Genomic DNA, 57,671 nt, shown 5'->3' with positions numbered 1-57,671 from the left:
CGGGCGTTCGCTGGGGGATCTGATCAAGTCTGAACTGGGCACGGTGCCCGGTGTGATCGCCTTGTTTGGCGCTTTCATGATCATGGTCATCATTCTGGCTGTGCTGGCGCTGATTGTGGTCAAGGCCCTGATCAATTCGCCATGGGGCACCTTCACGGTAGCAGCGACGATTCCGCTGGCTATCTTCATGGGGATTTATCTGCGTTTCCTGAGGCCGGGCCGTATTGGCGAAGTCTCGGTGATCGGACTGATCTTTCTGCTGGCCGCGATTGTGTATGGTCAGGACGTAGCGGCGCACCCGACCTGGGGCCCGTTCTTCACCCTGAATGGCGAAGAGCTGACCTGGGCACTGATTATTTACGGCTTTATTGCTGCTGTGCTGCCCGTGTGGCTGCTGCTGGCTCCACGTGACTATCTGTCCACCTTCCTGAAAATTGGCACGATTGTGGGTCTGGCCATCGGGATTGTGATTGTGGCGCCCGAGCTGAAAATGCCAGCGACCACCAAGTTTATTGATGGCACAGGTCCGGTCTGGTCCGGGAGCTTGTTCCCCTTCCTGTTCATTACCATTGCTTGTGGTGCCGTGTCCGGTTTCCACGCTTTGATTTCCTCGGGCACCACGCCCAAGATGATCGAAAACGAAACCCAGGCGCGCTATATCGGCTATGGCGGTATGTTGATGGAGTCCTTTGTGGCCATCATGGCCCTGGTTGCGGCTTGCGTGATCGAGCCTGGCATTTACTACGCCATGAACAGCCCAGCCGCTTTGATTGGCACCACGCCTGAGCAGGCCGCGCAAGTGGTGTCCAGCTGGGGCTTCCTGATTACTCCCGCTGATCTGACCCAAATGGCCAGCGACGTGGGTGAAAACAGCATTATTTCCCGTGCCGGTGGTGCTCCTACCCTGGCGGTGGGCATGGCCTTCATCTTGCATAACGTCATCGGCGGGCCGGCGATGATGAGCTTCTGGTATCACTTCGCCATTCTGTTTGAGGCCCTGTTCATTCTGACGGCGGTAGATGCCGGTACGCGTGCAGGTCGCTTCATGCTGCAAGACTTGATGGGTACTTTTGTGCCGGGCTTGCGGCGTACGGAGTCGCTAGTCGCCAACTTGATTGCCACATCCTTGTGCGTGGCGGCGTGGGGCTACTTCCTGTATCAGGGTGTGGTCGATCCACTGGGTGGTATCAACACCTTGTGGCCTTTGTTCGGTATTGCCAACCAGATGCTGGCAGCGGTGGCATTGGTACTGGGTACGGTGGTGCTCTTCAAAATGAAGAAAGACCGCTACGCATGGGTGACCGTGGTTCCCACTATCTGGCTGCTGATTTGCACGCTGGTGGCAGGCTTTCAGAAAATGTTCCACCCCGCCCCCAAGATCGGCTTTTTGGCCCACGCCAAGGTTTATCAAGAAGGGTTGGCGGAACAAACTGTCATGGCGCCGGCCAAATCTCTGGAGCAGATGCAACAGGTGATTTTCAACGATTACGTGAACTCCACCTTGTGCGGTCTGTTCATCTTTGTGGTCTTGAGCATGGTGTTCTTTGGCATCCGTTGCGTGCTGAAAGCACGTCGCAGCATGGAGCCGCATTCTGCCGAGACTCCGTACGAGCCATTGCCGGCTCAAGCGGCAGCAGGAGCTTGATATGAAAGGATTATTGACAGGAGCCATTTCGCGCAGTGCCCAGGCAGGGCGGGGCACCGGGCGTTATCTGGCCACAACCTTGCGTCTGATGGTGGGCGTGCCTGATTACGAAACCTATCTGAATCATATGCGGGTGAACCACCCGGATCAGAAACCGATGGAGTACGCCGAGTTTTTCCGGGAGAGACAGCAAGCCCGGTATGGTGGCAAAGGGCGTATAGCCTGCTGCTAAATTAGGCGGCTAAGGGCCAGAACCCAGTGTTCTGGCCCTTTTGCATTTGTGCCTGGCAGTGTGCCATCAGGTTTGTATGTAGATGTAAAAATAAGACAAACAAGGCATCTAAACGATTTATCGTGGTTTTTCGCGATAACACGAAACAAAAGGGCCAATAAAAAACTCAAAACGAAACAATGATTTCGTTTGATGGTGCTTTTTAGGGTCCTGTTGGTATAAATATTTTGTTGTTCTGCGTTTTTGTGGATGAATCTTGCTGGTTTTGTTGGCGGCGCGTCAGGAACTGTGTTAGGATTTTTCCCATGACTTTCGCAACCCCCGTTTTCTTCTTTTATTTTTATGCTTTTCCGATGCCGCTGGTGGAGGAAAGGACGGGTTGCACCAAACACAAGTAAGACCTAAATCCTGAAATAAGCCGCCAGCATAGACCGGGCGGCTTTTTTTTCGTTTGCCCCCGGACCTGGCAAACCAACTGGAGTTCAATCGTGTCGCACAATACTGATGATTTACGGATTCGTGAAATTAAGGAGCTGTCTCCCCCATCCCATGTGATGCGCGAGTTCCCGTGTACCTCTGCTGTATCGACGACGGTTCACAAGGCCCGCCGCAGCATTCACAAGATCCTTCACGAACGCGATGATCGTCTGGTGGTCGTGGTCGGCCCTTGTTCCATCCACGATACCGAAGCCGCTATGGACTACGCGCGTCGCCTGACGGTCGAGCGCAAGCGCTTTGCCCCCGAGCTGGAAATTGTGATGCGCGTGTACTTCGAAAAGCCACGTACCACCGTGGGCTGGAAAGGGCTGATCAACGATCCCTTCATGGATGGCAGCTTCAACATCAATCAGGGTTTGCGTACGGCGCGTGAATTGCTGCTGGCCGTCAACCAGCTGGATTTGCCCGCTGGCTGCGAGTTCCTGGACATGATTACTCCCCAGTACATTGCTGATCTGGTTTCCTGGGGCGCCATTGGTGCTCGCACGACAGAGAGCCAGGTTCACCGCGAACTGTCCTCCGGATTGTCCTGCCCCGTCGGCTTCAAGAATGGCACGGATGGCAATATCCGTATTGCTCTGGACGCGATCAAGGCCGCTTCCCAGCCGCACCATTTCCTGTCGGTCACCAAGGGTGGTCACTCCGCCATTGTGTCCACCGTGGGCAATAACGATTGCCACGTGATTTTGCGCGGTGGCAAGACGCCGAACTACGACGCTGAAAACGTTGAGGCAACCAGCCAGGCCATGATCAAGGCCGGCATGGTGCCGCGTGTGATGGTCGATGCCAGCCACGCCAACAGTAATAAAGACTACCGCCGTCAGCCCGAAGTGCTGGCCGATGTTGCTGGTCAGATCTCGGGCGGCGATATGCGTATCTGCGGCGTGATGATCGAAAGCCATCTGGTAGGCGGCCGTCAGGACGTGGTGGAAGGCAAGCCTTTGACCTACGGCCAAAGCATTACCGACGGTTGCATCGATTGGGATGACACGGTGGCGGTTCTGGAAAAACTGGCTGAAGCGGTGCGTCAGCGTCGCCAGGCACGAGTCGCTCTTGAAGAGGGGGCACTTAGCCACTCATAATAGGGTTTTGCCTTTTTGGAATGCTCATGAATGCTCCCGGTCATGCCGACCTAGCGCGGCGCCCTTTACCTGAAGGTTTTGTAGAAGCCTTGCAGGCTCAGTTCCAAGAGCGTTGCTCGCTTTCGCACGCCGTGCGTGAACACCATGGACGGGATGAATCGCCGTATCCACCCATGCTGCCTGATGTGGTTGTTTTTGCTCGCAGCACAGAAGAAGTAGCCTGGGTGGCACGTCATTGTCATGAGCACCATGTGCCCCTGATTCCTTACGGGGCTGGCTCCTCGCTGGAAGGGCATTTCCTGGCGATTCAAGGCGGTGTCAGCCTGGATTTGTCCGGTATGGACGAGATCGTCGCAATCAACGCCGAGGACTTCACCGCCACCGTGCAAGCTGGCGTGACACGCATGGCCTTGAACGAGCATATCCGTGATACGGGCTTGTTTTTTCCCATCGACCCCGGTGCGGATGCCAGCCTGGGCGGGATGGCCGCAACGCGTGCGTCGGGTACCAATGCCGTGCGTTACGGCACCATGCGCGAAAACGTCCTGACTTTGAAGGTTGTGACGGCAGATGGCCGCATTATTGATACGGCTAACCGTGCCAAGAAATCCTCCGCCGGTTACGACCTGACCCGCTTGTTCATCGGTAGCGAAGGCACGCTGGGCATTATTACCGAAGTGACGGTGCGTCTGTACCCGCAGCCCGAAGCCATTTCGGCGGCTATCTGTAATTTCCCCGATCTGCGCTCTGCCGTGCAAAGCGTGATCGAGGTCATTCAAATGGGTATCCCGATTGCGCGTGTCGAGTTCATGGATACGGCCGCAGTACGGGCCACCAATGCCTACAGCAAGCTGACACTGAAAGAATCGCCCTTGCTGCTGTTTGAGTTCCACGGCAGCCCCAGCGGTGTGCAGGAACAAGCTCAGGTTGTCCAGGAAATTACCCGTGATAACGGCGGCATGGACTTTGAGTGGGCCGACAAGGCCGAGGATCGTTCCCGCTTGTGGACGGCTCGACACAATGCTTACTTTGCCGGTTTGCAACTGCGTCCTGGCTGCCGCTCCAGCACCACGGACGTTTGTGTGCCTATCTCCGCTTTGGCAGAGTGTGTGGCGCAAACCGCGGCCGATATGGATCAGGCTCCGTTCCCCTATACCATTGTGGGTCACGTGGGCGATGGCAACTTCCACGTCCTGATGCTGCTGGACGCCGATAGTCAGGAAGAGTGGGACGAGTCCGAGCGCTTGAACCATCGTCTGGTAGAGCGTGCCATTGCCATGCAGGGCACCTGCACTGGCGAACACGGTGTGGGCTTGCACAAGATGGAGTTCATGCTGGCCGAGCACGGTCAGGATGCACTGGATGTGATGAGCAGCATCAAGCAGGCGCTGGATCCTCACAACATCATGAATCCCGGCAAGATGTTGCCCCCGCGTCCTCTGGACTGATTCTGCGGTAGTCGCCTTGAAAGCCCAGACCATGTCGTCTGGGCTTTTGTGTCTTGGGCAGCACAGTTTTCCAGAAACCCCAGGTACGGACGGTGTCTGCCTGTACATGTGTCAGGGCAGGCGTACAATGCCTTTTTTAGTTAGTCAGGTGCGCACTGGGCGCAAAGCCCAGCCAATGCGGCACCTCTCATCATCACTGCAATGACTATTTCCACCAAAAAAGGTCGCGTCGTTATCGGAATGTCCGGCGGCGTGGACTCCTCTGTCTCGGCCTGGCTGCTTAAAGAGCAAGGCTATGAAGTCGTGGGCCTGTTCATGAAGAACTGGGAAGACGACGATGACTCCGAATTTTGCTCTTCGCGCCAGGATTGGCTGGACGCGGCCAGCGTGGCCGATCTGGTCGGGGTCGAGATCGAGGCGGTCAACTTCGCTGCGGAATATAAGGACCGCGTGTTTGCGGAGTTCTTGCGGGAATATTCGGCAGGTCGCACCCCGAATCCCGATGTTCTGTGCAATGCGGAAATCAAGTTCAAGGCCTTTCTGGATCACGCCATGACCTTGGGTGCCGACTGGATTGCCACCGGCCATTACGCCCGTGTGCGTGGCGTGCCCATGGCCGGGGGCGGCACCGACTACCAGTTGCTGAAAGGTCTGGATGCGTCCAAAGACCAAAGCTATTTTTTGCATCGCCTGAACCAGGCGCAACTGTCGCGCACCTTGTTCCCCTTGGGCGAGATCAATAAGCAGGAAGTGCGCCGTATTGCCGAGGAACTGAAGCTGCCCAATGCGGCTAAAAAAGACTCGACCGGCATTTGCTTTATTGGCGAGCGTCCTTTCCGCGAGTTCCTGAATCGCTATCTGCCCACTCAACCCGGTCCTATCAAAACACCGGAAGGGCAGGTATTGGGTCAGCACGTGGGTCTGGCTTTCCACACCTATGGTCAGCGCAAGGGTTTGGGCATTGGTGGTGTCAAGGGCAAGCAGCGCGAAGACGGTACCGCCGACGCCTGGTATGCCGCCCGCAAGGATCTGGCCACGAACACGCTGTATGTGGTGCAAGGGCACGATCACCCCTGGCTGTTGCAGTCTGAATTGAAGGCCGAGCAGACCAGTTGGGTAGCGGGCCATCCGCCAGCGCTGGGCCCGATTCATGCCAAGACCCGTTATCGCCAGGCCGATGCGGCCTGCACGATCCTGGCTGCCGAAGGCGACAGCCTGTCTCTTCATTTTGATCAGCCCCAATGGGCCGTAACGCCGGGCCAATCCGTGGTCCTGTACGACGGTGACCGCTGCCTGGGCGGCGGCATTATTCAATAAGAGGCGGGCATGGATCCCATTCTTGTCATCAGTTTGCTGGTGCTGGGTGCCGGTATTGGTTTGGCCGCCGGGCTGCTGGGGATTGGCGGAGGCATGATTCTGGTGCCGTTCCTGACCTTTCTGCTACCGCTGTTTGGTGTGCCGCAAGAGCTGGCCGTGCATGCTTCCATTGCCACGGCCATGGCCACGATTCTGTTCACCTCCTTGTCCAGCGTGAGGGCGCACCATAAACATGGTGCCATTCGCTGGGATGTGGTCAAGGTCATGGTGCCCGGCCTGATCCTGGGTGGGCTGCTGTCGGGCGGCGCGATTTTTGCCATGATCAACAGCACGGCGCTGGCGATTGTGTTCGGTGTGTTCGTCCTGTATTCGGCCTCCAAAATGGCACGCAAGTCGGCCCCGGTGCAAGGCCGCTCTTTGCCTGCCCCATTCTGGATTGCTGCCATGGGAGCCTTGATCGGTTTCGTGTCCGGTCTGCTGGGAGCGGGTGGGGCCTTCTTGTCTGTCCCCTTCATGCTGCGCGGCAATGTGCCTGTGCGGCAGGCCGTCGCTACCTCGGCCGCCTTGGGCTTTTTCATTGCTCTGGCCAATAGCGTGGGTTATATCTGGTCCGGGCAGGCCACCTTTGGCAGCCACCCCGGCATGATTGGTTTTATCTACTGGCCGGCCTTGTTGATTGTTTCGGCCACCAGTATTTGTACCGCCCCCCTGGGCGCCAGTCTGGCCCACAAGATCGATCAGGTGACGCTCAAGCGCATCTTTGCTGGCATGTTGACCGTGCTGGCGATCTACATGATTACGCAGGCCATCACACAGGCTTGATGTTTTCTGGCTGGACTTTGCCATACGCACAGTCCAGCCCATTCAGCTCGGTTTCTTCTGCCGGCTCAAAAACTCCCCCAGCTGTCCAGTGAATTGCTGTCCGTAGCGCAGTCATTGCCTGCTCGCTTTGCGGCAGTGTGCTGCCGTAAGCATGAAATTCGTGCGTCATATCCGGCCAGACATCCAGCCGTATATTGGCCCCCTGCTTGTGCGCCTCTCGGGCAAAATCCCGGATCATGTCGACCAGAATTTCCTTGCCCCCTGCCTGAATGTAGATGGGGGCCAGATGGCGCAGATCCTGTGCAATGGGCGAGAGCCGATCATCACTCCAGGGGCCGTTGCCCTTTAGCCATTGACCGTATTGCAGCGTTTGATAGCCCTGCACCATATCGTAGCGATCATGACCAAACTGGCTGGCGCCGCGTCGTCCTATATCCGTCCAGGGGCTTAGTGCCAAGGCCAGAGAAGGTTGGGGCAGTCCCGCTTGACGCAGGCTGACCAAGCTCATCAGCACCAGGTGTCCGCCTGCCGAGTCGCCTGCCAGGACAATATCCTGGGCGGGGATTCCACGTCCAAGCAGATAGCGGTAGGCGTCTAGCGCATCTTCCTGTTGGGCTGGGTGAGGGTGCTCCGGGGTCAGGCGGTAGTCCACGGCGAAGATGGCTATTTGCAGCTTGTAGGCCAGCAGACGAATGAAGTGGCGTGACACGATTGGGTAGAAAGCATAGCCGCCGCCATGAAAGTACAAGATGGTTTTGCTGCTGTTCGGACGATCTGGAATGAACCAGTCTCCCCGCGGTTCTGGGGACGTGCTGGCCTGCATCTGGACGGGCAAGTCCGGTTCGGCAATCGTGTACAAGCTGTCGAAATAGGCGCGGCCTTCAGCTATGGTTGGCAAGCGGAAGGCGTGGTTGAACTGCTTGCGATAGAACAGGGTGGCGATTTCAAAAGGCACAGACCAGCCGCGCACTAGCGGCTTGGCGATGATACGTCGAGCCAGTACGTCTATGGTGGTGGACCAGAGGGTGAGGGCGCTTCGGCAACGATGAGACCAGGAACCTTGCAAGATAGTTTTGGGCATAAAAGGGCGGGGCTGAAGTAGGATAAAAGGACTTTCAGTGTGGCCCGGCTTGCCTGGGCCGGATAGAACGGAAACGACCTCCCATGTCTGCTTTGCCTTGTGCCCGTTTGCATCACCCCAGCCGAAAAACGGCGTCCATTATCCATCTGGGCGTGGAGCGTGATACCCGTGCTCTGGATCTGCTGCCGCAGCAACGTCTGAACTGTTATCCGGCTTCGCCCCTGGTGGTGTTGTCCTGGGTTTTCCATGGCCAGCTGCACATGGTGCAGACGCCCGTGGATGGAGGGAGTCCGGTACTGTCAGAGCCCCTGCCCGGCATGCTGTTTGCCGGGCCTTCGCGCACACCTTCTATTAGCTGGTCTCCGGGGCCTGTCCATGCGATTTCGATTGGACTGTACCCGGATGCCTTAAAACGTGTGTTTGGTATCGAGGCCAGCGACTTTCTGGATCAGGTACTGCCCATGGAGCAGGTCTTGCCCGCTGCCAGCTGTCAGACACTTGGGCAAGCTGGCACAGAAGAAGGCCCTTTATTCGAACAACTGGAGGCGGCAATTCATCGTTGTGCTCATGGCTGTCTGGCGACAGAAGGTGCTGCCACCTTGCATCATTGGTTGACGGCATTGGGGATGAGGATGGCAGCAACACGCACGGGAACGGGCTTGCGTCAGATGCAAAGGCAATTCAAGCGTTGGGCCGGGCAGAGCCAGCGTGAGCTGCAGCTGTATGTGCGTGCCGAGCGGGCTTTTGCCTTGGTGCAGCAGCAGGAAAATCCGGTCTGGTCTGATGTGGCGTTGCAAGCCGGGTATAGCGACCAGTCTCATTTTGGCAGAGAGGTCAAACGGGTTTCGGGCTTTTCACCGGCTCAGTTCGCCCAGCGCATGAAGTCTGATGAGGCCTTCTGGATGTACCGATTGCTGGGCGAGGCCTGAACCAGCAGGCATAAAAAAACCCATTCAAAAGAATGGGCCCTGGCTTGCTGGCGCAACGCTCACTGCGTAGGCGGTAAGGTGCTGGCAAACGAGGGGCGCGCTTGGAGTTTTTCATCCAGGCGTTGCAGATTGCCGTACTGCGAGCGCCAGTCCAGTTCAGGAAAGCGCAGATCCAGATAACCCAGTGCGCAGCCTACGGCAATGTCGGCCAGGCTAAAGCTGGTGCCCATGCAAAAGGACTGGTCACCCAAGGTGTTGTTCATGGATTGCAGGGCGGCGGTAATCTTGCTGTTTTGGCGGTCAATCCAGGCGGGTAGACGCAGCTCTTGGGGACGGCGTTTTTCCACCACGATGGCAACGCAGGCATCAAGCAAGCCATCTGCAATGGCTTCCCAGCATTTGACTGCAGCGCGATCACGTCCGGCTTGGGGAATCAGGCGGCCGACGGGCGAGAGGGTATCCAGATACTCGACGATCACGCGGGAGTCAAACAGATTTGCCTGATCATCCATAATCAGACAGGGGACTTTGCCCAGTGGATTGTGCTTCAGAATATCGCTGTCATCGGCCCACACATCCTCCAGAATCAGCTCGTAGTCGAGCTTTTTTTCCGCCATGACAACACGCACTTTGCGCGCGTATGGGCTGGTGAGGGAAGCTAGAAGTTTCATAAAAAGCTATCAAAAGTTGCAGGCTCAAAAAGTATAGCAGGAACCTATGGGCGAACGTCCCGCAGGCCGGGCCTGAACCTGTCGCTGGAAACAATGTTGGAAAACTGTGGTTTATTCGTCAAAGCCTCGAACAGCCGTCGCATTCTGCCCCCATGCTGAACGCGTGGCATACGGGTGCCAGCCTGCAATGTTAGAATGCGGGCTGACTTTATTCCCCCTTCTTTTCTGTAGAACGATGCACATAGCCGATACCCTGAGCACTCTGAATGCCTTGTCGCCATTGGACGGGCGTTATGGCAGCCGTACCGCCCCCTTGCGTGGCCTGTTGTCCGAAGCCGCATTTATGTGGCATCGCGTAGAGGTCGAAGTGGCCTGGTTGATCGGCCTGTCCGACGCGGGTCTGCCCGAACTGCCTACTTTCTCCGCCGAAGCTCGCGAGGTACTCAAGAGCCTGGTGCAGAACTTCTCGGAAGACGATGCCGCCCGCATCAAAGCCATCGAGCGCACCACCAACCACGACGTGAAAGCCGTGGAATACTGGTTGAAAGAAAAAGTGGCCGACCACGCTGAGCTGTCCGCTGCGGCTGAGTTCATCCATTTTTCCTGCACCTCTGAAGACATCAACAACACCTCGCATGCGCTGATGCTGACGCGTGCTCGTGAACAAGTAATCTTGCCGCAACTGCAAGAAGTGTGCGATGCCATCAAGGCTCAGGCCCGCTTGCACGCCGAGCAGCCTTTGCTGTCGCGCACCCACGGTCAGCCTGCCAGCCCCAGCACCATGGGCAAGGAATTTGCCAACGTGGCCGCTCGCCTGCAAAACGCCATTGCGGCCATTGCTGCGGTCCAGCCCCTGGCCAAAATGAATGGTGCCACCGGCAACTACAACGCGCACTTCTCGGCTTACCCCGAAATTGATTGGCCAGCCTTCAGCCAGAAAGTGCTGGCTGGTCTGGGTCTGACGCAAAACGTCTACACCATTCAGATCGAACCCCACGACTGGATGGCCGCTCTGTTTGACGCCATCGCTCGCGCCAACACCATCTTGCTGGACTTCAACCGTGACGTCTGGGGCTACATCTCCCTGGGTTACTTCAAGCAGCGCCTCAAAGAAGGCGAGATCGGTTCGTCCACCATGCCGCACAAGGTCAACCCGATTGACTTTGAAAACTCGGAAGGCAACCTGGGCCTGGCCAATGCCATGCTGCGCCACCTGTCCGAAAAGCTGCCTATTTCCCGTTGGCAGCGTGACCTGACCGACTCGACCGTGCTGCGTAACCTGGGCGTGGCTCTGGGTTACAGCGTGGTGGCTTACGACGCCTGCCTGCGTGGTCTGGGCAAACTGGAACTGAACGCCGCAGCTGTCGATGCGGACATCGACGCATGCTGGGAAATCCTGGCCGAGCCGGTTCAAACGGTGATGCGCCGCTACGGTTTGCCCCAGCCTTACGAGCAACTCAAAGCCCTGACACGTGGTCGTGGTATTACTCAGGAAGCGTTGCGCGAGTTTATTGGCGGTCTGGAACTGCCCGCAGACGCTAAAACCTATTTGCTTGAGCTAACTCCACGCAGCTATCTGGGTGTGGCAGTAAAGTTGGCCCAGGCGATCTAAATCCAAACGGCTGTGTTCTTGCACAAGGGCACAGCCAGCCGGGTATCTTGAGCCAGTGCTTTATGAAGTGTTTTATGTTTCATCACACAGGAGTTCACATGAAAAAATTCGCGTTTCTGACTGCCGCTGCCGCCTTGTGTGCTGCGTTTGTCACGCCTGCTACCGCCCAGTTTGCCAAGCCAGAACAGGCCGTGGACTACCGTCAAGCCAGCATGTCACTGATTGGCTCGCACTTTGGTCGTATGGCTCCCGTGGCCAAAAAAGAAGCACCGTATGATGCGGCTGCAATCGCTAAAAACGTAGAAGTGCTGACGGTTTTGGCGGCTTTGCCTTGGGGCGCATTTGGCGCTGGTACCGAAGGCGGCGAGACCAAAGCTGAGGCCTGGAGCGATGCTCAGGGTTTCAAGCAAGCTACCGATGATTTCACCGCTGCAATCGATAAGCTGAAAGTGGCTTCCGATTCGGGCGACTTTGATGCCTTCCGCGTGGCTTTCGGTAATGTGGGCAAGTCCTGTAAGACTTGTCACGACGCTTACCGCAAAGAAAAATAAGCAACTGGTTTGCCTATAAAAAAAAGCCCTCGAAAGAGGGCTTTTTCTTTTAGGCCTGTGCCTGTGTGTAAAGGGAGCAGTTTGCCTGCAGGCAAGATTGGCACGAATCATGATGGGATCTCAGTGTTGATAACCCGTTTCACCGTGGGTACGGATATCCAGACCTTCGCGCTCGTGGTCAGCATCGACACGTAAGCCGCCGCAGACTAGTTTGGCAACGGTGAAGGCAATCCAGGCAGCCACACCGGACCAGACCAGCGTAACCAGCACGCCTTCGAGCTGAATCCACAACTGCATCCAGATACTGTTGCCAGCTGCAGTACCAGGCCCCCCCAGAACAGGTGCGTTGAACAGACCTGTGAGCAAAGCGCCCACAATCCCGCCCAAACCGTGAATGCCAAAAACGTCCAGCGTATCGTCGGCGCGTAACCAGCGCTTCAGAACATTCACACCCCACAAGCACGCCAGGGAGGTAATCAGGCCAATGGCCAGTGCGCCGGAAGGAGCCACAAAACCGGCTGCCGGGGTAATGCCGACCAAACCTGCGATCGCACCCGAGCAGGCACCCAGCAAGGAAGGATGACCTTTGCTGATCCATTCACCCAAAGTCCAGGCCACAACGCCGATGGCGGCTGCCAGCATGGTGTTGAAGAATGCCAGCGTGGCATTTTCATTGGCCGACAAAGCCGAGCCTGCGTTGAAACCGAACCAGCCTACCCACAGCAGAGCAGCACCAATAAAGGTCAGGGGCAGGTTATGAGGTGGCATGGCTTCACGACGGTAGTTCAGTCTGGGGCCAATCATCCAGGCACCGACCAGACCGGCAATACCGGCGTTGATATGCACCACAGTGCCACCGGCAAAGTCCAGCGCGCCACGGGAGTTGAGCAAGCCGCCGTTCTGTTCATCGGCAAACCAGACCATATGGCAAATGGGCAGATAGGCCAAAGTGAACCAGATCACGGTAAAGACCAGGATGGCGGACAGGCGGGTACGTTCTGCCAGACTACCGACAACCAGAGCGCAAGTCAGACCGGCGAAGGTGGCCTGAAAAGACGCAAACAGCAGTTCAGGCAAGGTGCCCGACATGGAGAACTGTTGGTCAACAGCGGTGAACATGCCGTTGAACAAGACCTTGTCGAAACCGCCAATCAAGGGATTGCCAGCGGTAAAGGCCAGTGAGTAGCCATAGATAAACCACAGCACCACCCCCAGACTGAACACCAGCAAGGTCTGGGACAACATGGACAAGGCATTTTTTTGACGCACCATCCCCGAGTAAAACAGGGCCAGGCCCGGCGCGGCCATCATCAGTACCAGAAGCGTGGAGACCAGCATCCACGATAGATCAGCGTTGTTCATGATGGAGTCTCCGATTACAGGGCTTGCTCATCGCATTCGCCGGTGCGGATGCGGATGACATGGTCCAGCGGCTGGACAAAGATCTTGCCGTCACCAATACGTCCGGTGCGGGCACTGCTTTGAATGGCCTCCAGAACGCTTTGCAACTGCTCGTCGGGAATAGCCAGTTCAATGCGGATCTTGGGCAGGAAGTCGACTGCATACTCCGCACCGCGGTAAAGCTCGGTGTGGCCTTTCTGACGACCAAATCCCTTGACCTCGGTAAGCGTCATCCCCTGTATGCCCAGATCGGAAAGGGCCTCGCGTATCTCGTCAACCTTGAAGGGTTTGACGATGGCGGTAATCAATTTCATAGGTGTTCCTGAAGTAAACACAGGCAAGCTGGCCTTGCGGATGCAATGGAACGCCGAGAGGGGTAGGAGACGGTTGAGAGGGGGCCGACCGGGATGGGTAATCCTGGTGGATGGCTTGTGTGCAACCGGGCAACGCCGGTTTGAGCGACTCTCCGGCTGTCAGCAGGGTGTGCGACAGCGCGAACGCAAGTGGTAGGCAAGCGGACCTGTGTTGTAGGTTGAAGAGCAACACAATTCCGGCAAGGCGAGTAAGCTAGCTAGGCACGTGACCCCGGTCTTGCCTAGTCGGTGGGCAGCGAGATAACAGCAGCGCTCTGTGACGCCTGTCTCCGCTCATCTCACCACCGCAGGAACAACGACTATGGAAAAATAATATATGTTGCGGCGCAACAAGTGCGCATTTTTTTTTAATAGTCTTAACTTTGCAACATTCGGTTCAGAAAAATGACCGACTGCAGAGCAGGCAGAACAGACCTGTTCGTGCTGGAATTGCCGTGGCTGAATGGCAGGCAGGGCGCCAGGAGGATTCACAGGGCAGCCCGCGTGTCAGCGCTGCCCGTGTATGGATAGAGCTAGTTCTGCGACTAGCAAGGATCAAGAGAGCAGCTCAGGACCTTTGTGCTTTCTGGTTTTTTTGCTGTCTGTACTCTGAGTGGGGAAGGTAAGCGGTACATGCCGCCGGTTAAATGCCTGCAGACCTCCTTGCCATAATTTGAATCCCAGGCAGGCGTCCCATTTGTCGCGTTGGTATAGCCAATGGGTGTGACAAACAGTGCAGTGATACAGACTTTCGGTGCTTTGTTCGTCAGTGTCATCGACTCGTCTGATGGGTTTGAGGTAAGGATGTCGTTGAGCGTTGGGTTGCGATAGTGGAAGGGTTTGGCACATGATGCACATGGTGCCTCGGTCTAGCTGGGCCATACAATGCTCCTCAAATAATTTTGTGGTTGATGTAATAGCGTTTGCAAACTAGCTTGCCAATTAGCGTAGGGTGATGGTTTGTAATAAATATCACCACGATTCACTGTACTGCAGAAAATGTGACAGCCGTTTCAGGCCGCATCTCAATGTAATGACATGCGACCTGCGTATGGCGAGCAAGTGTTCAAATTCCTGCAAATAGCAGCGTCAAAAGCTCTGGCCTTTGACTATTTTTTGGATGGCGGCTCATTGCCAGGAATCTTTTTAGGGTCCGGCTCGGGGTTGGGCGTTTTGCCGGGAGGAGTGGTGTCGGGCGCTTTGGTGGGATCAATGGCAATTGGCATGAACATCTCCTGACTGAAGTGATCTTCCAGCGTATCGGATTTAGGGCGCAGCTAAAGTAAACAACTATGACTGCAGGGCAGGCCGCTCTTGTTTTTTCTTGTTGCATCGAAAAGAAGCTGGGTAGCCAATCGGCGAAGCCATTGCCTGGCGATGCTATGATCAAACTCCTTACAGAAAGCGGACTAGCGCCTTGGGAAGCGAGTTGGAAAAAACCACCCTGGACCTGGAGAATTTTCTCCCTTATCAAGTCACAATACTGGCCTCGCATATTGCGGTGACCTTTGCGCGTCAGCATGCACAGCAATTTGGTTTGTCCATTCCAGAGTGGCGCATCATTGCGACCCTGGGACGCTATGGCACCCTGACCTCGGGCAGTTTGACCGAGCGCACCAGCATGGACAAGGCCAAGGTCAGCCGTGCCGTTTCTCGCCTGACAGCCGCTCAGTTAATTGCTCGTCGCGATAATGAAAACGATATGCGCAGCAATCTGCTGTGTCTGACCGAGCAGGGCCAGCAAGTGCACGATCGCATTGTGCCTATCGCTCTGGGTCTGGAGCAGGAGCTGACGTCCGTGCTTAGCCAGGAAGAGCTCAGCTCCTTTAAAGAGATGATGACGCGCCTGGAGAACCGTATGGTCCAGCGCTTTGGCAGCGATTTCAGCGGCGACGCACATATTTGAAGTCTCAAGGGTAATCACCGAGTTGTACTGGATATTTCTCACGCTAATATTGTTTCGTTTGAAACGAAACAATATTCAGGAGAGGATCATGACGCAGGTCGTAGACAGCCCAATCGCAGCCAGCCGCTTGGAAACCACAATCATGTCGCCCGCTATCGGTGTCGAGGTAGCGGGTGTCGATTTGACTCAGGCCCTGGAGGATACGCAGGTACAGGAGCTGCGCGCCTTGTTGTTGAAGCATCAATTGCTGGTGTTTCGCGACCAGCCTTTGAATGCGGCACAGCATGTTGCATTTGCCCGTTGCTTTGGTGAGCTGGAAGTGCATCCGGTTTTTCCACACGATCCGGACTATCCCGAGCTGGTGCTGCTGGGGGGCAATAACACGCAGCCGGGGCGTGAGAATATCTACCATAGCGATGTCAGCTGGCGGGCCGAACCTTCCATGGGTTCCATTCTGCGTTGCATTGAATGTCCACCCGCCGGGGGCGATACGATCTGGTGCAATATGGCACTGGCCTATGAGAACTTGCCGCCTCACATCAAAAATATTTTGCACGAGCTGGAAGCCGTACACGATTTATTGCCCGGTTTCATAGACCGTATCCCCGAGGAGGACAGAGCTGCGTTGCGAGATCGTTTTCCAGCGCAAACACACCCTGTGGTGCGCACTCATCCAGAAACTGGCCAGCGGATTTTGTATGTCAGCAGCTGGACTACCCATCTGGCCAATTACATCGAAACCGGCTTTTTCCGTGGCATGCCCGAGCTGCAAAGCGGCGCTCATTTCCTGCTGCAGTATTTGGTGGATCAGGCCCGTCACCCGGAGTATCAGGTGCGCTTGAAATGGCAGCCTCACACCATTGCGTTTTGGGACAACCGGGCCACCCAGCATTACGCCGTTCAGGACTACTTTCCTTTGCCCCGCAAAATGGCCCGAGCCACCATTATTGGTGACCGTCCTTATTAATCGTATCGCTGCACTTTTGACAAGTTGGGGGGAGACATGGAAAACCAGAAAAAGTATTTCCCAGGACAGCGCTACGTCGTGGTGTTCTTGTTGTTTTTGTTCATGGTGATCAACTTTGCCGATAAGGCGATATTTGGTTTGGTCGCCGTGCCGTTGATGGAGGAGCTGGCCATTGGGCCACAGCAGTTTGGCACCATTGCAGGCAGCTTTTTCTTCCTGTTTGCGATCTCGGGCATTGTGGTGGGTTTTGTGTCCAATACGGTGTCCTCGCGTTTGCTGCTGGTGGGGCTGGTCATTATCTGGTCTGTAGCCCAGGTTCCGATCGCTATGGGAGCCAGCACGATTATTGCCTTGATGGCTTGTCGCATTTTGCTGGGAGTAGGGGAAGGGCCTGCCTATCCCCTGGCCTTGCACGCGTGCTACAAGTGGTTTCCGGATCAGGAGCGTACCTGGCCTACGGCCATTGTGATGCAGGGTGGGCAGGTTGGTATGCTGCTGGCCGGTCCCCTGGTGGGGTATTTGACCATCAGTCATGGCTGGCGCTCGGTGTTTTGGGTGACAGCGGCAGCAGGGCTGATGTGGCTGGTGGTATGGGCCTTGTTGGGCAAGGACGGTCCCATCAGTGCAGCTGCGGCGCCCGCTGCAGGCAAGCACATGCCGCAGTCTCGTTGCTCTTACCGTGCTGTGCTTTTGAATCGTAGTTTCATCGGCAACCTGCTGATGTACTGGGTAGCGTACTGGTGTGCTGCGCTGGTCTTTACCTGGTTGCCCGCTTATTTGCAACGCGGTCTGAACTTCTCGTCGGACACGGCGGGATGGCTGTTCTCCTTGTGCATTTTCGTGGCAATCCCGATTGTGTCGGGCGGCTCTTACCTGTCCAACCGCTTCTTGCGTCAGGGGTATTCGTCCCGAGTGGCACGCAGTCTGGTCACGGTAGGTTTCTTGTTGGCAGGGGCCTTGTGCCTGCTGGCGGCCGCTTACTTGAAGCCGGGTCCAACAGCGGGGATTGTGCTGATCGCCTTGGGCTTGAGTTTCCCCCAGGTCGGTTTTGTGCTTTGTTCGGCAATCTCAGCGCAAATCAGCCCAATCGAAAAGCGAGGTTCTACATTGGCCATCACCAATTCCTTGTCCACAACAGCGGGTCTGGTTGCACCGATTGTGATGGGAAGACTGATTCAGGCCGAGCCAGGTCTTGCCGGTTTTCACCAGGGTTTTGCCTTGACGGCCGTACTTTTGCTGCTGGGAGCCGTGCTGGGTTTTGTCTTGGTGGATCCCTCCCGCACGCTGTCGCAGATTCAGGCAAAGGCAGGAAGTTCTGTGAGTGGTTCGGCTTCTGTTTAAGGCAGGGTGTTGAAGAACGCAGATTGGCACTGCTTACCGCGTTTTTCTATACACTTGCCTGGATGGACAGTATGGAGATTCAGGAAAAGATGATGGCAAGTGTGACGGGTTTCATGCGGGCCGCTTCATGACCGAATTACAGAAGGGGTGCCACGACTATTGACCCTGTGTAGTATTGTCACCCAAGCCCTGCCACTCAAAAATTGGCAGGGCCCTTGAGCTTCTCAGGGATAGTGTTCAGACGCAAAAAAGCCCGCTGCAGCAGCGGGCTGATTTACGGTGTTACGGCATGGTGTACCGTAAGCAGCAGGACATTTGGTGGGTCGTGACAGACTCGAACTGTCGACCAATGGATTAAGAGTCCAGTGCTCTACCAACTGAGCTAACGACCCCCGTTTCCTGCGAAGAAAAAGATTATAGAACGGAAATTATCTAGCGCAAGATGCGGTTACATAATTTTACGTTTATCAGGAGACCGGGTCAGGACGGGTGAAGGTGTCGCACATTTTCAGCTGTCCGGTTTTATAGCCTTCCATGAACCAGGCCATGCGTTGTTGCGAGCTGCCGTGGGTAAAGGAATCGGGGACTACATAGCCTTGCGATTGCTTTTGCAAGGTGTCATCGCCTACGGCTTGAGCGGCATCCAGGGCCGAGCGAATATCGCCTGGTTCCAGAATCTGGCGTTGCGCGTCAGCGTGGTTTGCCCAAATACCGGCATAGCAATCAGCCTGAAGCTCCAGGCGTACAGAGGCTTGACGAGCCTGGGAGGCGGAGCCGCTGCGACGGGCTTCATCGACACGACGCATCATGCCCAACTGGTTCTGAACATGGTGGCCCACTTCATGCGCAATCACATAGGCAGGGGCAAAGTCGCCCTTGACGCCCATCTTTTGCTCCATCTCGGTGAAAAAGCCCAAGTCTATATAAAGCTTTTGATCGGCAGGGCAGTAAAACGGCCCCATGGCAGATTGACCTGCCCCGCAGGCGGTCGGGGTAGCGCCCCGGTACAGCACCAGCACGGGATCGCGGTAGCTGCCATTGGTTTGCTTGGCAAAAACATCACGCCAGACATCCTCGGTTTCGCCCAGGATCTTGGCAATAGTTTGGCCCTGTGCATCCGAGGCTGCAACGGGTTGAGACTGAGGGGCGCTGGTAGGGTCGTCGGCCAGGTTCAGCACCACACTGGGATCCACCCCAAAGTACATGGCCACCAGGGCCAGCACGATTGTCCCCAAGCCGATCTTGCCGCCGCTCAATCGTGGCCCATTGGCACGGCGGTCCTCGACATTACGGCTGGAGCGAGACTTATCCAGACGCATCACGCTCTCCTTGAATTGGAAAACGTCAATGTACTCTGATTTCCGTGGATAGAGCAGGGGCATTTTCGATTCTTGTCATCGGAAAACGGGTAGGGGGCGTTAATTACCCCACCATGACAAGTCATTGAATTGCTTGGCTTAATGTGACTTGTCCAAAGGCTATCCCCGAGCTTGCCCACTGAAAATGTGGATAAGTGGATAAGTAAGTCACCGGGACACTGCGGTATGCTACTTTTCTCAGAGCGTACCCTACTGGAGAGCGAGTATGTTGGGAGGAACCTTGTTGGCCTTGCGCGACCATGCACGAGTCCGTGCCATTGGAGCGGTTATAGCTCGATACGGGATTGGGGATGTGATGCATCGCCTGGGCTTGTCGGACCTCCTGCCCGGTAACAAGACCTCGGTGGCGGCCGAAATGCCCGAGCGCTCGGCACCTGAACGTTTGCGACGTGCGCTGGAAGAGCTGGGTCCGACCTTTATCAAGCTGGGTCAGATTCTGGCTACACGTAATGATTTGCTGTCGTTGGAGTGGACGCAGGAGCTGGAGAAGCTCCAAGGTCACGCCGCGCCGGTGCCTTGGGAAACGATCAGACCCGAGCTGGAGCAGGCTTTGGGTCAAACGGTTGAGCAAGCCTTTGCGCGCTTTGACACCCAGGTGCTGGCCTCGGCCTCCATGGCACAGGTGTATCGCGCCTGTTTGCTGGATGGCACCGAAGTCGTGGTGAAGGTGCAGCGCCCTGGTCTGGAGCCACTGATTCAGGCTGACTTGCGTTTGTTGAAACAGATTGCCCGCCTGGTCCAGCAACAAGGCTTGCTGCCCGAGTATCGCCCTTACGATATCGTGCGTGCCCTGGCTGAAGCCATTGCCGATGAGCTGGACTTCACCCGCGAAGCGGCCAATACCTTGGCGGTGCGCGAGAACATGCAGCCCTTCAAGGACATCGTGGTTCCGCGTGTCTATATGGAGTGGACCAGCGCGACGGTCATGGTGCAGGAGTTTGTCCCCGGGGTCTCGCCCATTCAAGAGGCACAGTTGCAAGCTATTGAGGCGGATCGTCCTTTATTGGCCCGCCGAGGTGCCTTGGCGTTCCTGCATATGGTGCTGGAGGACGGGCTGTTTCATGCTGATCCGCACCCCGGCAATATGATGGCCTTGCCGGGCAATAAGGTTGCCTTTATTGATTTCGGCTTGGTGGGCCATTTGACGGAACGTCGCCGCCAGCAATTGCTGGTGTTGCTACGGGCGATTGTGGATGGACAGGCAGATGGGGTGGCAACGACCTTGCTGGACTGGTCCGGGGCAGAGGACTTTGATTGGAGCCGTCTGGAAGAAAGTGCCCAGCGTTATGTAGCCCGACAAAGCAGTGGGCTGTTGTCCATCTCGGCTGCCTTGCTGGACTTCATGGCTCTGGCGCGCGAGAACCATTTAATTCTGCCGCCGGATCTGGCCTTGCTGTTCAAGGCTTTTATCACGGCGGACGGTGTGCTGAAGCGTCTGGACCCGCAGTTTGATGTGGTCGAAGTCGCGCAGCCCGTGATCATGGGCTTGATGCGCAAGCAGTACTCGCCACGTCGTGTTTATGCGGACCTGCAACGCAGTTTGCTGGAGTCGCGGCAGTTGGCCATGGATGCGCCCCAATTGCTGCGTCTGTTGATGCATAGGGTGCGGCAAGGAAAGATCTCGGCGCGTATTCAAATCGAGGGCATGCCGCGTCTGGCCTCGTCGCTGGAAAAGGCAGCCACCCGTCTGGCCATTGCGATTGTGACGGCGGCTTTTGTATTGATTTTGGGTCCGGTGCTGGTTACGCGCGGTCCCGCATGGCTGGGCCTGACTATTTTCAGCTGGGCGGGTTTATTAGCCGCCGTGCTGGGCCTGGTTCTGGTTTTGTGGGGATTTTGGCGACGGCGCTAAGAAGTATCTTGAGGCCGTCGCTTTCTGCGCAGGAAGTGCTCAAGCGGCTAGTCACCGTCCAGTTTAAAAGACGGCTAGTAAAAATGCGGCTCAGCCCAAACAGTCCCCGCATTATCCCCAGGTTTATTCACAGCTTCTGGGGATAAGTCGGCCTTACATAAAGTCGTCCATGCCACCGCCTACGGGTGCCAGACCTGTCATCCAGTACACGCCCCAGGCAATCAGAGCCACAATGATCAGAGCGAGAAAACGGGTTTTCCAGCTGTCTTTGCTGGCAGGCAGGCTGGCATCGGCGGGAACCGGCATGCTGCCCTTGACCATGACGCTGGTTAATTTCTGACCACGCAACACGCGATACAGGAAAATAGCCAGGATATGCAAGGCAATAATGGCCAGCATGATCCATTCATTGGCTTTGTGCAGGCCCGTCAGGGTTTTGGACCAGTCGCTGCTCAGATAGGCCAAAGGGCCAGTCGTGAAGATGTCGTCATTGGCAAACAGGCCCGAGACGGCTTGAAAGCCGAACACAATCAACATGATCCAGACGGACCAGGCACCGATGGGGTTGTGGCCTGGGTAAACCGCGGGCTTGTCACGCAAGTAGCGCAGGCTGCGTACAGGATTGGGCAGGAAGTGGCTAAAGCGGGAGTAGTAACCACCAATCAGGCCCCAGACCAGGCGAAATGCCAGCAGCCCCAGGGCCAGCAAGCCAAAGCGTACGTGCCAGTCCATCCACAAACCGCCAACCTTGATCGTCACAAAACAGCCCACGATGCTGATCACGAGCAGCCAGTGGAACAGGCGGGTGGGTAGATCCCAGATGAGTAAAGGGCGAGTCGAGGAGGCTTGCATGGGGAAAATCCGGAGAGACTAAGACATCTGATTATAGTCAGTGTTGTCTTGGAGTCCGTTTTCCGCCGCGGGTTCCTTCTTTTATTGAGCGCGGGGTTTGCGCTTGCGCAAACTGATCTTGCGACCGTCGTAACGGTACTCGTCGATCAGGGTGGGATTATCCAGGCTGGGGGTTTCCATGATCAGGGTTTGACCCTGGTGGCGTACTCGAATTTGTGCGCTGCAAGACCCAAACGCTGGCGAGACGGTATAGCCCTTGGAGGACACTGTGACCCAGTGATAATAAATCGAGCAACCCCCCAGGCCGTTGTCCACCGAAATCAACGCTGTCTGGTTGTTGGATTGTCTGAAGGCGTAGGGAATATTGATCAAGCCCTTGAGTTCGGGCGCGATGATTTGCGAGTCCAGTTGCAGTTGTGCTTCATAGACATAATCGCTTTGGCTCACTTGCAAGGTGCCGTAGGGGCTGTCCAGACTTAATTGAGAAGGAGGCTGGGGCCAGGTCTGGCTTGCCGCACTATGGGCGACAAACGGTTGCAGGGCCAAGCCGAGCCCAATCACAACATAACGAATAAAGACCTTAGTGGCGGGCATGATCAATCGAGTAAGAGGATGATCAAGGCTCAGTGAAAAACACAAAGCGCCATAGATCATCTGTATTTGTAAGTTTCATAACATTTTATGTATTTTCTTGTTGCGTAGAATACCGGATCGCAGAACTTTTCGCTATAAGGATAGGCACATAAGGTGAATGTTTCATGTCTGTGTCAAAGGGGGACAAGCGAAATTAGTCCTGAAAAGCATCTTGCCTCAGGCTTAAAGAAATGGACTGAATTGGGCTATCATTGCTAGGTTGCCCCGGATGGGGCCAAGCCGCATTTCTTCGTTGCAGCAGAGACTCATTATGCAATCCATCCCGGATGCCGCACTGGCATCAGAATCGGACTCCCCGCTGGCTGCCCAGCAGGCCAAACCCGGCGCTTTATTGGACTACGTCAGCTCCAGCCGTTTGCCTACCCCCTGGGCCGTATTCCAAATCCATGTATTTGTAGAGCGCAGCAATCAAAAAGAACACGTCTTGTTGACCTTGGGGGATGTGGCCGACGGCGAGCCTGTCCTGGCCCGTGTCCACTCCGAGTGTCTGACGGGCGATGCCTTGTTCAGCCTGCGCTGCGATTGCGGCCCTCAACTGCAATTGGCACTGGAACGTATTGCTACGGCAGGCCGTGGTGCCTTGATGTATTTACGCCAGGAAGGGCGGGGTATTGGTCTGGTGAACAAGATCCGTGCCTACAACCTGCAAGATCAGGGGGCGGATACGGTGGAAGCCAACGAGAAGCTGGGGTTTCCTGCGGATATGCGTCGCTATGATATTTGCAAGGATATGCTCGAGCACGTCGGTATCCAGAAGCTGCGTCTGATGACCAATAATCCGCGCAAGGTAAAAACCCTGCAGGAAATTGGCATTGATGTGGTGGAGCGTGTGCCGCATCAAATTGAAGGTAATCCCTTTAACGAGGCTTACCTGAACACCAAGCGTCTGCGCTTGGGCCACTGGCTGGAAACAGACGAATAAAAAGGGGCGCGCGGGCAGAAATTGATTCTGCTCCGATTTCGTTCCTGCTTATCGCGGTATCAACACAAAGGGCCAATTGATGGCCCTTTGTGTTTTTCTCTGGTGGAGATTAAGCGCGATCAGAATGTGCTGCCTGCTGGCAGGCAACGCAAAAGAGAAAGCCGGATCCGATGTCCACACAGGGATTGGGATCCGGCTTTATCTTTGCTTGCTCAGGCTTGAGAGCTGAAGGGGCGGGTGGCTGCTTGTGCAGAGCTAAACAGCCAAGGCCTGGTCGAACCAGGCCTTCCCGGTCTTAGGCAGGGCTCTTTTCCAGCAAGGCGCTGACATTGGCCTTGGCGTTCTCTACAATCTGATCACGCAGCTCTGGGGTTTTGCCCAGACCTTCGGCGTACACAATACGCAGGTCCGTTACACCCATGAAGCCGAACATCACACGCAGGTAGCTTTCCTGATGTTCCATGGCCTGGCCTTGCTCCGATTCGGAGTAGATGCCACCACGGCTCAGAACCAGGTAAACCGTTTTGTCGCCAGCCAGACCTTCCGGGCCATTGCTGGTGTAGCGGAAAGTGCGGCCAGCTTGAGCCAGACGGTCCATCCAGGCTTTCAGTTGGCTAGGAATGGTGAAGTTGTAGAAGGGGGCGCCAATCACCACCACATCGGAAGCCAGGAACTGGCTCAGGTATTGTTCGGTGATGGCGTTCTCGGCACGCTGGCGCTCGCTCAGGGTGGCTGGGTCCAGACCCAGGCGCATGCCCAGGGAGTCAGCCGAAAAGTGAGGTGGCGGGTTCAGGGCCAGATCTACATGCTCCACTTGGACTTGCTCATTTTGCTGGCGCAGTTGATCAACCACAAATTGCGAAAGTTCGCGGGAAACGGAGTTGGCGCCGGTGATACTGGAGTCTACGTGTAGCAGTTTCATGATGTTTGGTGTCCAAAGCGATGAAGGAATGGTGTCATTATGTTTGATGCCCATACCTTTGATAAGCCGGTTTTTCTGAGAAAGATTATTCTACTTTTGTCTGTAATCCTGGAAAACTTCCCTGTATGTATGACTTAAATGACATGGTGCTGTTTACCGAAGTGGTACAGCGTGGCGGCTTTAGTGCTGCTGCCCGACACTTGGGCATGCCGCCATCGCGAGTGTCGCGACGTCTTAGCCGTCTTGAGGCTGAAGTCGGTGTGCGCCTGCTGCAACGCACCACGCGCAGCCTGTCTCTGACCCCTGCTGGAGAGGTGTTCCTGCGCCATTGCCAAGCCATGCGTGACGAGGCCGAAGCTGCGTATTCTGCGGTGGCTCAAGTGCAGCAAGAACCGCGTGGTCTCTTGCGTATCAGTTGCCCGGTCACCTTGGCCCATACGGTCTTGTCGACCGTGTTTGCACAGTTTCTGATTCGCTACCCTCAGGTTGAGCTGGAGGTGGAAGTCAGCAACCGGGTGGTTGATCCGGTGGCGGACGGGATTGATGTGGCTTTGCGAGTGCGCAGCACCTTAAGTGATAGTGCGAGCTATATCGTCAAGCGCCTGGGTGAAACAGGGGCGATTCTGGTTGCTCAGCCTGAACTGCTGGCGCGTTTTGATCCGGTGCGCGGCCCGGCTGATTTGGTGAAATTGCCCACGGTGGCCATGTCGGCCCGACAAGGTCAAAACGAATGGGAGCTGTATGGTCCCGAGGGCGCCAGCCTGACGGTAACGCACAGGCCGCGCTATATGGCCTCGGATTTGCTGACGTTGCGTGAAGGGGTGGAGCAGGGCATAGGCGTGGGTATCTTGCCCGACTATATGTGTTGCGAGGCCTTGAAAGCTGGACGCCTGGTGCAAGTATTGCCACAGTGGGCGCCCTTGCCGGGGATTATTCACGCTGTGTTTGCTTCCCGCCGAGGCATGGCCCCGGCGGTCCGACATTTTCTGGATTATCTGGGTGAGCAACTGCCGGTGCATCACCCCAAAATTTAAGTGATTCAGCGGGCGGTGGCTGCAAAGGGGCAACTGCTTTGTGCGGGCAGAATGGCCCAGTTCAGATCAATCATGGGACTGCGCTCGGAAGACCAGCGCTGCTCGGCCTGCCCCTTGATAGGAGCTTGCTCGTACAGCTGGAACAAGGATGCAGGAGGTTTCCCACGGGTCTGGATGCTGTAAACAATCAGAGCGCCGCATTCCATATCCTGCGGTAGTGTCAGCCAAGGTGAAGCAGCCGGGTCAGCATCAATAAAGACCATCACATCCTGGCCGGCATGAACGGCAATATTGCCGCCTAGCCAGGTATCGGCTACGACGACTTTAAGTGGGATGCCGGGCATGTGTTCGTTCCAGATGGCTTGCATTTGGGCAGATACTTCCGGGCCGGGGAAGGTGGAGCGAGAGTCCCGACCTTTATGCCAGGCCAATGGGCCACGAGCCAAGGCGTAGCCCGATGCCAGCAATATCTGCAACACGATCACAATAATAGCCACGCGCCGCAGCTGGATCTTGTCCTTGCCGTGCATGAGCCAAAGAGCAAAAAAGCCATACAAAACAAAAAAAGTGGTGGCCCAGGAAGCGACCAGACGGGTGCCCATGATGGCTGAAATCAAGACCGTGCTGATGATGGGAGTCAGGCCCACCCACAGCAGGAATTGCTTGTCGCTGCGGGAAATATCATCGGCATAGCGTTGCTTGTTTTGCAAGGCCGTGTCGGATGGGGCCAGCTTTTTCCTGGCGCGACGATTCCAGATGCCCAGCGCAATCATGGCCACAACCATGGGGCTTAGTCGCCCCAGCTGGTCCAGGCTAAACGCCAGCAGTTCCTTGTAGGCCTCCCAGCGGGTATGTGTTTCCAGCGAGCCGTCCATATAGCGGAAGGGGGCGAAGTCGTGCTTCACCAGCCAGTACAGATGGGGCGACAAGACCAGCACATAGGCAAGCAGGGCCAAGCCCAGCCCTATCCAGGTCTGCCGCTGACGCCACATACCGCTGCGCAGGAAATACAAAAAGAAGGCGGTGAACAGAATCACGGCACTGTATTTGGTGACCGTAGACAGCGCAGCGACGGCGCCCAGCCATAACCAGTCTGCCGGTTTCTGGTCGCGGCTGGCGCGATAGAAAAACCAGGTCGCGGCGGTTACGGACCACAGTTGTGCCGTGTTGTGATTAAAAATGGTGCCGCGCAAGGAAAAGTAAATACTGACAGAACTGATCAGCAAGACCATGAAGGCGCGTTCGGGGTTCAGGAATTCGCAGGCCAGTTTCCAGATAAACCATAGCCCCAGCACCGAAGCTGTCATGCCCGCGGCAAAGGTCAGCCATGCCGGGCGTCCGACTACGCTGGTCAAGGCGGCCATCACCCACGCTGGAAAGGGGGGATGCTTCAAATAGCCCAGCTCGAAACTGGCCGACCAGACCAGTTCTTCCATGCCGTCCAGATCGGGGGCTTTATGGCTAATCGCCATCAAAACGGTCCACAGCAAAATCATGAATAACAGATACAGCAGCACATAGCGCTGGTAGGTGTTGGGCTGAGCCGATGCTGGATTTTGGGCGGTCATGCGTCTGGTGAAAGCGTGAAAATAAGCAAGTGTACTTCTTGTGCGTTGAAAAGCCCCGATTGGACAGGCGTCTTAATCTGGGCTACGATGCGCTTCGTCATTAGGGAGTAGCCGCTTCGGTTTACCGAAGATCAGCGTCAACATACTTGACCTACACAGGGTCATGGCGCTGATAGCAACTTAGCCTGGCAAGACTTTTGACCATGGACCTTCGCGTTTGGCCGGGAGGGTTTGTGGTCATCTGTCTCTTATCCGGCCAGGAGTTGTTATGGAAGCGTTGTTTATCTCCACGGGTGTGGTTGCCTTGGCAGAAATTGGGGACAAAACCCAGTTGTTGGCCTTTATTCTTGCAGCCCGCTATAAACGCCCTTGGCCCATCATTCTCGCTATTTTCATAGCAACCTTAGTTAATCACGGTCTGGCTGGCGCCATTGGTGCTTGGGTTCCCGCTTTGCTGGATCCGGAAGTGCTGCGTTGGGTGCTGGGTATTTCCTTTCTGGCCATGGCCATCTGGATTCTGATTCCTGACAAGATCGATGATGCCGAAGCCACCCGTACGCGTTTTGGTGTTTTTGGCACCACGCTGGTGACATTCTTCCTGGCCGAGATGGGCGACAAGACACAGATTGCGACGGTCGCTTTGGCTGCTAAATATCAAGAGTTCGGTTTGGTGGTGCTGGGCACGACCTTGGGCATGATGTTGGCCAACGCACCTGCCGTTTTGTTTGGCGAGCGCATTGCCCGCCGTTTGCCGACTCAGTTGGTACACCGGATTGCTGCCTGTATCTTTGCCGTGCTGGGTGTGCTGGCCTTGTTGGGAGGGGCTGAAAGCCTGGGCTTTTAGCGAACTCAGGTACTGGATGCCAATTGTCGTAGTCGGCCTGGGTGGGCCGGTTTGCGACGAGCGGCGTCCATTTTCACAACCGGGGCCAGGATCAAGGGGGCAGCAGAGCGAGTGGGTGGGTGGGTATGTGCACTTTCTCCATGATTCAGGACACTGATAGCCTCTTGCAGTTCAGCCCCATTCTGGTTCAGTTCCTGCGCTGTTTCACTCAAGTCATGGACCAGAGCGGCATTGTCGCTGGTGATTTGGTCCACCTGTTTCAAGGCCTGGGTCAACTGGCCCAAACCGATGCTCTGCTCGCTGGTGGCAGCAGAAATCTCACCCATCAAACCCGCAACCTCAGACACGGATGTCAGGATTTCCTGCATGGTCTGCCCCGCATGGGCGGCGTGGGTGGCACCTTCAGCACTGAGGGTTTGGGTTTCGGTGACCAGTTGCTTGATTTCATCGGCCGCTTGAGCCGCTTGCTGAGCCAGCGAACGCACGGCAGAGGCAACCACCGCAAAGCCTTTACCGGCCTCTCCGGCGCGGGCCGATTCAATTGAGGCGTTGATCGACAGGATATTGGTCTGAAAGGCGATGTTATTGATCATCGACACGATATTGCCGATATGCTGCGAGCTTTCCAGAATCTGCTGCATGGATGAGCTGACTTTCTGAACCGCATCGTTCCCGCGACCCGCGATATCCGCGCTGCGGCTAGCCAGTTCGTGGCTGGCCTTGGCGTTTTCCGCGGTCTGTAGAACGGCTTGCCCAAAGGAGCTCATACTGGCAGTGGTCTGCTGCATGGACGCCGCTTGCTCTTGAGTGCGTGCTTCCAGCAGGGCGCTGTTATCCGAGAGTTTGCGTGACACCATTTGATTGTTGCTGCAGCTATGGTCCACGTCGGTACTAATGCTCATCAGGCTCTTACGCATCAGATCCAGATTCTGGCCCAGCGTTTCCAGCTTCTTTACAGCGGGCCCGCGTGTGTTGACTGTCAGGTTGCCTGCGGCAATTTGTTGGGCGATGTGCGTGGCCGTTTTAAACGATCCCAAAACCCGTCGCATCAGCACGGCCTGATACCCCAAAATCATCAGTGTCCCCACCCCCAGAGAACTGGCCAGGAGGATCATGCTTTGCTGTGGCATTTCCGTATTCAGGATCATGGCAATAATCCCGCCGGTAATACCCAGATTCAACAGGCCTTTTCGTAAAAAGGCGGCCAATAAACTGGGACCAGCCAGGAAACGAAGGCCGGCAAAAGGGCGACGCCAGCTGCGAGCCGTAATTTGGCCAGCGCGTATCGTTCGGGAACGATTTCGGCCTTCGCGCAATTCCTGATAAAACTGTTCAGCTGCTTGAATATCCTGAGGTTTTGCGCGCACACGAACCGACGCAAAGCCGGTTAATTCCCCTTGTTCAATAATGGGACTGGCATGGGCCAGGACCCAATAAAAACCGCCGTCCTTACGGCGATTCTTTACCACCCCCACCCACGAACGTCCCTGTTTTAAGGTATGCCACAAATCTGCAAAAACTTCGGATGGCATATCGGGGTGACGCACGATATTGTGCGGCTCGCCAATCAATTCTTCCCGACTAAACCCGCTCACCTCGACAAAGGCCGGGTTCGCATAAATGATGCGGCCGGCCAGGTCAGTTTTGGAAATGAGATATTGCTCGTCCAGCAGCTCGGTTTCGATGCCGGTAATTGGTAGGTTCTTGCGCATAGCCTTTCCCTTTGTATTTTTGTATCAGCAAAAGACTCGAGATAAACGGATCAATTTCTTGTTGTGAATTTTCGTGAATAGTATCATTTGATTCGTTTTTTATGTCTAAAAATAAAAAAATGATAATCAAATGAAAATTTTTGTCACAAAAAGATCGAAATTGAAAAAATTGATCCTGGCTGATAAAGGGCAGAGGACGTGCTCAGGAGGGCAGGTACTGGGCGTGGAAGGCTTCGCTGAGCAGTTGCAGGAGCAGGGCAATGGGAATGGGCTTGGTCAGGGCTGTTGCTTTGCCGGGCAGACCGCCACGCGCGTGAATATCGGCGGCGCTCAATGCAGAAATCACATAAATCTGGGTATGTTCGGTTTCAGGGGCATCGGCCAGCGCCTTGAGCATGGCAAAACCATCCAGTTTGGGCAGGTTCAGGTCCACGATCAGCACATCGGGGTAGAAATTGCCGGCAGCAATCAGACCTTTCAGGCCATCTTGCTCGCAGCGCAATTCGACCGGGAAGGGCAGATGTTCCATGGCCATGCGGTAAATCGCCAGCAAATCCAGGTCGTCTTCAACGACCAGTACGCGCAGGCAGGGTTCACCGCTGCAAACAGGTAGGCTGGGAGTGATCGGAACATCAGGCGTGGGGGGGCTGGTTTGCCCACGGCGCTCTTGCAAGATGGCTTGTACGGAATCGCGGTCGATGCGACGGTGCCCGCCTTGGGTTTTCCAGGCTTTCAGGGTCCCGGCTTCTACCCAAAGTTGTACGGTGCGTACAGACACACCTAGTAAATCAGCAGCCTGCCGAGTGGAGTAAACGGCGTCGTTCATGGAGTCAACAAAATGAAAGCAGGCCAGACCGGGGAAAGAAAGGCTATGGGCCCCGATGTAGCAGTGCAGAGTGTAGAGACGGTATTAGTAAGTACAGAAATACTACTAATGGCAATGGGAAGTGGCCTGTTCACGCCAAGTGATAGGCAGAGTATTCGACACACATGCTTCTAATATCTCCGATTTTCAGATGTTCATGCTTCATCAGGGACTCACTTCAATCGGGCGGGCCTGTGAACCTGGACTCGCCTTGCTGATTTTACGCGTATCCCTTGCGCTGTCGTGTTACCGGACGGGCCCAGTGTGGGGAGCTGAACACACTTATAAGTGTTGATGTTACGGGCGGGTCCGGGCGGTGCTCGGCTTGTCGGGCCAAGAAAAACGGTGTTAGCACCCTAGCACTTGTTTTTATCGTTAGTCTTGATCCTGGTCAGTCTTTATGAAATAAATAGGAATCCATTTTGTACAAGCCCCCTTGTTTCCTCAAAGAAAATTTATGCGCCTTATGATAAGGCCGTTTCTGCCGTTAAGCAGTATGGGCGGTGGTTTTGGAGTAAAACTTTTAAAAAGTACTAATCCCTTTCTTATTGTTCCGCCTGATTGTTATGAAATTTCTTTATTAGGCGATTAACCGTTTTTTCACCCAGGCTGATGCAAAGGCATTGGCAGATCAGTAATCCCATCTAGAAAAATGCTTGGTTTATCCGCTGGACTGGATTTTTGTCGCATGGAGATTGAAACCACACTGAGGCAGGCCTGGTGCTTGTTTTGGGACGAAAATAGGGGATTGGCTTGTTGCTCACACTATTTACCAGTTTTTTGATCGGGCAACGTTTGTTTGACCGAGCGAGCGTGCTTAAATGGCCGGGACAGGCTTATGAAAAAGCACATCGCTTTGAGCAAATGCTGGATGCCTTGCCCGATGCCATTGTCATGTTCGATTCCTGTGGGCGAATTGAGGGTTGTAATCGGGCCATGCGGCGTTTGCTGGATACGCCGGAATTGGCCAATGACAACGATGATTTAATCGATTTTTTCCAGAATCTGGAAAAGGGAATACGGGCAGATTTAGCGTATTTGCTCCCTGGGATTAGTCGGGTTATTAACCGCGAAAAAAATCCTTTTTACTATGTGCACCGGGATGGGGAAGGGGAACAGGCCCGCGCCCTGGAGTTTCATGCCTATGCGGCCTCCGATTCAGACAGCGCAACTTTGTTGATGATTCGCGATGTCAGCACAAAAATGCAACAGGAGCGCGATCGTGCTGACTGTTTTGCCATGGCTGCCCATGAAATACGCTCCCCGCTGGCCGCCATCAGCGGCTATATCCAATTGCTGCAACTGGAGACAACCCCGTCAGCCTGGGCTAGCAAGATCTACTCTCAATTACATGAAAAGGTTCGTGGCGTTGATGTGCTGCTGGACGATTTGACGCGCTTGAATCGCATGGAGTATGAGGGCACGAGCATGCAGGAATGGCGCGAGTCCGATTTGCGTGCCGTGCTGCGCCTGAGTCTGCGCCCCTTTCACGAACAGCGCCACCGCATTTACCTGGATGTGCCCGAGTATGGCTTGTGGGCCAAGGTGGATATCGTTCCTTTATTGGTGGCTTTGCGCAATGCGCTGGAAAATGCCCTGAAGTACTCCGCGCCGGACACCATGGTGACCCTGCGCTTGCAGCCGGGCGAAACCGGTTGGGCTCGGATAGAGGTCCTGGACCAAGGGCCGGGAATTGATCCGCTCTATAAAGAGAAGGTCTTTGACAAGTTCTATCGCCTGCCCGGCCAACAGGTGCAAGGAAGCGGTCTGGGCTTGTCCATTTTGCGCTCGATTGTTCACCACCACGGGGGCAGAGTCTATTTCAAGGACCGTCCGGGTCCAGGAGCGCATTTGGTCATGGAATTGGTTCTGCTGCCTTCCGCGTCGTATATACCTTAATCTTCCCTTAAATAGGGTTATTTTCATATATTTAAGTTTGATATAAGGTACAATTTGCGCTCTTTTCGATGAAGCGAGGTGATCGCCATTCCAGGTGCACCTCGCTTTGAAGTTTTTACGTTGCGGTCGTCTCGTTGGTAGGGAGCGCAAAATCTGTTAAAGGAGCACACGATTATGCAAGGCTTGCACTTGACCGCAGACCTTTACCAATGTGCATGCAGCCCGGAGCTGCTGATCGATGCCCAGAAACTGGCGGATTTTTGCCGTCAGCAGACTATTGATGCAGGGCTGACGATTGTTGGTGAGGAGTGGCAGGCATTTCCCGAATTTGAAGGGCAGCCTGGTGGTGTTACCGGGGTACTGTTATTGGCCGAGTCTCACTTGGCCATCCATACCTGGCCAGAGCGTGGTGGCGTGACGCTGGACGTTTATGTCTGCAATTTCATGCAGGACAATTCCGGCAAGGCGACCCGCCTGATTGACGGTATTGAGCAGGCTTTCAAGCCCGGTCAGGCCCAGCGTAATCGCTTGTGGCGTGGCGAGGCCGATGGCCCGGCCCATGCTGGTGAACTGCTGACGGAAAACCTGAATCAGGATGCGCTGTACGGCTTTCGCTTCACCGAGCGCTTGCTGGAGCGCCAGACTGCTTTTCAGCGTCTGGAGTTGCTGCGTTCCGAAACCTTGGGTAAGACCTTGCGCCTGGACGGTTGCATGATGACTTCCGAGGCCGAAGAATTTTTCTACCACGAAGGTCTGATTCACCCGGCCGCTATGTCTCACCCGAATCCACGTCGTGCCCTGATTGTGGGCGGTGGGGATGGTGGAGCCCTGGAAGAACTGCTGAAGTACCCCAGCCTGGAGCGAGTCTCTCTGGTTGAGCTGGATGGGGAGGTGATCGAGGTGGCCCGCGAGCACTTGCAGTCCATTCACAAGGGGGCGTTTGATAACCCGCGTGTACAAATTCAGATCGAAGACGGCGCGAAGTTCCTGGCCAATACACAGGAACGCTTTGACTTGATCTATCTGGACCTGACCGACCCCGAAACTCCGGCCGGCCCCTTGTACACGACTGCCTTCTTTGAGTCCTGCAAACGTGCGCTGGCAAGTGGTGGTGCTTTGGTATTGCACCTGGGTTCGCCTTTCCACGAAAGTCAGCAGGTCAAGAACCTGAGCGAATCCCTGGCCAGTGTGTTTGCACAAGTGCATGGCTACGGTCTGCATATCCCGCTGTACGGCTCTTACTGGGGGCTGGCAATTGCCTCCGACGAGCTGAACCCGCGTGCTTTCTCCGCCGATCAAATCCAGGAACGACTGGAGCAGCGTATGAGCAACGAGAACCAGGATTCCCTGCAGTTCTACAACGCTGACATTCATGGTGCCTTGTTTGCTCTGCCTACTTTCTACCGCCGCCTGATGCCTGTGAATGAGGTCAATCTGGAAGAGGTCTGTTAAGCAGATTCTGGACAGTTTGAGTCTGCCTTCGGGCAGACTTCGTGATGAAAAAGCCCCTGATCTTGTTAAGGTCAGGGGCTTTTTCTGTTCAGGGGGAAGCTGGATAGAGCCTTATTCCTTATCCGCCCCACGATAGCGCTGGTAAGGCAGGACGTTCCAGGTGCGTGTGGTCAACTGCTTGGCAGAAATCACGGTCGGAATATCATCCAGCAGGCTGCGGGCCGAATGCAGCTCGCGCACGACTTCCTGCTTGTCCTGATACATGAACTCGTCCGAGGCTTCTTCCGGTGCTTGCTGCTGCTTTTCTTCCAGATCGCTGATCAGACGCTCTTGCTGGAAGCGCAGGGCAGCACGTGCATCCTCAATCCAGGCGGCTTGCATATTGCGGTTGTGATCCACCACGGCGCTGTACTCGGTGTACACCCCGTTGTAGATATCTCCCGCATGGTGCCGCACGTCGTGGCTGGCGATTTCCAGATCGCGCACCGTCAGCTGAGATGGATCCAGCGGTTCACTACGCTTGGCCCCGCCCAGACGGGTGTACTGGGTGTAGTAGGGGAACATGCTCTGGATCACTTTACTGACGGGCTGGATGGCTTCGCCTGCCTCGCACAGTCCTTTGGGCTGTACGCCTTGCATGGCCGGCAGAATGGATTCAGGGCGGCAGATTTCTTTGGGTGGCATGATGCCGTGACGCAGCATCTCGCGAATGCCGGTGCCGGAGATGGTCAGCCTGAAGCGATCATCGTGCGGGCAGGTCTCGGAAGTGGCATGGCAGGCGCAGCGTGTGCAATAAAACACTTCATGGAACAGGCGCACATCAATGCCCATTTCCTTGGGGCTGAACTGATCGAAAATGCTGTGGCTGGCGTACTTGTCGTAGTAACTGCCAATCCCGGCGTGATCCCGACCAATCAAGGCGTGGGTGCACCCATAGTTCTTCATGATCAGGGCATGCAAAATGGTTTCGCGAGGGCCAGCAAAAATATAGGTGACGCGCAACGGTGACAGGATGGCACGGTCCTTGGGGTAGTAGGTATCCAGCACATTTCGGTAGGCCATCATGCGGAATTCGTGGCGCACGTATTCACGCTTGGCCATTTCCACCAATGGTTGCAGGAACAGGCCATCAATCCCTTCCAGCGCATTGCGGTGAATGTACTCGTGGCCTCGGTGCAGCGGATTCGCACCGGTGATAAAGCCTGCCACGGAATTGAATTTCTTTTCTTCGTAGAACAGGCGCCAGGTGTCTTTGGGTTCGCGGCGCAGCTTTTCGAACGGGCCCCAGTCCACACGCTGCAGCAGGTGCAAGGTCCCGCCTAGGGACACATCGCCCATGCGGCGGTAAATGGAGTCCACACCGGGGTGATTTCTGTCCGTGGTGCCAAACAGTTGCTGAGCGCGCTGCTCCTTGTCGTAGGAAAAGATGTCCTCGATGCTCAGGATGGCTACCGGCTCGTTGTCGCTATTGGTCAGCGCCACTTCAGAGCCGACCGAAAGTCCTTTAATAATGTCGCGGTTGCGATCGCCAATCGGGGCGAAGCTCAGCGGCACAGGCCACACCACACCATTACTCAAACGACCCTCTTTGAGCACGGAGTTGTAGTCGGCCTCGTTCATGAAGCCTTTGTTGGGGGAGAGCACGCCCGTAGCAATCATCTCGATGGTGATGACGGCTTCCAGATCCACGCGGATGCTGGGCAGGGTGCGCGCACGTTCGATCTCGTCCTTGACGCGATCCTCCGGGACAACCTGGTTGACCAGTGTTCCACCGTGCGGTTGCTGTGGATAGCGATCAAAGTTCAATGTTGAGTGGTTCATATTGCCTCCTTTAATTTGCCCCGCATGACGATGAAAGATAGTTTTTTTGTCGGGGCGTTTTTCGTTTGCGAGTGATAGATGAGTTCTGGACTGGAGCAGTGACTCCCCGGTTTCAAACGCTCTATTTCTTCTTGTGATGCCAGACGAAAGCTCTTCGTCCAAACAGGTGATGCAGCGCTGGCTTGAATACCGCCTGCGCATCGTTGTGCTGCGCTTGTTAAATGCGACATGAGGACAGGAATGCAGGCATCGTTCCGGGTTTGTCGGTGCGTGAGGTGCTCCTCACCGTGGCTCATGATGCTGCGGGTGCTGCCTGCCCCAGGAGATCTGTCCTGAAAATCAAATTGGGTATAGGTGATAAGCCCTAGTTTTCCGAGCTCAGATCCTGCTGGAACTGTCTTAGTATTACTCACAATCGCGAGAAAAATCATCGCGTTATACCAAAGTAGGAGACAGTGCAGATGACGCCAGCTTGGGTGGTGTTGGCCTCGTTGATTTACGCCGCAATTTTGTTCGCCATTGCCTGGTTCGGGGACAGGAATCCTTTGTATACCCAGCGCCCCTGGTTGCGACCTACGGTCTACAGCCTTGCCTTGGCTGTGTACTGTTCGTCGTGGACGTTTTACGGCGCGGTCGGGTCGGCGGTGCGCTATGGCATTGGCTTTCTGCCTATTTATCTTGGCCCCATGCTGATGCTGCTGTTTGGCTGGCGGATTATTGAACGCCTGGCGCTGGTGGCTCAATCCCAGAACACGGTTTCCATTGCGGACTTCATGGCCAGTCGTTATGGGCGCTCGCAGCGCTTGGCGGCCATGGTGGCGGGGATTGCCGTGGTGGCGGCCGTGCCGTATCTGGCCCTGCAATACAAGGCGGTGGCCTTGAGTTTGAGTGTGCTGGCCGGGACCGAGTTTCACGCCGGGCTGTTTGGTGATCCGGCCTTGTATGTCGCGATTTTGATGGCCTTGTTTTCTATTCTGTTTGGAACACGCCAGGTGGACGCGACCGAGCATAGACCGGGTTTGATGCTGGCCGTGGCCTTTGAGTCCGTGGTGAAACTGGTGGCCTTGGTGGCGGTTGGCCTGTTCGCCTTTCGCTGGTTTGGCAAGACTGAACTGAATATGGTGGGGGCCGTCAGCACACTGTTCGAGAACAGTCCGCCGGTGGGTTTTGTCGGTCAAACCTTGCTGGCCTTTGCCGCGATTATTTGTTTGCCCCGTCAGTTCCATGTGGCCATTGTGGAATGTGGGGACGTGGTGGATATACGGCGGGCGCGCTGGTTGTTTGGGGCGTATCTGCTGGTGGTCAGCGTCATGGTCTTGCCTATTGCCGCGGCAGGAGTCAGCCTGTTTGGCGTCGGGGGCGAGGGCGTGGCACCGGACAGTTTTGTGCTGGCCTTGCCCCTGTCGCAAAACCAGGTTGGCTTGGCCTTGATGGTTTACATAGGCGGTTTTTCGGCTGCAACTGGCATGGTCATTGTGACCAGTGTGGCGCTCTCAACCATGGTCAGTAATGACTTGGTGATGCCTTTGTTGCTGCGTCGTGGCTGGGCGCAGTATCAGCAAAGTACGGTGGCTTCCACAGTGCTATGGATACGCCGTGTCGCCATCATGGCGCTGGCGGGTGTGGCTTACGGCTATTACATGCTCAGTGGCAGCGATACGACCCTGGCCGCTTATGGGCTGATGGCTTTTGTGGCGGTTGCGCAGTTTGGGCCGGGCTTGATTGGTGGTTTGTATTGGCGCGGTGCCAGTCGACAGGGCGTAGAGGCCGGACTGCTATTGGGCTTTGCCATCTGGGTCTATACCTTGCTTTTGCCGACGCTGACCGAGGTGGGCTGGCTGGCGGATGATTGGTTGTATCACGGGCCATTTGGCCTGTCCTGGCTGCGCCCTTATCAACTTTTTGGCGTAGAGGGCTGGGACCCGCTGACACATGGCACTTTCTGGTCCCTGCTGTGCAATATCAGCGCCTTTTTGTGGGTGTCCTGGCGCCGGCGTCCGGGCTTGGGAGAGCGCTTGCGGGCCGAACCGTTTCTTAATCCTTATGCGGAGCGGCAGACCTTGGCGGCCCGTCATTCTTATGGGGATTTGTCGGTCCAGGATTTGCTGCTTTTGGCAGAGCGTATCGTTGGTAAAAAAATGGCGAAGCGGGCTTTTGAAACGCAGGCCAGACAGGCCAAGCAATCGCTGGAGCCTGGTTTGCGGGCGGATAGTTCCTGGGTGCATTTCACGGAGCTATTGCTGGCAGCTGCGGTGGGGGCCGCGTCCGCGCGCCTGGTGCTGACCAGCGCCTTGCGTGGTTCGGGCATGGAGGTGGCTGCCATCATGGCCGTGCTGGATGAGGCGGGGCAGGAACTGCGTTTCAATCGGGATATTTTGCTGGCCACCCTGGAGAACATTGATCAGGGTGTCAGTGTGGTGGATGCGGACATGCGGCTGGTCGCCTGGAACCAGCGCTATCAGCAGTTATTCGATTACCCGCCCAGCATGTTGTACGTGGGGAGGTCCGTGGCGGATCTGATTCGCTTTAATGCCGAGCGGGGCAAGGTCGATGGCGTGGAAAGCATAGGGGTGGAACAAGCCATAGAACGTCGTATTCAGTTCATGCGCGAAGGCTCTTCCTATGTGACTCAGCGTATGTTGAATGACAAGCAGGTGATCGAGCTGCGGGGGCGGCCTTTGCCGGGCGGCGGTTATGTCACCAGCTATAGCGATATCACGCACTACAAGCGCGTGGAGCGCGAGCTGCGGGAGATGAACGACAGCCTGGAGCAGCGTGTCGCGGTGCGTACGCAGGAGGCGGAAAAAGCCCAGGAGTCTCGTACCCGATTCCTGACGGCCGTCAGCCACGATGTGCTGCAACCGATTAACGCGGCACGTCTGTTTGCGTCGGCCTTGCGCGATACGCATGACCTGGCGGAGATGCCCAATCTGGCCGAGCGAGTCGATACCTCTTTGCGTACGGCGGAGGAGTTGCTGGAAGGCCTGCTGGATATTTCCCGTCTGGATGCCGGAGCCTTGAAGCCGGATCTGGGCGTGATCAATGTGCAGCATCTGCTGCAGCATTTGGCAGACCAATACGCTCCTATGGCTGCACGACGTGGTATCCAGTTGCGGATTCATGCTCGACCTTTGCAGGTGTATAGCGACCATCGTCTGTTGCGGCGCGTGCTGCAGAATTTCCTGGCCAATGCCTTGCGCTACACCCAGGAAGGACGAGTGGTGTTTGGCGTGCGTGTCCGGGGCGAGGAGCTGGAGTTTCAGGTCTGGGACTCAGGCCAGGGTATCCCGCCACATCATATTCAGCAGATTTATGCGGAGTTTCATCGCTATGAACAAGCCTTCGATTGGGATGGCCGTGGCCTGGGCTTGGGCCTGTCCATTTGCCAACGTATTGCGGTCTTGTTGGGGCATACGCTGGATGTGCGATCCGAAGTGGGGCGTGGCAGCATGTTCTCCATTCGCGTTCCTTTGAGTGACGCTACGCAGGCCAGCAGTCAGCAAAATAACGAGTCCAGCAAGCCTGCCGATGGCTTGCCTTTAACAGGCTTGCGTGTGCTGTGTCTGGATAACGATCTGGATATTATTGCGGGTATGGAAGTGCTGCTGGGGCGTTGGGGAGCACAAATTATCACCGCCAATACGGTAGATAGCGCTTTGGAGAAAATTGCCTTGAGTCCCGATGTCTTGCTGGTGGATTATCACTTGCATGATAGGCTGGACGGCTTGCAGGCACTGCAACTATTGCGTTTGCATCTGCCTCATGCGCAAGGCGCTTTGTTGACGGCGGATGGTAGCGACGAGCTGAAAGCAGCGGCTCGACAATATGGTTATCTGGTGCTGACCAAGCCGGTAAAGCCCGCTTCGCTGCGAGCTTTTCTGACCGCGCAAATTAAAACGTATTAGCGTCCTGGGATTCGTCCTGGTTCAGGCCAAGATGACTGGCCATCAAGACGGCCTGAGTACGATTGGAAGCACCCAGCTTGCGCAGGATGGCCGTCATGTGTGCCTTGATGGTGGCTTCCGAGACATTCAGTTCGTAGGCAATTTGCTTGTTCAGTTGCCCGGTGCTGAGCATTTGCAGAACGCGAAATTGTTGCGGTGTCAGCTCGCGCAATTTCGCCGCGACCTCCCGTTCGTCCAGGCTGATGCCCGGAGAGGAAGAGCCGATTTCCGGCAACCAGGTGCCACCATCCAGAACCACCTGCAGGGCTACGCCCAGCGTCTGTGCATCAATGGATTTTGGGATGAAGCCCATGGCTCCGTGATCCATGGCGCGGCGCATGAAGCGGGCCTCTTCATGGGCGGTGACCAGAATGATGGGCAGGGATGGGTAGGTCGCGCGTAAATGGACTAAAGCGCTGAAACCGATTGCCCCTGGAATATCCAGATCCAGCAAGAGCAGATCGGCGTCAGGATGGTCGTCGACCAGGGGATACAAATTGGAGATACGATCCGCTTCGTAGATGGCCGTGCCGGGAAACAGGCTGGCGACGACGCCTCGTAACGCCTCACGAAACAGGGGGTGATCGTCAGCAATGAGCAGTTCATTCATGTGGGGATTATGCCATGTTCAAGTATCTGTAATGGTGCCTGCCAGGATGAGCTGCCTATCAGTAAAAACAGGGCACCGAAATGCCCTGTTCTTGTTCCTGCGTGCTGATTACATCAGCATGAAAAGTGTGTTTAGTGAGCGCTGGCGCTGGCAGCACCAATGCCGGTTTGACTGCGTACGGTCAGAGCCTCGAAGGCTTCGCGTTCCTTGGCAGCGCGGGCACTGTTGTCCAGGGTTGAGAACAGCCAGATCGAGAAGAAAGCCAGCGGAATGGACAGGATGCCAGGGTTAGGGAAGGGGGTGATGGGCTCGGCAAAACCGAAGACATCCACCCACACGGTGCTACTCAAGACCACCCACACCGTGGCGGTGACCAGGCCCAGAAAACCGCCAATGGTGGCACCACGCGTGGTGCAGCCACGCCAGGCAATCGACAGCACCAGGACCGGGAAGTTGGCACTGGCTGCAATGGCAAAGGCAAGGCCCACCATGAAGGCGACGTTCTGGTTTTCAAAGATAATGCCCAGCAAAATCGCCAGCACGCCCAACACCACTGTGGAGATACGCGAAATGCGCATCTGGTCTTTCTCGGTGGCGCGGCCTTTGGCAATGACGTTGGCGTACAGGTCATGAGAAATGGCGGCGGCACCGGCCAAGGCCAAGCCTGCAACCACGGCCACAATCGTGGCGAAGGTAACTGCTGCCAGGAAGCCCAGCAACAGGTTGCCGCCTACCGCATTGGCCAGGTGCACCGCCACCATATTGGTGCCGCCAATCAGGTTGGTCAGCATATTGAAAGAGCCGTCCGGACCCGTCTGGAAGTACTCGGGATGCTTGACCAGCAAGGCAATCGCACCGAAACCGATGATGAAGGTCAGCAGGTAGAAGTAGCCAATAAAGCTGCTGGCGTAGATCACGGATTTGCGGGCTTCCTTGGCGTCCGCCACGGTGAAGAAGCGCATCAGGATATGGGGCAGACCTGCGGTACCGAAGGCCAGCGCGATACCTAGCGACAGCACGTTCAGCGGGTTGCTGCTGACGGCAGCGCCGGGCTCAAGAATGGCGTGTCCGGTGGGGTGTGTTTCCACGGCGGCGGCCAGCATGGCATCGACATCCCAATAGAACGCGGCCAAAACCAGAACAGTCATCAAGGTAGCACCGACCAGCATCAGCACGGCTTTGATGATTTGTACCCAAGTGGTGGCCGTCATGCCGCCAAAGGTGACGTAAATCATCATCAGCGAACCCACAATCACCACGGCCACGTTGTAGTCCAGACCAAACAACAGCACGATCAGCTTGCCAGCACCGACCATTTGCGCGATCAGGTACAGGGCAATGATCAGAAGCGAGGCACTGGCCGCCAGAATCCGCATGGGGTTTTGCGACAGGCGAAACGAGGTGACGTCGGCAAAGTTGTAGCGGCCCAGATTGCGCAGGCGCTCTGCAATCAGGAACATCACAACCGGCCAACCGAACATGAAGCCGATGGCGTAAATCATGCCGTCGAAACCGCTGACGTACACCATGCCCGCAATCCCCAGGAAAGAAGCGGCGGACAGATAGTCCCCGGCAATTGCCAGGCCGTTTTGAAAGCCGGTCAAACCGCCACCGGCGGTGTAAAAGTCGGACGTGGTGCGTGTGCGGCGTGCCGCCCACCAGGTGATGCCCATAGTCCCGGCAATAAAGATCAGGAACATGACAATGGCGGAGGTATTGGCCTGGCCGGGGGAGGCCGCCATGGCATTGCCGCTGGCCAGACTGAACAGGCCCAGGCTCAGAAGTAGTCTCTTCATGTCACGTCCTTCATGATTTGAGCCAGCAAGGGGTCATACACCTTATTGGAAATGTAGACGAAGGTGGACACCAGGACGACGGCGCTAATCAGCACAATGGCGGCGCTAAGCACGCCAATGGTCATGGTCATGGAGCCGACAGAGCGGCTGAAAAGTTCGGGGTCAAAGGCCAGGGTCAAGATAAAACCGGCGTACACAATCACGGTCAAGCCGAAAAAAATCAGGCTCATGCGGTTGCGTCTTCTAAGCAGTTCTTGATAGGCAGGGTGCTGAGTTACTGCCGTCACGACAGTATTGGCTGAGCTCATTCTTATGTCTCCTTATGGGGTTTGATGATTCTTGGCATCGAGGCTCTCTAAACACGGCGTGTACAGAGAGTTGGCGCTTGAGGGCGCTCTGTGTACAGCATGTATAGAACGAATCAACTTTTCCCAACAGGCGACTTTGGTCGTAGATGAGGGAGGAGAAGGCTCTGATTTTGGAGCCTTGGTTTAGCTGGGCGGGGCAAATGATGCAGGAGACGCACTGGCACAAGAGCTGGTCTCTTTTGCTCTGAGTGGCTTGCAGAGCTTGAAAAGGGTGTTTTTTGTTAGTTCAAAACAGCGCGTCAGCGGTGGCCAGTTCTTGTTCTGATTCATCACGGCGATCAGCGCCACGTACTTTCAGTATTTCGGACAGCAGCAGATGAGACAGGCTGGCAACGGCCACCGAATTATCAGGCAGCGCTTCAGGCCCAGGCTGGCAGGGCAGGGACCAGCGGCTCTTGGGCCGCTCTTTGTAATCCTGGTCGGTGATCAGCACGATGTCCGCACAGCGTGTTTCCAGGCGTCCGATCAGCTCCGGCATTTGGCTGGGGCGTGGATGCAAATCAAAAACAATCACGACATCCTGGTGCTGGAGGTCGGCCAAGTAGTCTGAGACGGTTTGCCCCGCTCCGGGGATAAGCCGTACGCCCGGCATGAGTTTGGACAAATGCCAGTAAAAATGCCCGGCCAGAAAGTAGTTTGCCCGCAAACCCACCAGCCAAACCTGCCGCGCACGGCTGATGGCTTGACTGGCTTCCTGCAGAACAGAATGGGACAGATGCCGATAGGTATTGCCCAGTTTGCTATAGCTTTCCTGCAAGTGTGAGTGCAAGGCGGCCTCGCCCGGAGATAGCGGCTGGTGGACCGAGGTGAAGGAGTCATCCGTTCTTTCCGTGCGAATCTGCTTGCGTGCCGCTTCGTAGTTGGCGTATTCCAGACGACGGATCAGACGTGTGACAGTGGCATTGGAAACTTGGGCCAGACTGGCGAGTTCCGAGGCGTTGTAGCTGGATAAATCACCCGAGAAATCCAGTGTGAATTGGGCCAGACGTCGTTCGGAAGCGGGGAGATCACTAAGAATGGCGCGTACACGATCAAGAAAAGAGATGTTGCTGGTGTCTGGCATGGTGCGGGGCATAGCCCTGTTTTTTTGATTCAGGAAAAGCGGGTGCGGCGGGGAACCAATTGTGGTTCCTGTGTTCGGGCAGGGAGTTTCAAGTCCACATCATACCTGAGTACAAGATGCGTTTAATGTCCCTGAAAACCGTTTAATTTTGACTCTGTTTGACTGCTTGTGATTGATTAATCAGCAGTATTTTTTCCGAAAATGAATTAGCCAATAGCTTTGAAATAATCCTGTGCGGCGATCAGGGCATCTGTAAAGGAACCGTGTACAAACTCCGTGCTGATCGCCACCATCAAGTTCGAGGGCAGGCCAAAGTCTTCGATCAGCGCACCATTGCGATCACGCCAGATCTGGCTGGCCGGGTCCAGCACAACTGGGCTGTAGTGCTCGCGGACGGTGTCCAGAACGGTATCGGCGGTAGAGCGGTAGGTAAAAACAGGCAGGCCCTGGGCTACGGCGTAACCGATTTCAAAAGCGGTGCCGGTATCAATCTCTGCGCCTCGAAAGGGCGTGATATTGGCCAGAACCGCATCGGCTTGGTCCAGCAGACGAATATTGTGGTGGTAGATAGCCGAGGCCTCGATCTCTTCCTGATCAACGGGATGCAAGGGCTTGAAGCCGAAGTCTCGTACCAATTGCTTGTGCAGCTTGGCACGCTCGGTGGCATCGCTGAAAAACACATCAGGACCCGCTAAATAGATACGCTTCATCTTGGCTCCTTGTTGATTCGGGGTGAAGGGAAATCGTGCCGGTTCAGGCTGGGCTGCTGGCCGCTGGGGCAAACCGGAGTTTGTGAGACATGGCTGTTCTGAACCCGTAGCAGGCTATTCGTGGTGGCCATCTGAATGATGATATACGATCCCATCAGCCTGAACATGGCGCTGGGTGAAAGGACCTGGCACGGGTTTGCGGTTTGTCGTTTGGCGTGTTGCTCTAGCGTCACGGATGGTGAGGTGCAGTCTTGTCGTAGACAAGACTGGCTTGCAGCACATAAGAAAAAGGGACCGATTCAGGTCCCTTGTTTTCCTTGGCGGTTGCGATCTTCAGTTGGAATTACCGCGTCGATACAGACTTAGCGCAATACCCAGACCTGCCAGCATGCCAGCACAAGCCCGGTTCAACCAACGCATAGCCTTGCCGGAAAGCAGCCGCATGGCGTGATGGCCACCCACGGCATAGACAGTCATTAAAGCCATATCAATCAGGGCTGTGACCAAGGCCAGTGTGATGTACTGAACGGCAATCGCTTCTTCCGGACGAATGAATTGCGGCAAAAATGCAGAGAAGAACAGCAGCGCTTTAGGGTTGGACAGGGCAACCAGCAAAGATCGCAGAAAAGCCGCGCGACCCGTCCGAACTTTTTCCGTGGGGGTGCCTGTCTGGATAGAGCTGACCGGAGCGTGCCAGAGACCATAGGCCAGATAGAGCAGATACGCCGCACCTATCCATTTCACCACTGTGAAAAGCTGCTCGGAGGCAAGCAGCAGCGCGCCCAGTCCACAGCCGACGGCAGCAATCAGAATCAGGTCCGAGAGCGCCGCACCCGCAATACCGCATGCTGCGATCCGTTTGCCGCCATGTGCACCATTGTTCAAGGCAAGCAGCATGGTGGGGCCCGGCATGATAGTGACGGCCGATACTGCAACGATATACAGAGAAAGGCTGGCTAAATCCACGAAGATTCCTTGGTAAGAGTCTGATTGCAGAAGCATTGAGTGCCTGCACACTCAAGCATGGCGGCGGGTACTTGGGCTGAGGCAATCAGGCGTTGCTTGATCGGCCTACAAAAAAGGCCAGCCTGAATGGCTGGCCCCTTGTGCGTCAAGATATCAAATCAGGCACGGCCTGGTTCGAGTGTTGCCGCAGCGGTAAACAGCACGTCGGTCGAGGAGTTCAAGGCCGTTTCTACCGAGTCTTGTACCACTCCAATCACAAAGCCAACGCCAACCACTTGCATGGCGACATCGTTGGAAATACCGAACATATTGCATGCTAGTGGAATCAGCAGCAAAGAGCCACCAGCAACGCCCGATGCACCGCAAGCGGCAATGGTAGCCACCAGGCTCAGCAGCAGGGCGGTAGGCAGGTCAGCCGGGATTTCCAGTGTGTGCACCGCAGCCAGCGTCAGGACGGTAATCGTAACGGCAGCACCGGCCATATTGATGGTGGCACCCAGTGGAATTGAAACCGAGTAGGTGTCCTTATGCAGGCCCAGGCGCTCGCACAAAGCCATGTTCACAGGGATGTTGGCCGCAGAACTGCGGGTGAAAAAGGCTGTGATACCGCTTTCACGCAGGCAGGTGAATACCAGCGGGTAGGGGTTGCGACGAAGCTTGGCAAACACGATCAAGGGGTTGACGACCAGAGCCACCACCAGCATGCAGCCTACCAGCACAATCAGCAGCAGTCCGTATTGGCGCAGCGCATCAAAGCCGGACTCGGCAATGGTGACGGCTACCAGACCAAAAATACCTAGCGGCGCAAAGCGAATGACCAGGCGCACCAAGGACGACACGGCATTGGCCATATCGGTCAGCAGGTCGCGAGAACCTTGCGAGCCGTGTTTCAGCGCCAGACCCAGAGCAATAGCCCAGGCCAAAATGCCCATGTAGTTGGCATTGAGCAAGGCATCAACCGGGTTCACCACAATGCTGGTCAGCAGATCCAGCAATACCTCAACGATATTGCCAGGAGGGTTCAAGGTGGCATCGGCCAGATCCAGCTTGAGCTTGACGGGGAAGGCGAAGCTGGCGATCACGGCAATCAGTGCAGCCAGGAAGGTGCCCAGCACGTACAAGAGCAAAATAGGACCCATGCGGGTGGAGGACTGGGCTTTTTGGTTGGCAATGGAAGACATCACCAGAACAAACACCAGAATCGGCGCAACCGACTTCAAGGCAGAGACAAATAATTGGCCCAGCAGGGCGATCGAGTGCGCGGCATCGGGAGCAAAGCGTCCCAGCAAAATACCGGCGATCAAACCGATCACAATTTGAGTAACAAGACTGCCGTGCAGGATAAAGCCTAATGGGCCTCTGGCTTGGTTGGCGGGATGGGCCATGAAAAGCGACTCCAAACAAATGGGTAGGCGTGAAGTACGTGAAAAACGCTCTGGCGAGGACTCAGCCAGAGCGCGGAAGAGGGTTATTCTAGCACCAGGAGCTATACATTTTGTAGCCGATGTGATATGGTTGCTAATCCACATGGGGTCGACATGGCTTCGACGTGGGTCAAGAAGCAGATCAGGGCGTGTCGAGCACCAGTACGCTCGTAAATCCACTGGAAAACTACAAACGCCAACGACGAGCGTTTCGCTCTAGCCGCTTAAGGCTGGGCCACTGCACTAATTTGTCTTTGGGTTAGGTAGGGCAACCTACAGCAGTGTTATTTACAAAGAATCGAATCGGCCTGCGCCACGAAGTCCGGTTCTAAAACTTAGTGGATCGCCAAGGAAAGGCCTGTCAATTGGCACAGTCCAAGGTTAAAACTTAAAATTAATTGACTACACATGTAGAACTGTCTGTGGACGGCTTGCGGACGGGGGTTCAATTCCCCCCGACTCCACCAAGATATCCCAAGAAACCCAACAGCTTAACGGCTGTTGGGTTTTTTGTTTTCTGCTTGCCCAACAAGGCTTCAGCGTCATAATGATCCCTTCGTTTTATGGACAAAAGGAGATCGACATGTCTCGTTGGGTGTTCTATTCCGCGCCAGGGACCTGCGCGCTTGCAACTCATATTGCACTGCATGAAGCAGGGGCTGACTTTGATGTGGTCAAGCTGGATTTTGGTGCGAATCAACAGCAAAGCCCGGAGTTTCTGCGCGTCAATCCCAAGGGGCGTGTGCCGGCACTGGTGACAGAGCAGGGGGCTTTGACGGAAACTCCGGCTTTGCTGGCTTTTGTGGCGCAGAGCTTTCCGGATGCCAAGCTGGCGCCTGTGAATGATCCTTTTGGATTCGCCCGTATGCAGGAGCTGCATAGCTATCTGGCGTCCACGGTGCATGTGGCCCACGCACATAAGCGCCGTGGTTCCCGTTGGGCAGATGATCCAGCGGCCGAAGAAGCCATGCGCGCCAAGGTGCCGCAAAACATGACGGTTTGTGCGGCTTATCTGGAATCCTTGATTGTGGGTCCCTGGGTGTTGGGCGAGCAGTTCAGCGTAGCTGATGCTTATCTGTACACAGTAGGTGGTTGGCTGGAGGGGGATGCAGTCGATATGAGCCAATTTCCCAAACTAAGTGCTTATCTGGAGCGGGTAGGGGCGCGTGAAGCTGTGCGCAAGGCTGTTGCCGAGGCGGCTGCTTGAGTGAAGCCGTCACCCTTGCGGGCATTGGCTTCACTCAGCACATAAAAAATAGACGCAAGGATATTTATTGCTGGGGAACAGGTGATCTACGCTTTGTTCTCCTGCTCCCGTTTGTCTACTGCCACCGCCTGCATCGCACAGCCAATGAAATGATCTCCCTGGCTGATTAATGCTGCTGATGCCGCCTCCACATCCCGAGCCTCCTTATTCTGGCTCAGCTTGGCTTTGCCGATCAGCCGAGTGATCTCAATTTCAATTCCGACAATGGCTTTCAGCATGGCGTCGATATAGTCCTTAGGGCCATCTGTCATCTTCCAGGGTACGGGCTGGCTGGCTTCGTGGATGCGGGTCAAACGTGCCACGGCCCCGCGCACATAGCGTTCTTCATCGCGTATTCTTGCTCGCCCATAGGCGTGTGCCACGATGTAGTTCCAGGACGGAACTTGCTTGTGTGTTTCCAATTTGCTTGGGAACCACTGTGGGGAGATGTAGGCGTCTCCTGCACGGAATATCACCATCACTTCGTCACCGTTTTCCAGGTCTTGCCAGACGGGATTGTTTCTGGCGACGTGGCAGTGCAGTACTCCTTGTGCACCTTCCTGGGGATGCAGCATGAAGGGCAGGTGATTCGCGCTTAGTCCGCTTTTGCCATGGGCGACCAGAATGCCCAGTGGATGCTGGGCGATCAGCTCGTGCAGTGATTCAGGGCGGGATTCATTGAAGTGAGCGGGGATATACATCGTTGTCTTTCTTGGCTTGGGGTTCAGGGGTGATGTGTCTATTATTGGTCTATTCTGGATCATTGATCTGTACCAGTTTGGCGCTATTTTTATGGACCACAATTCATGTCTCGTACTGCTCATAATCCAAAGATTCCTTCCCTTGGCGAACTGGACCGAAGTGCAGGGGGCCTGGGCCGTCAGTTGGCGCAGAAGTTGCGCGAAGCAGTAAAAAACGGTGCGCTCAAGCCGGGTGAGTCCTTGCCCTCCACACGAGCCTTGGCAGCGTCTTTGGGTGTCGCCCGTGGCACGGTCGTAGAGGCTTTCGAGCAACTGATTGCCGAAGGCTTTCTGGAGTCCTCGCCGGGCGTGGGCACTTACATCGCTCACTCGCTGGCCAATCCCGAAACAAGGCCGAAGAAGCGCAGGACGGCATCGCTGCCTGCCCAGCCTGCACCACTTGCCGCCCAGCCATTCAATACGGTTGCGGCTCAATTTCAGCCTTTACCCTCTGCCCCGTTTGCCGTGTCGATCCCCTTGGGTGCCGCTGCGCCAGGCCCCATCTGGCGACGTTTGGGGAATCGCTTGCGAGCCCATGGTCAGGGCGCGCCGGGTGGTTATGGGGACCCTCAAGGCGCCTTGCCTTTACGAGAGGCTATTGCAGAGTACGTGCGTCGGTCACGCTCGGTGCGTTGTGAGGCGGAGCAGGTCATTGTGACGACGGGTACTCAGCAAGGCTTGTTTCTGGCTTGTCTGGTGTTGATGGGCAGGCAGGATTTTGCCTGGATAGAGAACCCCGCCTATCCCGGCATTACCGCGATCTTGAATACGATAGGTTCGCCGGAACGAATGGTTCGTGTACCTGTGGATGAAGAGGGGCTGGATGTGGCTGCGGGCATACGTTTGCAAGCAGATGCGCGGCTTGCCTTTGTCACTCCCTCGCATCAATATCCTTTGGGCATGCCCATGAGCATGGCGCGGCGCAATGCCTTGTTGGCCTGGGCACGCGATATGTCCGCCTGGATTGTCGAAGATGATTACGATAGCGAGTTCCGCTACAGTGGCCATCCCTTTCCTTCCCTGCAGGGTCTGGACCCGGAGCGGGTGATCTATCTGGGAACCTTCAGCAAGGTGTTGTTTCCCTCGCTGCGTCTGGGTTATGCGATTGTGCCGCCGCAGTTGGTCCAGGCTTTTTGCGGAGCGCGCGTTCTGCTGGATCGGCACCCGCCCAGTGCAGACCAGCATGTCTTGGCCAGCTTTATTTCAGAGGGGCATCTGGAGCGCCATATTCGGCGTATGCGCGGGATCTACACCCAATGTCGTAACCACCTTTTTGAGATTGTGCGCGAGGTTTTGCCCAGTGATTTGGCCAGCTTGCAGCCAAGCGATCAAGGCATGCATTCCGTCTTGTGGCTGACCTCGCCGGTTGATGATGTGGTGGTGGCGCAGCGAGCCATGAAGGAAGGCGTGGCAGTGCGTCCCGTCTCACCCATGTATCACGCTGGGCAGGGACCTTCGGGACTGATTCTGGGTTTGAGCGCATTCAGTCCCGAGCAAATGAGGGAAGCGGCGCAGAAGCTGGCGCGCATTATTTCTGAGCTTGCCCGACCTTCCAGAACCAAACGAAAGTCCTGAGTGCTGTTCTCGACAAGTCTGTGGCAAGAGTCGGCGTGAATCAGACTTCTGCCATCTTCCTGAAGTGGAAAACTTCACCCATTGTTTCCCCGTACGGGCCTCAAAGAGCTGTTCAAGAAGGCGCCGGCAGCAATGAGCTGCGGGTCGCTTCTTGAAGGGCCCTACCCATATTGCGCAAGGTGTCGGAGCGGATAGCCGCATGTTGCCAATACAAAGGCACATCCAGCCACAGGCCGGGGGCGACTAAAGCCAGCTCTTCGGCGGCCAGGGCATCGCTGACCATGGAGTCGGGTGCCAGACACCACCCCAGGCCCAAAGCCGCTGCTTTCACAAAGCCGGTGGAGGTGGGCAGGTAGTGGATGGGAGGGGCTACGGAGTCATTCGTGATTTGGCGTATAAAGCGCCACTGTAATTCGTCCTTGCGGTTAAAGACGATCATGGGGGCTTGAGCCAGGGATGCTGCGTCTATTCCCAATCCAAAATGGCGGGCCACAAACTCGGGAGAAGCAATGGCCTGATAGCGCATGATGCCCAAGGCCTGCACCTCGCAGCCTTGAAGGGGGGCAGGTTCGGCAGTGACCGCGCCCAGCACGGAGCCATTGCGTATCAATTCCAGTGTGTGGTCCTGATCATCCACGCGCACATCAAACAGATAGCCATATTCCTGACTTAGCCGGGACAAGGCTTTCAGAAACCAGGTGTCCAGCGAGTCACTATTGACCGCAATGGCGATAGGCCGTCGTGGGCCATTTTGCTCTGGCAGGAAGTCTGCGACGGCCTCGGCTTCCAGAACCTGCATGGGCCGTACACGACGCAGCAGCAACTCTCCCGCCGGTGTTGGACGACAAGGCGGCTGGCGCAGGACCAGCACTTGCCCCAGTCTGTCCTCCAGCGCTTTGATACGCTGCGAGATGGCTGAGGTGGTGATGTACAGCTTGCGCCCGGCTGCTTCAAAACTGCCTTCTTCCAGGACGGCCGTAAATGCTCGTAGTTGTGGGTGCAGCAGATCCATAATTGGCTTGTTTGATTAATTATTCTTAATTAAGTGAAGAATAATTAGCTTTTCTTAAACCGTAAATGACAGCACCATAACGCAGTTTTTCAATTCTGTGGATGGCTGGCATGTTCTTCTCTGTTGTTGCAACTGGCTTTCTGACGGGGGCGGGCCTGATCATGGCTATCGGCACTCAAAATGCCTTTGTGTTGCGACAGGGCTTGGAGCGCAGTCATGTGGGGCTGGTGGTGGCAATCTGCGCGCTGGCCGACATTGTCCTGATTCTGGGGGGCGTGGCTGGCATTGGTACGTTGGTACAGGAATGGCCTGGTTTGCTGCAAGTTCTGCGCTTTGGTGGCGCGGCTTTTCTGGCCTGGTATGGGCTGCTGGCCGCGCAGCGGGCCTGGACGGGTAAAGGAAGCCTGATGGCCGGGCAGGGGAGCGAGCGCAATCGACGCCGTATCTTGCTGACCTGTCTGGCGTTCACCTTTTTGAACCCCCACGTCTATCTGGATACGATGGTGCTGTTGGGCAGTCTGTCCACGCCTTATCCCGGTAACTTGCAGTGGGCATTTGCTTTGGGGGCCTGTGCGGCCAGTGCCAGCTGGTTTCTGGCCTTGGGCTATGGGGCGCGGTTGCTGCAACCTGTGTTTCGTCAGCCGTTGGCCTGGCGTGTACTGGATGGCAGCATCGCTGTTTTCATGCTGGCTTTGTGTGCTTTATTGCTGTTGAGGCCTTTGCATTAAGCCTTGGACTCCTTGGAGATTTTCTGTGGATGCGATTGCTGCCTGGATAACAGCCCGCTGCACAGACTACAGAAAGACAGTTTTTTTGAATCAAAAGATAACTGTCTGAACTTTAGAGCGGCTTTCTGAAATTAAATAGGCTTTAGGGAAGAGCTCGTACCTAATGAAGTCTTGGTTTTTGAACCTTCAATCAGGAGAAAACTATGAATGTCGTGAAGATGCTTGCCTCTGCTGCCTTGATCAGTAGCCTGGCTGCACCAGCGTTGGCGCAGGATGTGAAGCGCCATCCTATTCCCAATTCGGATTTCCCGATTCTGACGGCAGTGGAAGTGCCTGCCGGTAAAACCACGGTGTACTTGAGCGGTACCGTTCCCGCTGTGCGCGACAAGTCGGCTGATGCGGCCAGCACGGCAGCCTACGGCAATATGCAGCAGCAAACCGAATCCATCATGGAGCAGATCAAGGCTCAGTTGGAAGGGATGGGCATGTCGGTAGGGGACATTATCAAGATGCAGGCCTTCCTGGTTGCTCCGGAGGGTGGCAAGTTGGATTTTGACGGCTTCATGGCAGGCTATTCCAAGTACTTTGGAACCAAGGAGCAGCCAAATCTGCCTGTGCGATCAGCCATGGCGGTCCAGGCTCTGGTGAACCCAGGCTGGCTGGTCGAGCTGGAGGTGACGGCCGTGCGACCTTGATCGCCGCCAGATTTTTCTTGAAAAGGATGTGTTGTGATCTCTATTCGTCCGGTTCAGGCGCAGGAATGGCGTCTGTATCAAGCATTGCGTCTTGGCGCCTTGCGTGATTGTCCCGATGCATTTGGGAGTACCTATGCCGTGGAGTCCACACATCCTGAGCATTTCTGGCAGGAGCGGATTCAAGCTGCTTGTGCGTCCGAGACGGACCGCGTCTTGTTCGCTGAAAAAGAGGGGCAGGCTTGCGGCCTGGTCTGGTGCAAGTTGTCTGCCTCAGAGCCCGTTCTGGCCGATATTTATCAGATGTGGGTGGCGCCGTCGGCGCGAGGTTTGCGAGCGGGTTTTGCTCTGCTGGATACCGCAGTGCAATGGGCAAAAAGCAGGCAAGCAGCCTGTGTTCGCTTAGGCGTGACCCTGACGAATGAAGCAGCCGTCCGGCTGTATGAGAGTTACGGCTTTGTGCCCAGCGGAGAGCCCGAGCCTTTGCGTGAGGGTTCGTCCTTGATGTCGCAGACCTTGGTGCTGGATTTAGCAGACTGAAGCCCAGCAGATACAGACAGCCCCTTGTTGAATCTGATAACAAGGGGCTGTTTTTATGCCTTGCCGGATCTGTTGAGCAGACAAGGCATAAGGTCTGGATTAGTCCAGGTTCAAGGCTTGGCGCAGCTTGTGGATTTCCGCTTGCCAGACCTCTTGCAAGCCAGGCTTTTGATGCTTGGGCTTGCGTGCCAGATCAGCCTCCAGTTTGCTTTCCAGTTCAATCAGTTGTTCCAGCAATGTGTCGTCGCTGGAGGGGGCTGATTGAGCCCTTGTTGTGCTTCCTGTGCCCGGGCTGAGGATGGGTGAGGATTCCTCTGGCTGACCTGTCTGGACCAGAGCAGCATACAACTGCGTCAAGTCCTGCATTTCCGTCAAGGAACCCTCGTCCACCAGCCAGAAGCGATTGCAGCTTTTCTCCAGCAGCTCCCGGTCATGGGTGACCAGGATAAAACCGCCTTTGAATTCGCACAGTTCCTCTGCCAGTTCTTCCTTGCCGTCCAGGTCCAGGTGGTTGGTTGGCTCGTCCAGAAAGAGCAGATGATAGTTGGCCAGCGACAGGGCAATAAACATCAGCCGAGCACGCTCGCCACCACTCAAGCTATTCACTTTCTGTGCATGCCGCAGATAAGGAAAACCGGCACTGATCAGCGCCATTTTCCTGACATCGTCCGGTAAGGGCGAAAAGTCCTGCAAGGCATGCAGCAAGGTCTTGGAACCATCCAGTTGCTGTTGGTCCTGGTCGTAATAACCAATGCGGCATTGCGGGTGAAACTTCAGCCCGTCCATGTCCACCTCGTCCTGCCGGTATTGCCATAGCTGACGCAATAAAGAGGATTTACCGCAACCATTGCGACCGACCAATCCGATGTGATCCCCGCTGCGCACCTGCAGGCCATGGGCTTGAAAGAGAGCAGGCAGGTTCTGTGCCGGGCTGACGACCATATCTGCAATATCCAGTAGGCGATCTGCCTTCATGTCCAGGCCATGCAACTGCAAGGTCCAGGGTGTGCCATCCGTCAGATCGGTCTGGTTTTCGCGCAGTTTGGACAGGCGCTTTTCCATGCTTTGGGCTTTGCGGGAAAAGGTCTCGTTGTCGTAGACCTGTCCCCAGATAGCCAAGCGTTTTGCGCTTTGTTCGATGCGATCAATTTCCTTTTGCTCGCCTTGATGACGACGCAAATCCGCCTCGTCTCGATTGCGCAACGCTTCACGCGCAGCCGAGCAGGGTAGAGAGAAAAAAGACAGCGTACGATCGCGCAAAATAATGGTGCTGTTGCACACGCGATCCAGCAAGCGCTGGTCGTGAGAGACCAGCAAAAATGTGCCGCGCCAATTGCTTAGAAAGCTTTCCAGCCAAAGCAGGGAAGGCAGGTCCAGGTGGTTGCTGGGTTCGTCCAGCAAGAGCAGATCAGGCTGGGTAATCAAGGCCCGTGCCAGCAGCAGGCGAGTGTACTGCCCACCACTTAAGGCACTGACCCGGGTATGCCAGTCCTGTTCCTGAAAGCCCATCTCGCCAAGCAAGCTTTCTGCGCGCCAGGCATCCGTATCGTGCTGCTCTGCGGGCAGGGCAGCCAGTACGGCGCTCAGCAAACTCAAGGCGTGCAGATCCGCTGGCAGGTATTGCTCAACACGCGCCAGAATGCAGTGGTTTGCTAGTGAAATACTGCCTTGCCTGGGCGTCAGTTCGCCGCACAGCAGGCTGATTAAGGTGCTTTTGCCACAACCGTTGTGGCCTATAAGTCCAACTCGATCTCCGGCCTTGATAGTGAAGGCAATTTCTTTGAATAAAGGACCGGAAAGGGTTTCGTAAGAGAGTGAGTGGACTGACAGTAAAGTACTCATGACATGCTCAAGTTTTTTGGGTGCGCGGGTACAGCGCATCCTCGTCAATAGAAGCTGACGATAATTCTTGAGGCCTGAGTGAAGTCCTTCAGTAAGTTATTGCTTCGCTCAAGTCTAGATTATCGCGCTGCGAAATCGAAAACTTGAGCCGTTCTCTATACCAAAGAAGAGTGCATAAATGAATGTGCACATAGGTGTAGGATCTCCTCTTAATCAATGGGTTAGCCATGCTTGAAGCGGGTACAAAAGACTTGTTGAATCAACAAGCTTGTGGCCTCAGGGCAGGGTAAGGACTGGTTGTGCCTGGGAAAGAAAGACGGGCATGAAACACCGTTCGTTCCGACAAAACCGCAAGAGTGTGATTGTAATCAGGATGTAGAACGGTAGAAAACTCAGGCGTTGGTTTTTGGAGGGATGTGTAGCATTCAAGATGCATTGTCCCTGTAGTAGCAGGGGTGTGGCCTGACGGGTGTGCCACTGGATACTGTGCCTTCAACTGGCCGCAAGGAACTGATTTTTAGACTGTTTTTCGTTATTCAGGCACCTGCTTGCAAGCTTCTGGATGGTTTGTTCCGCAGTAAAAAAAGTAGAACTATTACCATTTTAAAAATAGAGTATGGCCATAATCTATCCTTGCTTTCCCAGGAAAGCTGTGCAAGGATAGCTGCCATCCATAATCTATTTACGCGGGCAGCGACGCGTACTCACACACTTTCTGGAGAGTATTCGGATGAGCCTTACAGCACCTGTCTATCTTGAGGATCTGGCCCTGGGAATGGAGTTTCGCAGCGCAGAACATGCTCTGGATGAAGCGCAAATTGTCAGCTTTGCCCGCCAGTTCGATCCGCAGCCTTTCCATCTGGATGCAGAGGCGGCCAAGGGCACGTTCTTTCAGGGGCTGGCCGCCAGTGGATGGCATACCGCCGCCATTACCATGAGGCTTTTGGTGGACAGCCTGGTATTCAGTCAGGGGATTATTGGTGCAGGTGGGCAAATCGATTGGCCACGGGCTACGCGCCCTGGCGATGTCTTGCATGTGCTCAGTAAAATCATCGACATTCAGCTCTCCCGCTCCAAAGCGGACAGGGGCATGGTGGTGGTGGAGTCTCACACCCTGAATCAGAACAATGAAGTGTGCCAGCGCCTGATTGCCAAGCTGATTGCCTTTCGTCGTCCGGAGGTTTGAATGGGGCGTGTCTCGCGTGAGCAGGCCGAACGCAACCGCGAGCGTGTGCTGGAGACGGCTTGCCGACTGTTTCGCAAACATGGAGTGGAAGGGGTCTCGATCGGGGACATCATGAAAGAGGCGGGCTTGACGGCAGGCGCTTTCTACAAGCAGTTTGTCTCCAAGGAGGCTTTGATTGACGAGGCCTCCCGATTTGCTTTTACCCAGTCTTCCGAATCCTGGGAGCGTATCAACCAGCGCTATGAACAGGACGCCGTGCAAGGGTTTCAAGCCTTGATGCGGCGATATTTCAAGCATCGCCCTCAAACCCAAAGCTGCCCGATCCTGGCCTTTTCTTCCCTGGCCAGCGGCCTGCCTGCGGATGCGCAGACCACGGCAATTTACAGCGAAGGCGTAGAGAGCTTGTTTGAGCAGTTTCGCGGCGTTGCCCTGCAAGCGTGTGCCGAGCAGACCGAAGAGCAAGTCATGCTCTTGTTTGCCGCCATGTTGGGGACAGGGATGATCAGTCGGGCCATGGGCGATACCGCGTTTACGCAAAGTATGCAGGCTGCGGTATTGGCCGCATTGCCTGGCAGTGAGTCCGATTAGCACGATTAGCCTATCGATAATGGCGACAAGAGCTTGCGTATCAGGCTTGTTCGGGCAGTTGTGCCACCACCTTGATTTCAAACTGAAAACCCGACAGCCAAGGCACCCCTACGCCTGTCAGTGCCGGGTAAGGCGCATCCCCCCAGTAGTCCGGCAGAACCTTCCACAGGGTTTCCAGATTGGCTTCCGGGTTCACCAAAAACAGCGTCACATCCAGCACATGAGCAAAGCTGCAACCTGCTGCGGCCAGCACGGTATTGAGGTTCTCAAAGGCCAGGCGTATTTGCTGTTCCAGGTCCGGCTCGGGTGAGCCGTCTTCGCGGCTGCCGACTTGGCCAGAAATAAACAAAAAGCCATTGGAACGAATCGCCGGTGAGTAGTGACCGCGCTCATACAAGGCTTGGCGTTCGGTGGGGAAGACGGCTTGGCGTAAGGTAGTCATCATGCTTTCCAGTGCCTGCTGGGCAGGTGAAGTTCATTGAGTTATGCACTGTAGGTCTTGTGCGTGGACAGATAAACGCTAGATGGCAGACAACACTATTTCTATAATCAAAACAATCACTGCAACCGATTGGAGACAATACGTGGACCGTTTCGAAGCGATGCATACCTTTGCCAAGGTGGTGGAAACGGGCAGCTTTACCAAGGCGGCCCAAGCTTTGCATCTGAGCCGAACCCGGGCCACGCATCTGGTGCAGCAATTGGAGGCACGCTTGCAGGTGAGCTTGCTGCATCGCACGACGCGCAAGGTCAGTGTGACCAGCGCTGGGGCACTTTATTTTGAGCGTGTGGTGCAATTGCTGGCCGATCTGGAAGACAGTGAGCGGGATCTGGCCCAAGCCTTGGCTTCGCCCAGTGGCCGCTTGCGGGTAGATGTGCCCAGCCCTTTAGCCAGCCGTGTGCTGGTGCCTGCCTTGCCGTCGTTCTACGCACGCTACCCGGATATTCAGCTGGATATGGGCGTAGGCGACAAGACGGTAGATCTGCTCGATGAAAGCATGGACTGTGT

The 57,671-nt window shown here is 55.6% G+C and carries 51 protein-coding genes, 1 tRNA gene, 1 other RNA gene and 1 riboswitch (1 of these 54 running past the window's edge); of the genes, 28 read left to right on the top strand and 25 right to left on the bottom strand.

The features are described 5' to 3' along the window. The 6 genes from N879_RS07205 to N879_RS07180 form a co-directional block, all read left to right on the top strand. A protein-coding gene (locus N879_RS07205) for a carbon starvation CstA family protein (protein WP_009456204.1) crosses the window boundary here: on the top strand, positions 1-1,645 show its 3' portion. 443 nt of this gene lie to the left of the window's left edge; only the last 1,645 of its 2,088 coding nucleotides appear in the window; the start codon falls outside the window, past its left edge; the stop codon is at positions 1,643-1,645. A 1-nt stretch (position 1,646) separates the two neighbouring features. Further along, complete coding sequence (locus N879_RS07200; RefSeq protein WP_009456207.1) at positions 1,647-1,877, top strand: YbdD/YjiX family protein; 231 nt, start codon at positions 1,647-1,649, stop codon at positions 1,875-1,877. A gap of 485 nt (positions 1,878-2,362) precedes the next feature. Next, positions 2,363-3,457: a 3-deoxy-7-phosphoheptulonate synthase AroG gene (aroG, locus tag N879_RS07195; RefSeq protein ID WP_279630670.1), complete on the top strand. Its 1,095-nt coding sequence runs from the start codon at positions 2,363-2,365 to the stop codon at positions 3,455-3,457. Positions 3,458-3,483: 26 nt separating this feature from the next. After that, positions 3,484-4,905 (top strand): FAD-binding oxidoreductase, encoded by a 1,422-nt coding sequence (locus tag N879_RS07190; protein ID WP_022983265.1) that lies wholly within the window; start codon positions 3,484-3,486, stop codon positions 4,903-4,905. 201 nt (positions 4,906-5,106) lie between these two features. Then, on the top strand, positions 5,107-6,222 hold the full coding sequence (gene mnmA / locus N879_RS07185; protein WP_009456210.1) for a tRNA 2-thiouridine(34) synthase MnmA: 1,116 nt from the start codon (positions 5,107-5,109) through the stop codon (positions 6,220-6,222). A 9-nt stretch (positions 6,223-6,231) separates the two neighbouring features. Continuing rightward, positions 6,232-7,044 carry a sulfite exporter TauE/SafE family protein gene (locus N879_RS07180; RefSeq protein WP_009456212.1) on the top strand — a complete coding sequence of 271 codons (813 nt, stop codon included), beginning with the start codon at positions 6,232-6,234 and terminating at the stop codon, positions 7,042-7,044. Here N879_RS07180 and N879_RS07175 read toward each other — a convergent pair. Then, entirely contained in the window at positions 7,031-8,125 is a 1,095-nt protein-coding gene (locus tag N879_RS07175) for an alpha/beta hydrolase (RefSeq protein ID WP_009456218.1), read from the bottom strand. The genes N879_RS07180 and N879_RS07175 overlap by 14 nt on opposite strands. A gap of 83 nt (positions 8,126-8,208) precedes the next feature. Between N879_RS07175 and N879_RS07170 the strand changes: the two genes are divergently transcribed. Beyond that, positions 8,209-9,054: a helix-turn-helix domain-containing protein gene (locus N879_RS07170; protein ID WP_009456223.1), complete on the top strand. Its 846-nt coding sequence runs from the start codon at positions 8,209-8,211 to the stop codon at positions 9,052-9,054. 59 nt (positions 9,055-9,113) lie between these two features. On the opposite strand, the gene N879_RS07165 is transcribed toward N879_RS07170, so the two are convergent. Further along, positions 9,114-9,725, bottom strand: a complete 612-nt coding sequence (locus tag N879_RS07165) for a glutathione S-transferase family protein (RefSeq protein ID WP_009456225.1) — start codon at positions 9,723-9,725, stop codon at positions 9,114-9,116. 235 nt (positions 9,726-9,960) lie between these two features. Here N879_RS07165 and purB point away from each other — a divergent pair, with 235 nt between their 5' ends. Both purB and N879_RS07155 read left to right on the top strand, forming a co-directional pair. Further along, the gene (gene purB / locus N879_RS07160) at positions 9,961-11,337 is read left to right on the top strand and encodes an adenylosuccinate lyase (RefSeq protein WP_009456227.1); all 1,377 of its coding nucleotides are present in this window, start codon (positions 9,961-9,963) and stop codon (positions 11,335-11,337) included. 98 nt (positions 11,338-11,435) lie between these two features. Continuing rightward, positions 11,436-11,888, top strand: coding sequence for a c-type cytochrome (locus N879_RS07155; protein WP_009456228.1), 453 nt, complete (start codon positions 11,436-11,438; stop codon positions 11,886-11,888). 120 nt (positions 11,889-12,008) lie between these two features. On the opposite strand, the gene N879_RS07150 is transcribed toward N879_RS07155, so the two are convergent. Both N879_RS07150 and glnK read right to left on the bottom strand, forming a co-directional pair. Then, positions 12,009-13,250 (bottom strand): ammonium transporter, encoded by a 1,242-nt coding sequence (locus tag N879_RS07150; protein WP_022983264.1) that lies wholly within the window; start codon positions 13,248-13,250, stop codon positions 12,009-12,011. A 14-nt stretch (positions 13,251-13,264) separates the two neighbouring features. Beyond that, positions 13,265-13,603, bottom strand: a complete 339-nt coding sequence (gene glnK / locus N879_RS07145; protein ID WP_009456229.1) for a P-II family nitrogen regulator — start codon at positions 13,601-13,603, stop codon at positions 13,265-13,267. Between the two features lie 1,468 nt (positions 13,604-15,071). On the opposite strand from glnK, the gene N879_RS07140 reads away from it, so the two are divergent. From N879_RS07140 to N879_RS07130, 3 genes are all read left to right on the top strand, one after another. Further along, the gene (locus tag N879_RS07140; protein WP_009456231.1) at positions 15,072-15,548 is read left to right on the top strand and encodes a MarR family winged helix-turn-helix transcriptional regulator; all 477 of its coding nucleotides are present in this window, start codon (positions 15,072-15,074) and stop codon (positions 15,546-15,548) included. Positions 15,549-15,636: 88 nt separating this feature from the next. After that, positions 15,637-16,515, top strand: a complete 879-nt coding sequence (locus N879_RS07135; protein ID WP_009456232.1) for a TauD/TfdA dioxygenase family protein — start codon at positions 15,637-15,639, stop codon at positions 16,513-16,515. A 36-nt stretch (positions 16,516-16,551) separates the two neighbouring features. Next, the gene (locus N879_RS07130; RefSeq protein ID WP_009456233.1) at positions 16,552-17,856 is read left to right on the top strand and encodes an MFS transporter; all 1,305 of its coding nucleotides are present in this window, start codon (positions 16,552-16,554) and stop codon (positions 17,854-17,856) included. 316 nt (positions 17,857-18,172) lie between these two features. Here the strand turns inward: N879_RS07130 and N879_RS07125 are convergent. Both N879_RS07125 and ypfJ read right to left on the bottom strand, forming a co-directional pair. Then, positions 18,173-18,248 (bottom strand) — tRNA-Lys (locus N879_RS07125). A 75-nt stretch (positions 18,249-18,323) separates the two neighbouring features. After that, positions 18,324-19,175: a KPN_02809 family neutral zinc metallopeptidase gene (ypfJ, locus tag N879_RS07120; RefSeq protein ID WP_009456235.1), complete on the bottom strand. Its 852-nt coding sequence runs from the start codon at positions 19,173-19,175 to the stop codon at positions 18,324-18,326. Between the two features lie 265 nt (positions 19,176-19,440). Here ypfJ and N879_RS07115 point away from each other — a divergent pair, with 265 nt between their 5' ends. After that, a complete protein-coding gene (locus N879_RS07115) occupies positions 19,441-21,087 on the top strand; it encodes an ABC1 kinase family protein (protein WP_009456244.1) in 1,647 nt (548 codons plus the stop codon). 153 nt (positions 21,088-21,240) lie between these two features. Here the strand turns inward: N879_RS07115 and N879_RS07110 are convergent, their stop codons facing one another. Both N879_RS07110 and N879_RS07105 read right to left on the bottom strand, forming a co-directional pair. After that, positions 21,241-21,939, bottom strand: a complete 699-nt coding sequence (locus N879_RS07110) for a cytochrome b/b6 domain-containing protein (RefSeq protein WP_009456245.1) — start codon at positions 21,937-21,939, stop codon at positions 21,241-21,243. Between the two features lie 81 nt (positions 21,940-22,020). After that, positions 22,021-22,533, bottom strand: a complete 513-nt coding sequence (locus N879_RS07105; RefSeq protein ID WP_039941590.1) for a hypothetical protein — start codon at positions 22,531-22,533, stop codon at positions 22,021-22,023. 310 nt (positions 22,534-22,843) lie between these two features. Here N879_RS07105 and ribA point away from each other — a divergent pair, with 310 nt between their 5' ends. Beyond that, the gene (gene ribA, locus N879_RS07100; RefSeq protein ID WP_009456248.1) at positions 22,844-23,515 is read left to right on the top strand and encodes a GTP cyclohydrolase II; all 672 of its coding nucleotides are present in this window, start codon (positions 22,844-22,846) and stop codon (positions 23,513-23,515) included. Between the two features lie 295 nt (positions 23,516-23,810). Here the strand turns inward: ribA and N879_RS07095 are convergent, their stop codons facing one another. Continuing rightward, the gene (locus N879_RS07095; protein WP_009456250.1) at positions 23,811-24,437 is read right to left on the bottom strand and encodes an FMN-dependent NADH-azoreductase; all 627 of its coding nucleotides are present in this window, start codon (positions 24,435-24,437) and stop codon (positions 23,811-23,813) included. Positions 24,438-24,562: 125 nt separating this feature from the next. Between N879_RS07095 and N879_RS07090 the strand changes: the two genes are divergently transcribed. After that, the gene (locus N879_RS07090) at positions 24,563-25,471 is read left to right on the top strand and encodes a LysR substrate-binding domain-containing protein (RefSeq protein WP_009456252.1); all 909 of its coding nucleotides are present in this window, start codon (positions 24,563-24,565) and stop codon (positions 25,469-25,471) included. Positions 25,472-25,476: 5 nt separating this feature from the next. Here the strand turns inward: N879_RS07090 and N879_RS07085 are convergent, their stop codons facing one another. Further along, positions 25,477-27,039 (bottom strand): glycosyltransferase family 39 protein, encoded by a 1,563-nt coding sequence (locus N879_RS07085; RefSeq protein WP_009456254.1) that lies wholly within the window; start codon positions 27,037-27,039, stop codon positions 25,477-25,479. 90 nt (positions 27,040-27,129) lie between these two features. Next, positions 27,130-27,307: riboswitch (yybP-ykoY riboswitch) on the top strand. On the opposite strand from N879_RS07085, the gene N879_RS07080 reads away from it, so the two are divergent. Continuing rightward, on the top strand, positions 27,308-27,883 hold the full coding sequence (locus tag N879_RS07080) for a TMEM165/GDT1 family protein (RefSeq protein WP_009456260.1): 576 nt from the start codon (positions 27,308-27,310) through the stop codon (positions 27,881-27,883). It begins immediately after the preceding riboswitch. Positions 27,884-27,888: 5 nt separating this feature from the next. On the opposite strand, the gene N879_RS07075 is transcribed toward N879_RS07080, so the two are convergent. After that, positions 27,889-29,595 carry a methyl-accepting chemotaxis protein gene (locus tag N879_RS07075; protein ID WP_009456262.1) on the bottom strand — a complete coding sequence of 569 codons (1,707 nt, stop codon included), beginning with the start codon at positions 29,593-29,595 and terminating at the stop codon, positions 27,889-27,891. Between the two features lie 202 nt (positions 29,596-29,797). Beyond that, a complete protein-coding gene (locus N879_RS07070; protein ID WP_009456265.1) occupies positions 29,798-30,421 on the bottom strand; it encodes a helix-turn-helix domain-containing protein in 624 nt (207 codons plus the stop codon). An 852-nt stretch (positions 30,422-31,273) separates the two neighbouring features. Between N879_RS07070 and N879_RS07065 the strand changes: the two genes are divergently transcribed. Both N879_RS07065 and speE read left to right on the top strand, forming a co-directional pair. Continuing rightward, complete coding sequence (locus N879_RS07065; protein WP_235484268.1) at positions 31,274-32,359, top strand: sensor histidine kinase; 1,086 nt, start codon at positions 31,274-31,276, stop codon at positions 32,357-32,359. A gap of 174 nt (positions 32,360-32,533) precedes the next feature. After that, positions 32,534-33,811 carry a polyamine aminopropyltransferase gene (gene speE, locus N879_RS07060; protein ID WP_009456271.1) on the top strand — a complete coding sequence of 426 codons (1,278 nt, stop codon included), beginning with the start codon at positions 32,534-32,536 and terminating at the stop codon, positions 33,809-33,811. A gap of 111 nt (positions 33,812-33,922) precedes the next feature. Here speE and N879_RS07055 read toward each other — a convergent pair whose 3' ends face one another. After that, on the bottom strand, positions 33,923-35,632 hold the full coding sequence (locus N879_RS07055; protein WP_009456272.1) for a sulfate adenylyltransferase: 1,710 nt from the start codon (positions 35,630-35,632) through the stop codon (positions 33,923-33,925). Next, positions 35,629-36,063, bottom strand: a complete 435-nt coding sequence (locus N879_RS20380; RefSeq protein ID WP_152978309.1) for a hypothetical protein — start codon at positions 36,061-36,063, stop codon at positions 35,629-35,631. The genes N879_RS07055 and N879_RS20380 overlap by 4 nt, the downstream gene beginning before the upstream one ends. A 30-nt stretch (positions 36,064-36,093) precedes the next feature. On the opposite strand from N879_RS20380, the gene N879_RS07050 reads away from it, so the two are divergent. After that, positions 36,094-39,537, top strand: a complete 3,444-nt coding sequence (locus N879_RS07050) for a hybrid sensor histidine kinase/response regulator (RefSeq protein ID WP_022983262.1) — start codon at positions 36,094-36,096, stop codon at positions 39,535-39,537. Here the strand turns inward: N879_RS07050 and N879_RS07045 are convergent. The 7 genes from N879_RS07045 to sstT form a co-directional block, all read right to left on the bottom strand. Further along, the gene (locus N879_RS07045) at positions 39,524-40,186 is read right to left on the bottom strand and encodes a response regulator transcription factor (RefSeq protein WP_009456278.1); all 663 of its coding nucleotides are present in this window, start codon (positions 40,184-40,186) and stop codon (positions 39,524-39,526) included. The two genes, N879_RS07050 and N879_RS07045, sit on opposite strands and share 14 nt — an antisense overlap. 131 nt (positions 40,187-40,317) lie before the next feature. Next, complete coding sequence (gene actP / locus N879_RS07040; protein WP_009456279.1) at positions 40,318-41,982, bottom strand: cation/acetate symporter ActP; 1,665 nt, start codon at positions 41,980-41,982, stop codon at positions 40,318-40,320. Beyond that, positions 41,979-42,290, bottom strand: coding sequence for a DUF485 domain-containing protein (locus N879_RS07035; RefSeq protein WP_009456280.1), 312 nt, complete (start codon positions 42,288-42,290; stop codon positions 41,979-41,981). The genes actP and N879_RS07035 overlap by 4 nt, the downstream gene beginning before the upstream one ends. Positions 42,291-42,576: 286 nt before the next feature. Continuing rightward, positions 42,577-43,425, bottom strand: a complete 849-nt coding sequence (locus N879_RS07030; protein WP_009456282.1) for a MurR/RpiR family transcriptional regulator — start codon at positions 43,423-43,425, stop codon at positions 42,577-42,579. 194 nt (positions 43,426-43,619) lie between these two features. Beyond that, positions 43,620-44,123 (bottom strand): nucleoside 2-deoxyribosyltransferase, encoded by a 504-nt coding sequence (locus N879_RS07025; RefSeq protein WP_009456284.1) that lies wholly within the window; start codon positions 44,121-44,123, stop codon positions 43,620-43,622. Positions 44,124-44,456: 333 nt separating this feature from the next. Beyond that, positions 44,457-45,089, bottom strand: coding sequence for a LysE family translocator (locus N879_RS07020; protein WP_031232457.1), 633 nt, complete (start codon positions 45,087-45,089; stop codon positions 44,457-44,459). 158 nt (positions 45,090-45,247) lie between these two features. Continuing rightward, the gene (gene sstT / locus N879_RS07015; protein WP_009456287.1) at positions 45,248-46,474 is read right to left on the bottom strand and encodes a serine/threonine transporter SstT; all 1,227 of its coding nucleotides are present in this window, start codon (positions 46,472-46,474) and stop codon (positions 45,248-45,250) included. A gap of 144 nt (positions 46,475-46,618) precedes the next feature. Between sstT and ssrA the strand changes: the two genes are divergently transcribed. Both ssrA and N879_RS07010 read left to right on the top strand, forming a co-directional pair. Then, positions 46,619-46,980: a transfer-messenger RNA gene (ssrA, locus tag N879_RS20035) on the top strand. Between the two features lie 116 nt (positions 46,981-47,096). Further along, a complete protein-coding gene (locus tag N879_RS07010) occupies positions 47,097-47,720 on the top strand; it encodes a glutathione S-transferase family protein (RefSeq protein ID WP_009456288.1) in 624 nt (207 codons plus the stop codon). Positions 47,721-47,806: 86 nt separating this feature from the next. Here the strand turns inward: N879_RS07010 and N879_RS07005 are convergent, their stop codons facing one another. Beyond that, positions 47,807-48,460, bottom strand: a complete 654-nt coding sequence (locus N879_RS07005; RefSeq protein ID WP_022983260.1) for an FMN-binding negative transcriptional regulator — start codon at positions 48,458-48,460, stop codon at positions 47,807-47,809. 105 nt (positions 48,461-48,565) lie between these two features. Here N879_RS07005 and pdxR point away from each other — a divergent pair, with 105 nt between their 5' ends. Further along, entirely contained in the window at positions 48,566-50,074 is a 1,509-nt protein-coding gene (gene pdxR, locus N879_RS07000; protein ID WP_009456289.1) for a MocR-like pyridoxine biosynthesis transcription factor PdxR, read from the top strand. A 112-nt stretch (positions 50,075-50,186) separates the two neighbouring features. On the opposite strand, the gene N879_RS06995 is transcribed toward pdxR, so the two are convergent. Then, positions 50,187-51,086, bottom strand: a complete 900-nt coding sequence (locus N879_RS06995) for a LysR family transcriptional regulator ArgP (RefSeq protein WP_022983259.1) — start codon at positions 51,084-51,086, stop codon at positions 50,187-50,189. Positions 51,087-51,196: 110 nt separating this feature from the next. Between N879_RS06995 and N879_RS06990 the strand changes: the two genes are divergently transcribed. The 3 genes from N879_RS06990 to N879_RS06980 all read left to right on the top strand — a co-directional run bounded on the left by N879_RS06990 (position 51,197) and on the right by N879_RS06980 (position 53,046). Continuing rightward, positions 51,197-51,814, top strand: coding sequence for a LysE/ArgO family amino acid transporter (locus tag N879_RS06990; protein WP_009456290.1), 618 nt, complete (start codon positions 51,197-51,199; stop codon positions 51,812-51,814). 203 nt (positions 51,815-52,017) lie between these two features. Beyond that, positions 52,018-52,509, top strand: a complete 492-nt coding sequence (locus N879_RS06985; protein WP_009456291.1) for a RidA family protein — start codon at positions 52,018-52,020, stop codon at positions 52,507-52,509. Between the two features lie 33 nt (positions 52,510-52,542). Continuing rightward, complete coding sequence (locus tag N879_RS06980) at positions 52,543-53,046, top strand: GNAT family N-acetyltransferase (protein ID WP_009456292.1); 504 nt, start codon at positions 52,543-52,545, stop codon at positions 53,044-53,046. A 99-nt stretch (positions 53,047-53,145) separates the two neighbouring features. Here N879_RS06980 and N879_RS06975 read toward each other — a convergent pair whose 3' ends face one another. Beyond that, positions 53,146-54,888 carry an ABC-F family ATP-binding cassette domain-containing protein gene (locus N879_RS06975; RefSeq protein ID WP_022983257.1) on the bottom strand — a complete coding sequence of 581 codons (1,743 nt, stop codon included), beginning with the start codon at positions 54,886-54,888 and terminating at the stop codon, positions 53,146-53,148. 730 nt (positions 54,889-55,618) lie between these two features. Between N879_RS06975 and N879_RS06970 the strand changes: the two genes are divergently transcribed. Beyond that, the gene (locus N879_RS06970; RefSeq protein WP_009456299.1) at positions 55,619-56,074 is read left to right on the top strand and encodes a MaoC family dehydratase; all 456 of its coding nucleotides are present in this window, start codon (positions 55,619-55,621) and stop codon (positions 56,072-56,074) included. Continuing rightward, complete coding sequence (locus N879_RS06965; RefSeq protein WP_022983256.1) at positions 56,075-56,662, top strand: TetR/AcrR family transcriptional regulator; 588 nt, start codon at positions 56,075-56,077, stop codon at positions 56,660-56,662. It begins immediately after the preceding gene. Positions 56,663-56,702: 40 nt separating this feature from the next. On the opposite strand, the gene N879_RS06960 is transcribed toward N879_RS06965, so the two are convergent. Further along, entirely contained in the window at positions 56,703-57,104 is a 402-nt protein-coding gene (locus tag N879_RS06960) for a RidA family protein (RefSeq protein ID WP_022983255.1), read from the bottom strand. Positions 57,105-57,246: 142 nt separating this feature from the next. Here N879_RS06960 and N879_RS06955 point away from each other — a divergent pair. Further along, the coding region (locus N879_RS06955; RefSeq protein ID WP_022983254.1) for a LysR family transcriptional regulator at positions 57,247-57,671 on the top strand (425 nt) is incomplete at its 3' end.

This window comes from Alcaligenes sp. EGD-AK7 (assembly GCF_000465875.3).
Classification (GTDB): Bacteria; Pseudomonadota; Gammaproteobacteria; order Burkholderiales; family Burkholderiaceae_B; genus Alcaligenes; species Alcaligenes phenolicus.
Note: the sequence above shows the minus strand (reverse complement) of the source record. Positions and strands in the feature narration are given on the sequence as shown.

Coding starts and splice junctions, on each gene's coding strand:
- N879_RS07010 (WP_009456288.1), top strand. CDS start 47,097: ATGTCTCGTTGGGTGTTCTATTCCGCGCCAGGGACCTGCGCGCTTGCA.
- N879_RS20380 (WP_152978309.1), bottom strand. CDS start 36,063: ATGATTTTTCTCGCGATTGTGAGTAATACTAAGACAGTTCCAGCAGGA.
- N879_RS07135 (WP_009456232.1), top strand. CDS start 15,637: ATGACGCAGGTCGTAGACAGCCCAATCGCAGCCAGCCGCTTGGAAACC.
- N879_RS07085 (WP_009456254.1), bottom strand. CDS start 27,039: ATGACCGCCCAAAATCCAGCATCGGCTCAGCCCAACACCTACCAGCGC.
- N879_RS06990 (WP_009456290.1), top strand. CDS start 51,197: ATGTTCTTCTCTGTTGTTGCAACTGGCTTTCTGACGGGGGCGGGCCTG.
- N879_RS07190 (WP_022983265.1), top strand. CDS start 3,484: ATGAATGCTCCCGGTCATGCCGACCTAGCGCGGCGCCCTTTACCTGAA.
- N879_RS07045 (WP_009456278.1), bottom strand. CDS start 40,186: ATGAATGAACTGCTCATTGCTGACGATCACCCCCTGTTTCGTGAGGCG.
- N879_RS07155 (WP_009456228.1), top strand. CDS start 11,436: ATGAAAAAATTCGCGTTTCTGACTGCCGCTGCCGCCTTGTGTGCTGCG.
- ypfJ (WP_009456235.1), bottom strand. CDS start 19,175: ATGCGTCTGGATAAGTCTCGCTCCAGCCGTAATGTCGAGGACCGCCGT.
- N879_RS06975 (WP_022983257.1), bottom strand. CDS start 54,888: ATGAGTACTTTACTGTCAGTCCACTCACTCTCTTACGAAACCCTTTCC.
- N879_RS07095 (WP_009456250.1), bottom strand. CDS start 24,437: ATGAAACTGCTACACGTAGACTCCAGTATCACCGGCGCCAACTCCGTT.
- speE (WP_009456271.1), top strand. CDS start 32,534: ATGCAAGGCTTGCACTTGACCGCAGACCTTTACCAATGTGCATGCAGC.
- ribA (WP_009456248.1), top strand. CDS start 22,844: ATGCAATCCATCCCGGATGCCGCACTGGCATCAGAATCGGACTCCCCG.
- N879_RS07170 (WP_009456223.1), top strand. CDS start 8,209: ATGTCTGCTTTGCCTTGTGCCCGTTTGCATCACCCCAGCCGAAAAACG.
- N879_RS07150 (WP_022983264.1), bottom strand. CDS start 13,250: ATGAACAACGCTGATCTATCGTGGATGCTGGTCTCCACGCTTCTGGTA.
- actP (WP_009456279.1), bottom strand. CDS start 41,982: ATGAAGAGACTACTTCTGAGCCTGGGCCTGTTCAGTCTGGCCAGCGGC.
- N879_RS07200 (WP_009456207.1), top strand. CDS start 1,647: ATGAAAGGATTATTGACAGGAGCCATTTCGCGCAGTGCCCAGGCAGGG.
- N879_RS06995 (WP_022983259.1), bottom strand. CDS start 51,086: ATGGATCTGCTGCACCCACAACTACGAGCATTTACGGCCGTCCTGGAA.
- N879_RS07115 (WP_009456244.1), top strand. CDS start 19,441: ATGTTGGGAGGAACCTTGTTGGCCTTGCGCGACCATGCACGAGTCCGT.
- mnmA (WP_009456210.1), top strand. CDS start 5,107: ATGACTATTTCCACCAAAAAAGGTCGCGTCGTTATCGGAATGTCCGGC.
- pdxR (WP_009456289.1), top strand. CDS start 48,566: ATGTCTCGTACTGCTCATAATCCAAAGATTCCTTCCCTTGGCGAACTG.
- sstT (WP_009456287.1), bottom strand. CDS start 46,474: ATGGCCCATCCCGCCAACCAAGCCAGAGGCCCATTAGGCTTTATCCTG.
- N879_RS06960 (WP_022983255.1), bottom strand. CDS start 57,104: ATGACTACCTTACGCCAAGCCGTCTTCCCCACCGAACGCCAAGCCTTG.
- N879_RS07070 (WP_009456265.1), bottom strand. CDS start 30,421: ATGAACGACGCCGTTTACTCCACTCGGCAGGCTGCTGATTTACTAGGT.
- N879_RS07005 (WP_022983260.1), bottom strand. CDS start 48,460: ATGTATATCCCCGCTCACTTCAATGAATCCCGCCCTGAATCACTGCAC.
- N879_RS07025 (WP_009456284.1), bottom strand. CDS start 44,123: ATGAAGCGTATCTATTTAGCGGGTCCTGATGTGTTTTTCAGCGATGCC.
- N879_RS07080 (WP_009456260.1), top strand. CDS start 27,308: ATGGAAGCGTTGTTTATCTCCACGGGTGTGGTTGCCTTGGCAGAAATT.
- N879_RS07105 (WP_039941590.1), bottom strand. CDS start 22,533: ATGCCCGCCACTAAGGTCTTTATTCGTTATGTTGTGATTGGGCTCGGC.
- N879_RS06985 (WP_009456291.1), top strand. CDS start 52,018: ATGAATGTCGTGAAGATGCTTGCCTCTGCTGCCTTGATCAGTAGCCTG.
- N879_RS07110 (WP_009456245.1), bottom strand. CDS start 21,939: ATGCAAGCCTCCTCGACTCGCCCTTTACTCATCTGGGATCTACCCACC.
- N879_RS07035 (WP_009456280.1), bottom strand. CDS start 42,290: ATGAGCTCAGCCAATACTGTCGTGACGGCAGTAACTCAGCACCCTGCC.
- N879_RS07075 (WP_009456262.1), bottom strand. CDS start 29,595: ATGCGCAAGAACCTACCAATTACCGGCATCGAAACCGAGCTGCTGGAC.
- N879_RS07165 (WP_009456225.1), bottom strand. CDS start 9,725: ATGAAACTTCTAGCTTCCCTCACCAGCCCATACGCGCGCAAAGTGCGT.
- N879_RS07175 (WP_009456218.1), bottom strand. CDS start 8,125: ATGCCCAAAACTATCTTGCAAGGTTCCTGGTCTCATCGTTGCCGAAGC.
- N879_RS07030 (WP_009456282.1), bottom strand. CDS start 43,425: ATGCCCCGCACCATGCCAGACACCAGCAACATCTCTTTTCTTGATCGT.
- N879_RS07130 (WP_009456233.1), top strand. CDS start 16,552: ATGGAAAACCAGAAAAAGTATTTCCCAGGACAGCGCTACGTCGTGGTG.
- N879_RS06965 (WP_022983256.1), top strand. CDS start 56,075: ATGGGGCGTGTCTCGCGTGAGCAGGCCGAACGCAACCGCGAGCGTGTG.
- N879_RS07180 (WP_009456212.1), top strand. CDS start 6,232: ATGGATCCCATTCTTGTCATCAGTTTGCTGGTGCTGGGTGCCGGTATT.
- N879_RS07050 (WP_022983262.1), top strand. CDS start 36,094: ATGACGCCAGCTTGGGTGGTGTTGGCCTCGTTGATTTACGCCGCAATT.
- glnK (WP_009456229.1), bottom strand. CDS start 13,603: ATGAAATTGATTACCGCCATCGTCAAACCCTTCAAGGTTGACGAGATA.
- N879_RS06970 (WP_009456299.1), top strand. CDS start 55,619: ATGAGCCTTACAGCACCTGTCTATCTTGAGGATCTGGCCCTGGGAATG.
- purB (WP_009456227.1), top strand. CDS start 9,961: ATGCACATAGCCGATACCCTGAGCACTCTGAATGCCTTGTCGCCATTG.
- N879_RS07055 (WP_009456272.1), bottom strand. CDS start 35,632: ATGAACCACTCAACATTGAACTTTGATCGCTATCCACAGCAACCGCAC.
- N879_RS07090 (WP_009456252.1), top strand. CDS start 24,563: ATGTATGACTTAAATGACATGGTGCTGTTTACCGAAGTGGTACAGCGT.